The sequence below is a fragment of the Oleiagrimonas sp. MCCC 1A03011 genome (assembly GCF_003267965.1).
GTDB classification, from domain to species: Bacteria; Pseudomonadota; Gammaproteobacteria; order Xanthomonadales; family Rhodanobacteraceae; genus Oleiagrimonas; species Oleiagrimonas citrea.
Map to the genome: position 1 here is coordinate 56,216 of NZ_MSPY01000007.1, position 55,455 is coordinate 111,670.

The following is a 55,455-nucleotide window of genomic DNA, read 5'->3' on the forward strand; positions in this document are numbered from 1 at the left end:
TCGTCGGCGTGCGCACGCTGCGGTGATGGCGCTTGACGAAAACCGTTCCGTCGGCTGTTGGCACCAATGCCGCGGCCGACAGCGGGCGCGGGCTGCGCCAGGTCGCATCGCCTACGCCTTCGAATCCATAGGCCGACAGGACGCGGACGATCTCGTCGTGCGTCAGTGCGGGCCAGTCGGGCGCGACATCGTCGTTGGCCAGGCCATGGACTAGGTGGCTCATGGAATCGGAGGCGTTCAGTGCGAGCGATGATTATCCCGGATACATCGTCCGCCGGGGAGGGCGCGCTGCTCATCCGTCATGAGGGGTTCAGGGGCGGCGTGGAGGTTTCGCCCTCGCGAATCGGCAGCTTGCTGGTTGGCGAGGGCATTTTTCGGTTTGGCGTGAACTCGGCCATGGTGTTCAATGTCGGGCCTTCTTGAGATGGATGGACCATGGGCGCGTTGCTTCTCTTGTTTGCATGTCTGCTGCTCGGCGTGGCGATCGCGCGCTGGGCGCATCCGCCCGAGGGCATGGCGCGCGCGCTGAACTGGTGGGTGTTGTACGTGGCGTTGCCGGCGATCGTCCTGGAGTTGATTCCGAAACTGCATTTCCAGGCCGCGCTGTGGTTTCCGATCGCGGCTTCCTGGCTGGTGTTCTTCGGCGCCTGGGCGCTGTTCGAAGGCATCGGCCGCTGGCGCGGCTGGTCGCGTGCGCGCATCGGCACGCTGGTGCTGGTCTGCGGGCTGGGCAACACCAGCTTCATGGGCTATCCGCTGGTGCATGCGCTGCACGGCGAGGAAGGGCTGAAGCTGGCGGTCGTCGCCGATCAGTTGGGCACGTTTCCCTTGTTGGCCTCGGCGGCCATCGTGGTGGCTTCGCTCTATGCGGGCCGCAAGCCCAGAGCGCACCACGTGCTGCGCAAGATCTTCACCTTTCCCGCGTTTCTGGCCCTGTTGGCGGGCATGGTCGTGGGGCAGCTGGGCGGCTGGCCGTCGGTCGTCGATGAAATGCTATCGCCCATCGGCGCGACGCTGACGCCGTTGGCGCTGTTCGCCGTCGGCATGCAGTTTCATCTGGGCGGTGTGCGCGGTCAGGCGGGCGTGATGGCAGGAGGGCTGGGCTGGAAGCTGCTGGCGGGGCCGTTGCTCTGCCTGGCGCTGGGGCTGGCCACCGGTCTGCATGGTCTGGTGTTGACCGTGGGTGTGCTGGAGGCGGCGATGGCGCCGATGATTTCGGCGGCGATCCTGGTCAGCGAGTACGAACTGGACACCGATCTGGCCAACAGCATTCTGGGACTCGGCATTGTGTTGTCGCTGTTGACCGTGCCCCTCGGAGACTGGTTGCTGACAGGCTGAGTCAGTCGTCGCGCTGCCGATCCCGGATCGCTTCGAAATGTGCCTTGGCCTGTTGCAGGCCGCACGCGTACTTCTTGCGGATCGCTTTGATCGCTTCGATAGTCTTGCCCTCGCGCACCAGCTGCTCGATGTCCATGTCGGTCATCGGCGATGTCGGTGGCGAGAGCGTCCTGTCGTTGTGGCTGCGCAGCCATTTCAGTATGGCACCGGCCAGCGGCAGGGCCACGATCAGCCATTTGAGATCGAAACCGAGGTCCATCGTCGCCTCCTGGTATCCGAGTCGCGATCCAGCATAATCGAGACATGACCGAAGCGAACAGTGAATCGGTGCGTGCGGACCAGTGGTTGTGGGCGGCGCGCTTCTTCAAGACCCGACGTCTGAGCCGGGAGGCCATTGATGGCGGCAAGATCGAGCACAATGGCGGGCCGTGCAAGCCCTCGCGCTCGATCAAGGTCGGCGACCGCCTGCGTGTGACGCGCGGAGAGGAGCGGTTCGATGTCGAGGTGCTGGGACTCTCGGCCGTCCGAGGGCCGGCGCGGGTGGCGCAGACGCTGTACCGCGAAACTGAGGAGAGCCGCGAGGCGCGCGAAGAACAGCGGGAATTGCGTCGTTTCTCGCGCCCGGTTGCACCACAGGGGAAGCCCGACAAGCAGGCCCGGCGGCAATTGCGCCGCATCAAGGAACAGGGCTGACGGCCTCGTTCGCATGTCCGATTGCGCCTTGTTGCACAGGCACGCACACTGAACCTAGGAATCCGGATGGGAGGCAGGAACATGACAGCGATGAATATGTTCCGACGCCTGTTGGGTGGCCAAGCCGAGCGCCGTCAGGAATCACGGGTGCAGGCCGAGGCAGGCGCGTGCGTGATGGTGGTCGATGACTCTTCGACCATTCGCGCGGTACTGGCCAAGTTGCTTATCCAGGACGGCTATGCCGTGCTGCCGGTTGAGAGTGGCGAGCAGGCGCTGGAACTGGCGCGCAGCGAGCGTCCGGCGCTGATCTTCCTCGACATCGTGCTGCCGGGCATGAATGGTTTCATGGTGCTGCGCACGCTGCGCCATGACGAACGCACCCGCGACATTCCCATCGTCATGATCAGCGGCAATGCGCAGGCCACCGAGCAGTTCTATGTGCAGCGCTTCGGCGCCGACGATTTCATGAAGAAGCCATTCGGTCGTGCCGAGGTGTTCGATCGCATTCGTCGACTGGTCGAATCCGGGCGCATGGTCGCGCGGCAGGAAAGCGTCAGCGCGGCGGCCGTATCGAGCATGTCGGAAGAGGAGATGGCCGCCATCCCCGATGTGGCGATGCCCGATCCGGAAGATGTAGGTGGCGTGGATGGCGGGATGCGCGACGAAGCGCCGCGCGTCTGAACGGGTGTTCGGGTGTGATGCAGGCGTGCGGCGTACTTCGGCTTTAGTCCGTTATACTGGGCGTTTCCGGCACGCAAGTCCGTCCCCATGTTCGAATCGCTTAGTCAACGCCTTTCTTCCACCGTCCAGCGCTTGCGCGGACGCGGTCGCCTGACCGAGGAAAATATCCAGGAGAGCCTGCGCGAGGTGCGCATCGCGTTGCTGGAGGCCGATGTGGCCCTGCCGGTGGTGCAGGCCCTGGTCGACCGCGTGAAAATGCGCGCCGTTGGCCAGGAAGTCCTCAAAAGCCTGACTCCAGGCCAGGCCTTGGTGAAGGTGGTCAGCGACGAACTGACCGCGCTGATGGGGCAGAACAACGAGGCGCTGGACCTGGCTGCGCAGCCGCCGGCCGTCGTATTGATGGCGGGTCTGCAGGGCGCGGGCAAGACCACCACGGTGGCCAAGCTGGCGCGCCTGCTGAGCGAGCGTCAGAAGAAGAAAGTCATGGTGGTCAGCTGCGACGTCTATCGTCCGGCTGCCATCGAGCAGCTGAAGACGCTGGCCGGTCAGGTCGGCGTGAGCTTCTTCCCGTCCGAGGCGGGGCAGAATCCGGTCGATATCGCCAACGACGCCGTGGCAGCCGCCAGGCGCGAGTTGGCCGACGTGCTGATCGTCGATACCGCCGGCCGTCTGCACGTCGACGAGAAGATGATGGAGGAGATCCAGCGCCTGCATGCCGCGCTGGATCCGGTCGAGACCCTGTTCACGGTCGACGCCATGACCGGTCAGGACGCGGCCAACACCGCCAAGGCCTTCGCCGACGCGCTGCCGCTGACCGGCGTGGTGCTGACCAAGACCGACGGCGATGCCCGCGGCGGTGCGGCGCTGTCGGTGCGCTACATCACCGGCAAGCCGATCAAATTCCTCGGCGCCGGCGAGAAGACCGATGCGCTGGAGCCCTTCCATCCGGATCGTGTGGCGCAGCGTATTCTCGGCATGGGCGACGTGCTCAGTCTGGTCGAGGAAGTCGAGCGCAAGGTCGACCACGAGAAAGCACAGAAGCTCGCCAAGAAGGTCATCAAGGGCAAGCGCTTCGATCTGGTCGACATGCGCGATCAGCTCGAGCAGATGATGAACATGGGTGGCCTGGCCGGGCTCATGGACAAGATGCCGGGCATGGGTCAGCTTCCCGAGGCGGTGAAGCAGAAGGCCAACGACGGCGAGATCAAGCGCATGATCGCGATCATCAACTCGATGACGCAGAAGGAACGCCGTCATCCGGACCTGCTCAAGGGTTCACGCAAGGCGCGTGTGGCGCGTGGTTCCGGTACGCAGCCGGCCGACGTCAATCGCCTGTTGAAGCAGTACATGCAGATGTCGAAGATGATGTCCAAGTTCGGCAAGGGCAAAGGCAAGGGCCTGATGCGCCAGATGCGCGGCGCCATGAAGGGTATGGGCGGGGGCGGCGGCATGCCACCCATGCGCTGAGGCGTACAAGAAAAGAGCGGAATGGGCGGGGGCCGGGCCGGGCGAGACATCCGGCTTACGCCTTTCACCTTTTCTGCATGTGTCTTTTCTTGCCCCTAAGGTCTTTCTTTTTCGAGTTTTTCCGCTAAAATGTCGCGTTTACTACGCACCGTCGCGTGCGGCTGCCGGGTGTCCGGCAACTTCGGAGTTGAAATCAATGGTTAAGATTCGTCTTGCGCGCGGCGGCGCCAAGGGCCGTCCGTTCTATCACATCGTCGTGACCGATCAGCGCAACAAGCGTGACGGCCGCAACATTGAGCGTCTGGGCTACTACAATCCGGTGGCTTCCGGCGCCGACAAGCGTCTGGAGCTGGACGTGGACAAGGTCAACACCTGGGTGTCCAAGGGCGCGCAGATGTCGGACAAGGTTCGCGCTCTGCTGAAGGAAGCCGGTAAGCAGCAGGCTGCTGCCTGAGCATGACCGGTGCCGGTCGACGCGTCCCTGTGGGGCGCATCGTCGGGCTGTCGGGCGTACGCGGCGCGGTCAAGCTGGAATCCTGGACCGATCCGCGCACGCGCATCTTCGATTACCAGCCCTGGCTGCTTGTGAAAGCGCCGGGTGAGGAAACGGAGGTGGAAGGCGTCACGGGGCGCGAGCAGGGCAAGGGCATTGTCGCCGTCTTGCCTGGCGTCGAAGGCCGTGAGCAGGCCGCCGAATGGATCGGCAGCGACATCCTCGTTCCACGCGAGGCGCTGCCGGAACCGGAAGACGGCACGTATTACTGGTGCGACCTGGAGGGGCTCGAGGTCGTGACCGTGCAAGGCGTCCCACTGGGGCGTGTGCAGCATCTTTTCGCGACCGGCGCCAATGATGTCATGGTGGTGCGCGGTGGTGGCAAGGAACATCTGGTTCCGTTCGTGCAGGAAACCTACGTGGTTTCCGTCGATCTCGAAGCCAAGCGCATCGAAGTCGACTGGGACCCTGATTTCTGACGAGTGGAATGGAACGGCGCGGCGCATGCGTCGCGGCAGACGGTAGAAGGCGGCACGTGGCTGCCGGGACGGTGGGACGACATGCGGATCGACGTCATCACACTGTTTCCCGATTTCGTCCGACAGTGCAGCGAAGTCGGCGTGGTCGGGCGGGCGCAGCAACGGGGCTTGCTTCAGGTGGAAACCTGGAATCCACGCGATTTCGCCACCGACAACTACCGTACCGTGGACGGACGTACCTTCGGTGGCGGTCCGGGCATGGTGATGATGATCGAACCGTTGCGCGCGCTGTTCGGCGCGTTGCGGAAAGCGTCGGATGAACCGGCGCATGTGGTCTACCTCAGCCCGCAGGGAGCGCGGCTGACGCAGGACAGGGTGCGCAAGCTGGCTGCCAGGCCGCGCGTGGCACTGCTCTGCGGGCGCTACGAGGGCGTGGACGAACGCCTGCTGGCGCACGAGGTAGACGAGGAAATTTCCGTCGGCGACTACGTGTTGTCCGGCGGCGAGCTGGCCGCGGCGGTGGTGATTGATGCCGTGGGTCGGTTGCAGGACGGCGCATTGAACGATGCGCAGTCGGCGCAGCAGGACTCGTTCTCGGACGGCCTGCTGGACTGCCCCCATTACACGCGTCCGGAGACGGACGCGCTGGGGTCGGTGCCGCCGGTGCTGCTGGGCGGGGATCACGCGGCCATTCGCCGCTGGCGCCGCAAGCAGTCACTGGGTCGGACCTGGCTGCGTCGGCCCGACCTGCTGGCGCAGTGCGTGCTGGATGAGGAATCCCGCGCATTGCTGGACGAATTCCGTCGCGAGTATTTCGCGACACAACAACTTGAGGCCGGGACCGGGCCCCAGGACTGAAAACATCGGTGGTATGCCATGAACAAGATCATTGAACAGTTCGAATCCGAGCAGATGACCCGCAAGCTGCCGGACTTCGGCCCCGGCGACACCGTCGTGGTCAACGTGAAGGTGAAGGAAGGCAACCGCGAGCGCGTGCAGGCGTTCGAGGGCGTCGTCATCGCCAAGCGCAACCGCGGCCTGCATTCGGCCTTCACTGTGCGCAAGATGTCGCACGGCACCGGCGTCGAGCGCGTGTTCCAGTCGCACAGCGCGCAGATCGACTCCGTGCAGGTCAAGCGCAAGGGCAAGGTGCGCGGCGCCAAGCTGTACCACCTGCGTGGTCTGGAAGGTAAGGCCGCACGCATCAAGGAAGACATTGCTGCCGCCCAGGCTGCCAAGGCTGCGGCCAAGGCCGAAGCCGCCGCAAACGCTGCCGCTTCCGAGTAAGTTCGCCAGCCGGCGATGCAAACGAAAAGCCGCGCAGTAGAGCTGCGCGGCTTTTTTTGCGTGCCTGTCGTCCGTGACTTTCCGAGGCGCGCTTCGGTTTGGTCCGCCTCCTGCGGAACGTGATTTCTGCGATCAGGTCGAAGTGGGTTTCTTGCCAGCGTTTTTGTCGTCGCCGAGAGCGAACTTGATCGGGATCTTGACCCACGCCGTGACAGGGTTGCCCTGGGCGTCGCGCGCGGGTTTCACCGTCCACGACGACACGGCTTGGACGGCGGCATCGACTAGGGCAGGCGCGACCTTGCCCGGTTCGGGTTTGGCGCTGAGAATGCGACCGTCTGTGCCAACCTTGGCCAGCACGATGACGGTGCCTTCCTGACGGTTCTTCTTCGCCGACTCCGGATAGACCGGTGCCGGCGGCATGTGGCCCTTGGCGAATACGACCGGCGCGGTGGCGGGTTTGCTCTCGTGGCTGGAGGCCTGCATGGCGTGCGCGGCGAATGCGCTGCCAGCGATCAGCAGGGTCAGCGCGACGAGGCCGCTGCGGGTGCGTGTAGCGTGATGGGCGCGGGTGTGGATCATGCGTAGTCTCTCCTTCAGGTGCGGCTCGTCGAGCCAGGTGGCCAGAGCCGGAATGGCCGGCCGTTCGATGCCACGCAGCAATGCGTGGGCGTAGTCGCGGCGATCACCTGGACGTGCGCGCAGCACGCAGGCGTCACATGCCAGTTCCTGATCCATGCGGAAGCGGTTGCGGGCGAATCCGATGAATGGATGGAACCAGAGCAGGGCGCACAGCGTCTCGGCGAGCAGGTTCCACCAGGCGTCGCCGCGACGCAGATGGGTCTGTTCGTGCAGCAGGATCAGGCGCTGCTGACGACGCCCGAAGCGCGAGGCGAAATCGGCGGGCAGCAACACGCGACTCGGCCAGCCCGCGATCACGGCGGGTCCCAGTGGATGCGTGCGGACCCTTGTTGCGGGGAAGGTTGGCAGCACCCGTTGCAGTTGCTGCCGCAGGGCGTCAGGCAGCGGGCTCATGTCCCGACGCACGCGCACGAATTGCCACAGCAGTCGAAGCATCCGGGCGACGGCAACGATCGCCCAGACCATCATCAGCATGCTTGCCACGTGCAGGTTCGAGCCACCGGTCGCCTGATGGACGCCCGTGGCATGCAGTGTCGGTAACGTCACACTCCAGTGCGGCGTCCAGGAAGCCGTCGGCAGGCACGGAGCGAGCGCGGTCGCCAGCGGAAGCAGCCAGGCTCCGTACGCGCTGCGGGCACCAAAGTGTCTTCGCAGCGTGCCGCGTAGGGCGAGAGTCAGCGCCATTCCGCCGGTGAAGCCCAGCAGCATCGGTATCGCCAGCGTGCTCATGCGTCCCCCTCCTCGCGATCGATGTCGTCGAGAAGCCTGCGTAGCGCGGCGATGTCGTCCTCGCTGAGTGCCTCGTGTTCACGGAAATGCGCCAGCATCGGCGCGACGCGGCCGCCGAACAGCCGGTCGATCAGGCTGCGGCTCTCCTGGCTGACATACTCTTCGCGACGCACTGCGGGCTTGTAGAGGTAGCGCCGGCCGTCGCGTTCGTGCGTCAACGCACCTTTGCGCAGCAGGCGGTTGAGCAGGGTGCGGATGGTCTTGTCGTGCCAGTCGGTATGGTCGGCCAGCGCGGCCACGACGTCGTCCGCACTGAGCGGCGACCGCGACCACAGCACATCCATGACGCGGCTTTCGGCTTCGCTGATGGCAATCTTCGGCATGGGTATTACACACGTAATCAAGTTGATTTCAGATTACGCGTGTAATTCTCGATGTCAAGCGTAAAGATCAGTCGGCGGCAAGCCGTGTCTCGGGTGGACACGTGAAAACCCGGTCATATCGCACGCGGCGTATCTCCGCCGACATGCGTGGAGCGACTTCAGGCCATGTCGTAGGCGATGATCTTTTCCGGCTCTTGCAGGAAGTTGCCTTGCACGAAATCCACGCCACAGGCGAACAGCAGCGGTGTGCTGGCGGCGTCCTCGACCCATTCGGCCACGGTCAGCTTGCCGGCTTTCTGCGCCTTGATGCAGATTTCGGCGATCTTGTCGCGGTTCTCTGGATTCTGCGTCAGCTTGCTCATGAAGCTGCGATCGATCTTCAGATAGTCCGCGTCGACGTGCTGCAGAACCTGGAAGGAATTGAGGCCCGAGCCGAATTGCTCCATGGCGAACTGGGCACCCGTTTCCTTCAGCGCGTTGACGAAATCCTGCGCCGGTTTCAGCGTGGTCAGCACTTTGCTCTCGGGCATCTCGATCACCAGTGAGCCGGGACGGATGTTTGCGTCGGCGATACGCTTGGACAGCCAGGGCATCAGGGATGGGTCCTGCAGCGACTGCGGCGAGAGCTTGACGAAGTAGGTTGCGATCCGCTTCTCGCGGGCGCACTCCACCAGCATGTCGATCACCTGGCCCAGCACCCAGCGGTCGATTTTCGGCATCAGCCCTGCATGCTCGGCGACCGGCAGGAAGTAGCGCGGCAGGACCTCTCCATTGGGGCCGTTCATGCGCAGCAGGATCTCCGAGAACTCGCCCTCTGCGTCCTGCAGACTGATGATCTGCTGCTGGTAGAGAATGAAGCCGTCGGTCTCGAGCGCTTCCCGCACCAACTCCAGCCAATGCTGTTCGCGGGCGGCTTCTTCTTTTTCGCTGGCGGCGGGGTCGTGAATCTCGCTACGGTGCCCACCCTGGGTTTGCGCGCTGTGCAGCGCGTTGCTGGCCTGCTCCAGCAGTTCGCGTGTGTTGGCGTTCTTTTCACCGAGAAGGGCGCCGCCGACGCTCAGGTTCAGTGTGATGGAGTTCTGCCCCGCCTCGATGATGCCGTCGTCGCCCACGGAGAGCAGCGCGTCGACCAGAGCCTGCACGTCGCTGTCGCTGTGCTCGCGGAGAAGAATGCCAAGGGTGTGGTCGCCGAGGCGTCCGGCGATCTGGTTGTCGGCAAGGCGCTTCTCGATGCGCTCGGCGAGGCCGGCGATCAGCGCGTCGGTATTGGCCAGTCCGATGCCTTCGACGATCGATTTCCAGTTGTCCGGCTCGATCAGCAGCAGCGCCTGATTTCCCGTGCCCTTGGCGGCGTCGCCCACGGCGTCCTCGATCATTTCCAGCATGCGCGAGCGGTTGTACATACCGGTGACACTGTCGCGCTGCAACTGCTCGATCAACTCCGGGCTGACCGCCTTGCGGCGGAAGATGATCTGCAGGCACGGCTCGCCTTCGAAGGTGGCCTGGGCGAACTCGGCCGAGGCGTCGAAGGTTTCACCCTTGCCGTTGACAGCCTTCAGTTCCACGCGCTTGGGTGGCTTCTCTCCGCGTGAGAGGCGCTTCAGCAGAGCCTTGAAGTCGTCGGCGTTCTCGCTGGCGACCATGTCCAGCAGCGTCAGCCCCTCGACTTCGTCGAAGCTGTCATAGCCGAACAGTTCCAGGTAGGCGCGGTTGGCGCGCACATGCATGCCTTCGTGCACATAGGCGATGGCGTCACGGGAGGAGTCGAGCAGCGCGTCGCAACGGCGTTCGGATTCGCGCAGCGAGGCTTCCAGCTGACGCACTGATCGGCGTGTGCTCAGCGCTGCGAACTCACGCTGGATGACCATCAGCGTCTGCTCGGGTTCCGAACGCAGCGCCACGCTGCGGACCTTGGCAGCGAACAGGGACGAAACGACGTCGTTGTCGATCTCGTCGACGATGCCGGTCAGCGCGAAATCCTTGCCCGTTGCTTCCAGGTGGCGCGCGATTTCGGCGATATCCAGATCGCGAACCCCGGGGTTGACCAGCACCAGGTCCGGCACGAGTTCCTGCAGGGCGTGTTCCAGCTCGGCCTCGTTGGTGGCCCGCGAGGGTCGCACGGCAATGCCGTGATTGCGGAGGAGGCTGATGGTGTGCTCGGCGTTCTCGACCGAATCTTCGATGAACAGGATGCGGATGACGTTGTTCTGCTTCATGCCGGGGGGAGGTGGTCCGTGAGGGCGGCTGCATGCCGCAGTGCATCATGATGCGGTTGTACTCCATTCGTACAACCATTGCCAGCGAGGTTCCACGCTATCAGACATCCATTCGTGGCGCTGCGAACCGTGGAAGAGAACGGAGTCATGGACGCTCGACCGGGCGCTTGGCCGGGTCGCCCGCGACTTCGCGTACCAGGCGAGGCAGCAGGAACCCGGGCAGGCGGTCACGCATGTGGGCGAGAAGCTCCAGGGCGCGCGCATCGTCGATCTCGAAATGCGCGGCTCCCTGGACGCGATCGAGCTGATGCAGGTAGTAGGGCAAAACGCCGCACTCGAACAGCCGCGAGGACAGGTCGCATAGGGTATCGCCGTCGTCGTTGACGCCGCGCAGCAGCACGGACTGGTTGAGCAGGGTCACGCCGGCGGCGCGCAGGCGTGTGCAGGCGGCGGCGACGGTCTCGTCCAGTTCGCGGGCGTGATTGGCGTGAAGCACCACTACTTTCTGCAGGGCGAGACTGCCCAGCCACGCGATCAGCGTGTCGTCGATGCGTTCGGGTAGCACGACCGGCAATCGCGTGTGCAGCCGTAGGCGGCGCACGTGGGGAAGCGTGTCCAGTTGCGTGGTCAGCTCGGTGAGTTTGGCTGTGGACAGCGCGAGTGGGTCGCCGCCGGACAGGATCAGCTCCTCCACGTCCTGGTGCGTTCGAAGATAGTTCAGCGCCTCGCGCCAGCCCGCGGCGGCGGCGATTTCCTCGCCGTACGGGAAGTGGCGGCGGAAGCAGTAGCGGCAGTTGACGGCGCATGCGCCGCTGGCGATGAGCAGGGCGCGACCGCGATACTTGTGCAGTACGCCATGTGCGGAACGGGCATCCATGTCGCCAACGGCGTCGGCGGCGTAGCCCGGCGTCTCGTCGCATTCGGCCAGTTGCGGCAGCACCTGAAGCAGCAGCGGGTCGCGCGGATCGCCATGACGCATGCGGGCGATGAAACTGCGCGGTACGCGCACGGCGAATCCGGCGTCGGCATCGGGCAGCGATTCGGTCAGGGCGTCCAGGCCCAGCAGGTTCAGCAGTTCGCGGGCGTCGGTCACCGATTCGCGCCAGTGGTGGCGCCAGTCCTTGGACGGCGATTGCTGCGCGGACAGGGGGCTTGCGGTTATCATGGGCAGTCTTGGGGGCGGCGTATGACGCGTCGCTCGAAAGGTATTCATTGTAGCCGCGACGCGCGGCTTTTTCGTATCGGAGCAACCGCATGGCCACCTATGGTCTGAACGACGTCAAGAACGGGCTGAAGATTCTGGTCGACGGCGACCCCTACACCATCGTCGAGGCCGACTTCATCAAGCCCGGCAAGGGGCAGGCCTTCACCCGCATCAAGATCCGCAACCTCAAGAACGGCCGCGTGATCGAGAAGACCCTGAAGGCCAACGAGACGGTCGAGGGCGCGGACGTGATCGATACCGACATGCAGTTCCTGTATTCGGACGGCGAGTTCTGGCACTTCATGGAGCCGAACACGTTCGAGCAGCATCAGGCCGACAAGACCGCCATGAGCGAGACTGCGCAGTGGCTGAAGGGCGAAGAGGATTGCGTGGTGACACTGTGGAACGGCACGCCGCTGTCGGTGACGCCGCCGAACTTCGTCGAGCTGAAGATCACCGAGACCGATCCCGGCGTGCGCGGCGACACCTCTGGCGGCGGCGGCAAGCCGGCCACGCTAGAGACCGGCGCCGTGGTCCGCGTGCCGCTGTTCGTCAACCAGGATGAGATCATCAAGGTCGATACCCGCAGCGGTGAGTATGTCAGCCGCGTGAAGTGACGTATCCGCGCCGCGGTTTCGGCCTGCGGCGCGATCATGCCTGCCCGGCGCGGAGCCGGGATGTTCCCGCGCAGCATGCGGTCCGGTCGCGATCGGCATGCTGCGCGACAAGTCGATCCGGCCCTGCCGGCGACGCACCGATCCGGTGGCTTCGGCAGGGCAGTTCCCATCGCATGCCCTTGCCGAGGTGCCCGTGAACGAAACCGCAGCCCAACCTATCGACCTGCTGATCGAAGCCCGCTGGGTCGTGCCGGTGGAGCCGCACGGCGTGGTGCTCGAGAACCATGCCGTGGCGGTGCAGGGCGATGCCATCGTCGGTCTGCTGCCCACTGAGGAGGCCCGTGCGGCCTACGTGCCGAAGCAGACCGTGACGCTGCCGGCGCACGCCCTGATTCCCGGCCTGGTCAACGCGCACACGCACAACCCGATGACGCTGCTGCGCGGCCTGGCCGACGACCTGCCGCTGATGACCTGGCTGGAGGAACACATCTGGCCGGTCGAGGGCAAGGTGATGGGGCCGGAATTCATCCGCGACGGCGTCGAGCTGGCCATTGCCGAGATGCTGCGCGGCGGCACCACCTGCGCCAACGAGAACTATTTCTTCCCGGACACCATCGCCGCGACTTACAAGCATCACGGCTTCCGCGCCGTGGTCGGTCTGCCGGTGATCGAGTTTCCCAGTCCGTGGGCCAAGACGCGCGACGAGTATTTCGAGCGGGCACTGGCCGTGCACGATGAACTGCGTGGCAGCGAACTGCTGACCACCGCCTTCGTGCCGCATGCTCCGTATACCGTCTCGGACGACAGCTTCGAGCGCATCCGCGTGCTCGCCGACCAGCTCGACATCCCGGTGCATCTGCATCTGCACGAGACGCAGAAGGAAGTCGACGACGCCAAGCGCGAGAGCGGTCTGCGACCGTTCCAGCGTCTGCAGAAGCTGGGGCTGGTCAACGACCGGCTGATCGCCGTGCACATGACGGCCGTGACGGACGCCGAGATCGCCGCCTGTGCAGAAGCGAACGTGTCCGTGGTGCACTGCCCGGAGTCGAACCTGAAGCTGGCGTCCGGCTTCTGTCCGGCGGAAAAATTCCGGCAGGCCGGCGTGAATCTCGCCATCGGCACCGACGGTTGCGCGTCCAACAACGATCTGGACATGTTCGGCGAGATGCGTACCGCGGCGCAGTTGGCCAAGGCCGTGGCCCAGAAGGCGGATGCCTTCGATGCCACCTTCGCATTGCGTGCGGCGACGCTCAACGGCGCCAAGGCGATGGGGCTGGGCGAATGCATCGGTTCCATCGAGGTCGGCAAGCAGGCCGATCTGGCGGCGGTGCGCCTGGATGCGCTGGAATCGCAGCCGCTCTACGACATCGCTTCGCAGCTGGTCTACGCCACCGGCCGCCATCAGGTCAGCGACGTCTGGATTGCCGGTCAGCGCAGGCTTGCCGACCGCGAGCCTGTCGGCATGGACATCCCCGATCTGCTTGGGCGCGTGCGTGCCTGGCGTGAGCGCATCGCGGCCATCTGAGCCCTTGCGGGCATATAGACTCCGCACTTTCTGTCCCCGAACGCCATGAATCGCTACCTCGTTCTGACGCTCCGCAACCCGCAGTTCGATCCCGACATGATCGATCCGCACTATGCCTTTCTCGATCGTCTGCGCGAGCAGGGGCGCCTGGAGCTGGCCGGTCCGTTCGGCGATGGGATGGGCGGTGCCTATCTGCTGCACGCCGGGGATATCGACGAAGCGACGGCCATGGCACATGAGGATCCCCTGCATCGTTCCGGATCCTCGACAGTGACCGTGCGCGAATGGGCGGCGAAGTAAGATTCGTCGTCATGCACCTTACGGAGAGATCACGATGACGACCGGCAATGTCAGCGCCGAGGAAATTGCCCGCTTCGACAAGCTGGCTTCGCGATGGTGGGATCCCGATGGCGAGTCGCGCCCGCTGCACGACCTGAATCCGGTGCGCACGGCCTTCGTTGCCGATCGCGTCCGGCTGGCGGGTGCGCGCGTGGCCGATGTCGGCTGCGGTGGCGGTCTGCTCAGCGAATCGCTGGCGGCGGCCGGTGCCGATGTGGTCGGCATCGATATGGGAGAGGCCGTGATCGACATTGCCCGGCTGCACCTGCACGAGTCGGAACTGAAGGTCGACTATCGCGTGCAGTCATCGGCCGAGTTGGCAGCGGCGGAGCCGGAAAGCTTCGATGCTGTCTGCTGCATGGAATTGATCGAGCACGTGCCCGATCCGCATGCATTGATCGCCGATCTCGCGGCGATGCTGAAACCGGGCGGACGACTGTTCCTGTCCACGCTCAACCGCACGCCGGCGGCGTTCGGCGCGGCCATTCTGGGTGCCGAATACGTACTGCGCATGCTGCCGCGCGGCACACACCACTATGCGAAGTTCCTGCGGCCCTCGGAGTTGGCGCGGAGTCTGCGCGACCAGGGACTCGAACTCGACGAGGTGCAAGGTTTGAAGTACAACCCCATGAATCGAAAGGCTTCATTTTCCTCATCCACGGCCGTGAACTACATTCTCGCGGCGCACAAACCGGCATGAAGACGCTGCCTGAATCCCTGTCCGGCGTGCTGTTCGATCTGGACGGCACCGTGCTCGACAGCGCCCCGGACCTCTTTGCCGCCCTGTGTGAGCTGTGCGCGGAGAAGTCTTTCCCGCTGCCCGACTACGCGCCGGTGCGCCAGGTCGTTTCGCGTGGCGGTCGAGCCATTCTGAAGGCCGGCATTCAAGAGCTGGATGAAGATCAGGTCGAGGCCTTGCTGCCGCGTTTCCTGGCCTGCTACGCCGAGCGGATGGGGACCGATTCGCCGCCGTTTCCGGGCGTATCCGCGTTGCTTGAGGCGCTGGAGGCGGACGAGGTCCCGTGGGGCATCGTCACCAACAAGGCCGGATTCCTGACGGACCCGCTGCTCGAACGCGTGGGTCTGGCGTCTCGCGCCGCCGCCGTGGTCTGCGGCGACACGCTGCCTGTTCGCAAGCCCGATCCCGCTCCCGTGCTGTTGGCGTGCGAGCAGGCGGGCATGGAGCCGTCGCGCGCGGTGTTCGTGGGCGACGATGAACGCGACGTGCAGGCCGGCCGCGCAGCGGGTCTGTTCACCGTTGCGGTGGCCTGGGGCTATCTCGACGGCGGCGACCCGCATGCCTGGGGCGCGGATGCCGTGGTCGAGGATGCGGCGGCGCTGCAGGCGCTGCTGCGGTTGAAGGTATCCGCGTGAGCGACGACGCCCTGCACAGCTATCTGCAGAAGTGGCTGCAGGCACAGCCCGCGCAGCGCTTGGCGTTGCCGTTCGTCGACGAGAGCGGTCAGGCCGGGCATCTGGCGCTGGCGGCTCTGGAGCAGGAATGGGTCGACGCCGCCTACGGCATCCGTGAGTCGCATGTCGCCCAGGTGAAATTGAATTGGTGGGCGGAGGAGCTCTCCGGCGCCGCGGCCAGCGGCGGACGTCATCCGCTGACGCAGGTCCTGTTCGCCGCCCCCGAGATTGCCCGGATCGAGCCGTCGGACTGGCTGGCGCCGATCCAGGCTGCGATGGCACAGCAGGATCTGCCCACGCCCGCCGATTTCGCGGAGCAGCGCACGCGTGCACAGGCTTTTCACGGTGCGTGGGCGAATCTGGAGACACGCTGGTGGTTCGGCGTCGAAGCGGAGGCCTCGCGTGCCGGGATCGCGGCGACGGCCGATCATCTCCTGCATGCGCTGGTCTGGCTTGACACGCAGGTCGATCACGACCGGTTGGCGCTACCCATGGCACGTCTGGCGCGGCACGGACTGGACCGGTCCGCGCTTGCGTCCGACAGTGCCGAACGCCGCGCCGCGCTGCGCGACCAGCTCGACGACATTGCCGCACTGCTGCGCGATGCGCAGGCGCATGCGGGGCCGCTGAGTCTGTTCCGCGGGCTGCAAATGCGCGAGAATGCACGACTTATCCGACGCGCTCGCCGCGCGGCCGACCCGCTGGCACGTCTGCGCGAGGCGCGGGCGAAACCGGCACCGGGCAGCGTGTTCCGCGCCTGGTCCGCCGCGCGCGCATGGCGGCGACAGGCCCGCATCTGAACGCAGCGTTCGCCGGGCGCGCGCATTGCACCGGCGAAATCCGGCCCCATATCGCGTAAGGTTCTGCGGGACGGACTTTTTTTCCGAACCGTGCCAGGCTCCTCCGAGGACACACGACACATGGCCACCGACGACAACACCGCACGCGCATTGCCCGACGACGCGCACCAGGCGCAGGCCCAGGTGGCCGGCACGCTGGACTGGGTCGGCATGGATGGCATCCAGGCGCCGTTGATGATCGCCGATGCGGACGGGCAGACCCAGCGCGTGGCCGCGCGCATCGATGCGCATGTGAATCTGCATCGCCCCGAGGCGCGCGGCATCCACATGTCGCGCCTGTATCTGCTGGTGGAGCAGGCCCTGACCGCGGAGCCGCTGGCACCGTGCATGCTGCGCAAGCTACTGAACGGTTTCCTGGAGACGCACGCCGATCTTTCCGATCGCGCACGTCTGCGCATCCGCTTCGAGCATCTGCTGCGCCGTTCCGCCTTGAAGAGCGAGCACAGTGGCTGGCGCAGCTATCCGGTCACCGTCACCGCGACCATGTGCGACGGCGAGATCGATGTGGAGCTGGCGGTCGATGTCGTCTACTCCTCGACCTGTCCGGCCTCGGCGTCGCTGTCGCGACAGCTCATCCAGCAGCAGTTCGCGAAGGATTTCGCCGACGGCGAAGCGCTGGATCGCGCGGTGATCATGGACTGGCTGGGCAGCGCCCAGGGCATGGTCGCCACGCCGCATGCGCAGCGCAGCACCGCGACACTGCGGCTGCGCATGGCCCCGGCGTTCGGTTTCGCGCTGGAGTCGATCATCGATCGCGTCGAGGACGCTCTGGGCACGCCGGTGCAGACGGCCGTCAAGCGCGAGGACGAACAGGCTTTCGCTCTGGCCAACGGACAGAATCTGATGTTCTGCGAGGACGCCGCACGCCGCATCCAGGCGGCCTTGAATGCCGACGAGCGTATCGCCGACTTCGCCGTGCGCGTGGCGCACCATGAGAGCCTGCATCCGCACGACGCCGTGGCCCATGCCAGCAAGGGCGTGCGCGAGGGCTATCGCGCGGACGCGTTCGACGACTGACGACGGCAACCGGGCGCGGCGTTTGCAGCGGCGTTACAATAGGGGTTTCATCGACCCTATCGGAGCCTGCATGGCCGCTCGCCTCAATCCGCTCGATCTCTACGATGTCCGTTCGCTGCTCTCCGACGAAGAGCGCATGGTGCAGGACAGCGTCGCCCGCTTCACCGATGAGAAAGTGCTTCCGATCATCGGCGATTGCTTCGACCAGGGGCGTTTCCCGACCGAGCTGATCCCCGAGATTGCCGGACTCGGTCTGCTCGGCGCGACCATCCCCGAGGAATACGGCGGCGCCGGCATGAATGGCGTCTGCTACGGCCTGATCTGCCAGGAGCTGGAGCGCGGCGATTCCGGCCTGCGCAGCTTCGCCTCGGTGCAGAGCTCGCTGTGCATGTATCCGATCTTCGCCTACGGCAGCGAAGAGCAGAAGCAGCGCTACCTGCCGAAGATGGCGGCGGGCGAGATCATCGGCTGCTTCGGCCTGACCGAGCCGCACGGCGGTTCCGATCCGGCCAACATGAAGACGGTCGCGAAAAAGGACGGCGACGACTGGGTGCTCAACGGCGCCAAGATGTGGATCACCAACGGCAACCTCGCGCACATCGCCATCGTCTGGGCGCAGACCGACGACGGCATCCGCGGCTTCATCGTGCCCACCGACACCAAGGGCTTCACCGCCCAGGAAGTGCACAAGAAGATGAGCCTGCGCGCCTCGGTCACTTCGGCGCTGTTCCTCGACGACGTGCGCCTGCCGGCCGACGCGATCCTGCCCAATGTGAAGGGTCTGAAGGGCCCGCTCGGCTGCCTGACGCAGGCGCGCTACGGCATTACCTGGGGGCCGATCGGCGCAGCGCAGGCGTGCCTGAAGGAAGCCCTGGACTACACCGGCGAACGCATGCTGTTCGGCCGCTCGCTGAATTCGAACCAGGCCATCCAGCTGAAGCTGGCCGACATGGCCCGACGCATCACTGCCGCGCAGTTGATTTCGTTGCAGTTGGGCCGACTCAAGGACGCCGGCGCGATGGCGCCCACGCAGGTCTCGCTGGCGAAGTGGAACAACGTGCGCATGGCCATCGACATCGCGCGGGAATGCCGCGACGTGCTTGGCGGCGCCGGCATCACCACCGAGCACGCGGCCATCCGCCATGCGCTGAATCTGGAATCGGTCATCACTTATGAAGGCACTGAAACCGTTCATCAGCTCGTGGTCGGTCGCGAACTGACCGGCATCAACGCGTTCTGAGATTCCCATGGACAAGCCGCGCATCGAGACCGAGCGCCTGATCCTGCGTCCGCCGCTGCGGGAGGATTTCGACGCCTATGCCGCCAACATGGCCGATGAAGAAGCCTCGCATTTCATCGGTGGGCTGCAGAGCCGGCCGGAGGCGTGGCGCGGCTTCCTGCAGGTGGCCGGTGCCTGGGAGATCCAGGGCTTCGCCATGTTCTCGGTGATCGAAAAAGCCAGCGGCCGCTGGGTCGGCCGGCTCGGTCCGTGGTTTCCGGAAGGCTGGCCCGGGCCGGAGGTCGGTTGGGGCATTGTGCGCGACGCCTGGGGCAAGGGCTATGCGACCGAAGGCGCGGTGGCGACCATGGACTACGCCTTCGATGTGCTGGGCTGGGAACGTGTGATCCATTCCATCGCGCCGGACAATACTGCTTCGCAGGCCGTCGCGCGAAAGTTGGGTTCGCGTTGTCTCGGCCCTGGCGTCCTGCCGGAACCCTACGCCGACAAACCCATCGAACTGTGGGGGCAGTCGCGCGAGGATTGGCGAGCGAGGCGAAAACAGAAACCATGAAGGTGTTCGCGTCGCGGATCGAGACCGATCGCCCGGCTTCGCGCCCGCCGCGAGCCGGCGATTTAGATGCACGGCGGCGTCACGTGGAGGAGGTGGCATGACCGCACCTCGCATGCGCGAGCCGGACGCTTGGCGGTTTTCCTGCGATGGACATGTCCCCAACCATCCGCAGTTTCCCGTGCTGCACTACCCGGGCGTCCTGCCGGAGGGCCCGGACCGCGCGGCGAGGTTCGAGGCGCTGTTCGCCACCCATCATTGGCCCCCGGCCTGGCGCGCCGGCATCTATCCCTGGCATCACTACCACGCGACGGCGCACGAGGCGTCCGGTATAGCCAGCGGTCGGGCGCGCCTGCGCCTGGGCGGCGCTGAGGGACGGGATGTCGAGGTCGTCGCCGGAGACGTGCTGGTGCTGCCAGCGGGTACCGCGCATTGCGGACTGGAGGCCAGCGACGATTTCGTCGCGGTCGGCGCCTATCCGCAGGATGCCGACGTGGATATGCATCGCGCGTCCGAGACGCTGCCGGCGTCCATCTTCACCCTGATTCACAACGTGCCGCATCCGGACGCCGATCCGGTCTCGGGTCGTGAAGGCCCTCTGATGCGCTTGTGGCCGCGGACCTAGCGGTCGCGGCCGAGTTTCTCTTTTCCACGCATTGCACTGGATCACGCATGACCGTCAGCCAACGCCCCATTCCCGCTCGCCACAAGGGCTTCAACCGCGCAGAGATCGTCGACCAGAATTTCACCGAGTTCGTGCAGCACTGGCAGGGTGAGGTGAACGCGCCGCCGGCCGACGAGGCGCCGGTGCTTCCGGGTAGCGAGTTAAGCGCGCGGGGGTTCCGCGAGTTGTTCGAGTCGCAGCTGGTCAGCCGTCATCTCGACCTGATGGCGCGCGTGCTGCGGGTCAAGAACAAGGTGTTCTACACCATCGGTTCCTCGGGGCACGAGGGCAATGCGATGGTGGCGCGGCTGACGCGCCACACCGATCCGGCGTTCCTGCATTACCGCTCCGGTGCGTTCATGGCCGAGCGTTCGCGCAAGCTGCCGGGCATCGACCCGGTGCGCGATTCCGCGTTGTCGTTCGCCGCCAGCAAAGAGGATCCGGCTTCGGGCGGTCGCCACAAGGTGTGGGGCAGCAAGCCGCTCTGGGTGCTACCGCAGACTTCGACGATCGCTTCGCATCTGCCCAAGGCCTTCGGTACGGCCATGGCCATCGACCAGGCCGTGCGTCTGGGCCACGCGCTGCCGATTCCGGATGATTCGATCACGATCTGCTCGTTCGGCGACGCCTCGTCCAACCACGCCACCGCACAGACAGCCTTCAACGCTGCGGCCTGGGCGGCCTACCAGAAGCTGCCGGGGCCGGTGCTGTTCGTGTGCGAGGACAACGGCATCGGTATCTCGGTGAAGACACCGGGTGGCTGGATCGCCAGCAATTTCCAGCGCCGTTCCAATCTGGACTATTTCTACGCCGACGGTCTGGATCTGGCGCACGGCTACGCCGGTGTCGCACGCGCCGTCGAGCATTGCCGGCGCACGCGTCGTCCGACCTTCCTGCATCTCAACACCACGCGCGTGATGGGCCACGCCGGCACCGATTTCGAGATCGAGTGGCGCTCGATCGAGGAACTGGTGGCGCTGGAGGCCAGCGACCCGTTGCTGCGTTCGGCCGCCATCGCGCTGGAGTCGGGGCTGTACACCCGCGAGGACGTGCTCGATCTCTACGAGCGCACGCGTGCGCGCTGCTTCGAGGCGGCCGAGCAGGCCGATACCCTGCCCAAGCTGGAGACGCTGGACGAGGTGATGCGTCCGCTCGCGCCGTACACGCCGGATGCGGTTCGCGCCGAGGCCGAGCGCACCGATTTCGAGGCGCGTCGTGTCGAAGTGCACGGCGGCCAGGGCAAGCTGCCGGAGAACCTGCCGCCGCGACATCTGGCGATCCAGATCAACCAGGTGCTGCACGAGTTGATGGCGAAGTACGACCAGGCGCTGCTGTTCGGCGAGGACGTCGCGCAGAAGGGCGGCGTCTACACGGTCACCAAGGGGCTGCGCAAGGCGTTCCGCGGTGCGCGCGTGTTCAACACGCTGCTGGACGAAACCACGATTCTCGGTCTGGCCCAGGGCTATGCCAACCTCGGCTTCCTGCCGATTCCGGAGATCCAGTATCTGGCCTACCTGCACAACGCTATCGACCAGATCCGCGGTGAGGCGTCCAGCCTGCAGTTCTTCTCCAACGATCAGTTCCGCAATCCCATGCTCATGCGCGTGGCCAGCCTGGGCTATCAGAAGGGGTTCGGCGGCCACTTCCACAATGACAACTCGATCACCGCGCTGCGCGACATCCCCGGACTCGTGGTCGGATGCCCCTCGCGCGGCGACGATGCCGTGACCATGCTGCGCACGCTGATGGCGCTGGCCAAGGTGGATGGCCGCGTGTGTGCCTTCCTGGAACCGATTGCCCTGTACATGACCAAGGATCTCCATGAGGCCGGCGACGGCGCGTGGCAGTTCGACTACCCCGCGCCGGGCGAGGCGATGACGCTGGGCGACGGACGCGTCTACGAGGACGATGCGGAGGATCTGGTCATTTTCACCTACGGCAACGGTGTGCCGATGGCGCTGCGCGCAGCGCGGACCATCGAGCAGGCGCAGGGCTGGAAGACGCGGGTGGTCGACCTGCGCTGGCTGGTGCCGCTCAACGAGGCCTTCATTGCGGAGCAGGCGAAACGGGCGCAGCGCATCATCGTGCTTGACGAGGGGCGTCGTTCCGGCAGTGTGGGCGAGGGCATCGTCACGGCCATCGTCGAGGCCGGTTTCGGCGCGACGCCGTTGCGCCGAGTGACCGGCGCGGACACCTTCACGCCGCTGGCTGGCGCGGCTTTCTGCGTGCTGCCGGCGGAGAAGGACGTGGTGGCGGCCGCGGCGGAACTGGCCTGAGACAGTGTCGATGGACGCCGATTACGAAAAAGCCGGCGCGAGGCCGGCTTTTTCGTGCATGAGGGCAGGAATCACTTGCCCTTGTTGATCACGGTCGGTGCCAGGCGCTGCTTCTGCGGCACGACGATCACGCGTGGTGCGTAGGGGTAGTAGTAGGGGCTCCAGTATCCGCTGCCCCAGAACGGCGACGGTCCCCAGAACGGGTCGTACCACGGGTCGCGGTAGACAGTCGTGTAGCGCGGCCGCTTCGGCCACAGGTAGACCGTGTTCGCCTCCAGGCGCGGATAGGGGTAGTCGTACTTGCCGACCTTCTCCGAGACGATGCCATGCAGGGTGCCGGTGAAGGTGACTTCCCGCCCGCGGACGAAGATTTCCGGGTCGTAGAAGCCGCTGTGACAGGCCACGAAACGGCCTTCGCCCGAAACGTTCACGCGTGGGCGAGCGCTGGCGTCGAGCGGGTGGGCGAGGACGTAGAAGCAGGTATGGCCGGCCTCGGGTTCGGTGCGAATGATCTGGCCGCCCCAGCGCACTTGAGCGGTGTTGCTGGCGCCACTTCGAGCCGCTTGCGGCGTCACCTGCGCGTAGGTGCCTTCGAGGGGCTTGGGGATGGTGGCGCAAGCGCCAAGCGTCAGAGCACCTGCGGCGACAAGGGCGAGTTTCCAGCTGGACATGAGTGTCTCCATGCGGGGCGAGTGGGGGCGAACGCGTGGGGCGGTTCGTCGTTCATTGGACCGCTGGGCGCGGCGTAAATTCCCGCACGCGTCGGGTGAACGCGCGCACGGCGCTAGTTTCCGCTTCCGTCTGCGCATATCGCAAGTCCAGATAGCTCTGAAGCAGCGTTTCCAATCGGTCGCGTTCATGCGGAAGCTCCCGTGCGGCGCGGGTCAAGTAGTCGCGCGGTCCCTCGGCGAGACCGCGCTGGATACCCCGTCGCGCCAGTCGTCGCTGCAGCAAGTGCATCGCGCGGTCCAGCGGATCCTGGCGACGTTTTCGCCACAGCGCGAGTCCCAGGCCGGCCGTCAGCAACACGCTGACGCTGATGGCCAGGGCCACGCCCAACGTGCGACTGTCGGCCTCCTGTACGCCGAACGGTTTCAGCAGCCCGCGCTGACGCAGGTCGTCGAATCCGGTAACGGCCTGGTTCCACCATCGGTTGACAATGTCCCAGCGGTTGCGGATGTTTTGCAGCCAGGACGCCTGGTACCACTCACGCGAAGCGCCCGCGGCGGCGGCCGATCCGAGATCGACCCGCTCCGGCCGCACGGCGGCGGTGGGATCGACGCGGACCCAGCCGCGGTTGGGCATCCATACTTCGCTCCAGGCATGAGCATCGGACTGACGCACGAGCAGGTAGTCGCCCATGGGGTTCCAGTAGCCGCCCTGATAACCGGTCACCACGCGAGCGGGAATGCCCGCAGCGCGCATGAGGAAGGTGAATGCCGAGGCGTAGTGCTCGCAGAAGCCCTGGCGCGTCGAGAAAAGGAAGTCGTCGACCGTATCCCGTCCCAGCGGCGGTGGCGTCAGGGTGTAGCGGAAGCCGCCGTCGTGGAAGAGCTTCAGTGCGGCATTGACGATGGCTTGTGGCTGATCGCCGTATTCGCGACGCCATGTTTCAGCCAGTGCGCGCGCACGCGGATCGAAGCCTTGCGGCAGCAGCAGGGCACGATGGCGATCGTTGGCGCTCAGTTGTGGCGCCAGCACGTGCACCGTGCTTGAGCGCATTTGGTAGTGGTACAGCGAGCGGATGCGGCTCGCGTGCAGCAGCGTGCGCGCTTGTGTGAAGTGCGCATCCCGTGGCGGATCGATCGGCGTGTCCAAGGCGAACAGCCAGTGCTGTTGCGTCGGTTGCAATGCAATCTGGTAGCGATAGACGCCGCCGAGCACGCGCATGGGTTCGGCTTGCGGGCGCAAGGCTTCGGGGGTATGCGGCGAGGCGTCATGCGCGGCGCTCCAGCGCCGGCCATCGAAGCGCCACAGAACCGGGCCGCGGAAATAGCGTTGCGCCGGCGGCGGAGGCGGGCCGTCGAAACTGACCCGGAAGGCAGGGCTGTCGTCGATCAACAACTGCGTGAAGTCGCCCGGCGCCATGCTGCCGGACACGCCGGTCCGCGCCGGTCCGCTGGACGGCGCGCCCCAGAGCGGCGAGCTCAGGCGCGGAATGAACAGGAAGCCGGCCAGTGCCAGCGGCAAGGCCAGCGTAGCCATGCGCAGCACGCCTCCCAGCTGCATGCGCCAGCGCAATGAAGCGTGGCCGGGCTCCAGTGCGCTCAATGTGGCCAGCGCCGGAATCAGGCCGAGCGCGACGAACAGCGTCGGCAGCAGGGTCTGGCTGAACAGCAGGGCGCTCATCAGTCCGAAACAGGCGAAGGCGACGCCGACGCGCGCGTCGCGCGTGCGCTCGGTTTCCAGCAGTTTGAGCACCAGCATGCCGGCGATGAGTGCGCTGCCGGGCTCCTGACCAAAAAGACTGCCGTACTGGGCGATCACGCCGGCCGGCAGCGCCAGCGTCAATGGCAGGCGTATGAGCCAGGAGACGCGCCCACCGCGAAAGCGCCGCTGCATCCAGCGTCCCGCCAGCAACACGCTAAGTCCCGCGCTCCACCACACCGGCAGGTGCGGCGCATGGACGGCGACAACCGCGGCCATGGTCAGGCACAGCAGGTCGAAAGCGCGCCGATCCAGCATGTGGTCGTCGGTTGCGCGATGTGAACCGAGGGTGCGTGCGAAAAGCTTCATGGCAGCAAGGCCAGTGCCGACATGCAGCGATGATAGTGTTCGCTGCCGCTGCCCGGTCCCAGCTTGGTGTCGGGCAGGCGCAGCGTCCAGCGCTCGCCGTGTGCATGCGCTTCGATCACCCAGCGCGTCAGTCGCGCGATGCGCTGTTCGTAGCTCAGACCGCGTATCCGCTGCCAATCCAGCATGCGCGCGTCGCGCGCATCCGGGCGATCGAGTTCACGCACCAGCAGATCGTGGTGACGTGCCGAGAGCTTCCAGGCAATGTGCTTGATCGGGTCGCCGGCGCGATAGTCGCGCAGGCCCGCCAGTTCATCGCCGTCGCGCGGTGAGCGGCGCGAGGTGTGTTCGTCGATGCCTTCGGCAGGCGGCCCATCCGTTTCCGGAGCAGGGTAGACCAGAAGCGCGATATCCGGATGCAGCCAGCTCCACGCGCGGAACAATCCGAAGGGCCAGGTAGTCGACGCGCGGATGCGCGGCAGTTTCATCCAGCCGCGTGACCGGGTCGGCAGCGACAGCGTCACCGATTCGTCGGCGCGCGCGAAACTGGCGTGCACGTGACCGCCAAAACCATCCAGTTGCAATGCCGTGCGCGGTCGACCGCCAGCGTCCAGCCGGACCTGCACGGAAAGGTTCTCGCCGGCGCGGACCGGTTCGGCGCGAATGGCGCAGACACGCAGGCCATCGAGGTCCCGGAACGCGGTCAGCATGCTGTTTACGGCGATGCCGCCCAGCAGGCAGGTCAGCAGCAGTGCCGAGTTGTTGGCATAGTTGAGCGCGCCCACCAGCATCACCAGCAGCACCGTGGCGAAACCGACGCCGAAGCCGGTCGGGAGAATGTAGATGCGGCGTCGACCGAGTTCGATCGGCAGCGTTTCCGGGCGCTTCATCCTCGTCAGCGCCGGCAGACGACGCTCGATGCGCTGGCGCAGACGCGCGAACCGGACGGCAGCTTGTTCGCTTCCGTCCGTGTCCACCGGACTCATTCCACTGCCACCGTGTCCAGCAAGGCGCGCGCCAGCGCTTCGCGGCTCGCGCCCTTGCCCGGGATCAGGCGATGCGCGGCCACCGGCACGAACAGCGCCTGCAGGTCCTCGGGGATCACGTAACCGCGGCCTTCCATCAGGGCCCAGGCGCGCGCGCCGGCGAGCAGGGCCAGTCCGGCGCGTGGGGACAGGCCGACGCGGATGTCGTCGTGCTGGCGGCTGGCGGCGAGTAGGCGCTGCAGGTAGTCGAGCAGGGCCGGGCTGGCGGTGATGGCATGCGCGCGTTGCCGCAATTCGATGATGCCGGCGGCGTCCAGGCGTGGCTGCAGGCGTGCCAGCACGTCGCGGCGATCCTCGCCGGCGAGCAGGTCGCGCTCGGCGCGCGCATCGGGATAATCCAGGCTCAGCCGCAGCATGAAACGATCCAGCTGCGAGTCGGGTAGCGGAAAGGTGCCGGCCAGGTCCAACGGGTTCTGCGTCGCCACCACGTAGAACGGCTGCTTCAGCGTGTGCGTGCGCCCATCGATGGTGACCTGGCCTTCGGCCATCGCTTCGAGCAGGGCGCTCTGCGTTTTCGGCGTGGCGCGATTGATCTCGTCGGCCAGCAGTAGTTGGGTGAAGATCGGGCCGGGATGGAATCGGAACGCATCCGTCTCGCGTTCGTAGACGCTGACGCCGATAATGTCCGACGGAAGCAGGTCGCTGGTGAACTGGATGCGTTGGAAGGCAAGATCGAATGTGGCCGCGACGGCGTGCGCAAGCGTGGTCTTGCCCACGCCGGGGATGTCCTCGATCAGCAGGTGGCCACCGGCGAGGATGGCCGCGACCGCCATGCGCACCTGTTGCGGCTTGCCGAGCAGGACACCGTTGATCTGGTCGAGCGCATGCTGCAGCGATGCAGGAAGGTGGGCGTGGTTCTGGGGTGCGGTGGCATCCATCAACAGGTTCCTGGGGACGACTCGGGATTCGGAAGGAGCATCACTTGCGCGATGAGACCAGTGTAGCGAGCGCCGACACGCGCTGGCGAGCCGCGTTCCTGATCGCCTTCACGCTTCTGCAAACGTTGAAGCTGGGTGTTGCCGCGCGCCTGGCGCCGTTCGTCGACGAGGCGTTCTACTGGCAGGAAAGCCGGCATCTGGCCTGGGGCTACAGCGATTTGCCGCCGCTTACCGCGTGGCTGATCCGCGCCGGCGAAACCGTGGCCGGGCACGGCCTGCTCGGCATGCGCTGGCCGTTCCTGCTGCTGGGGGCATCGCTGCCGTGGCTGGTCGTGGCCTTTGCGCGGCGTCACTTCGGCGTGCGTGTGGGCTGGCAGGCGGGCCTGTGGTGTCTGGCTCTGCCGTTGGCCGGTTCGATGGGCATTCTGGCGTTGCCCGATGTGCCGTTGACCGCGGCGATCATGCTGGCCGTGCTGGCCCTGTCCTCGGCGTTGTCGACGGATCGCTGGCGTGACTGGTTGCTGCTTGGCGTCGCGCTGGCGCTGGCCTGGATGACGCATTATCGGGCGGCCATGGTCATGCTGGCCGGGCTGATCCTCCTGCTGGTCACGCCGCGCGGTCGTGCGCAGTGGCGGCGCCCCGGGTTGTGGCTGGCGCTCGGCGTGGCCGCGCTCGGCCTGCTTCCGTTGATCGTGTCCAATCTGCATCAACGGGGTGCGGGACTGGAGTTCCAGCTGGTGCAGCGAAACCCTTGGCGGTTTCATGCCGATGCGCTGGTACAGCCGCTGGAGCAGGCGCTGGTTTGCACACCACTACTGTATCTCCTGCTGTTGTGGGTTGCGTGGAAAAGCGTGCAGCGCATGCGTGATGGCCAGGCTGGCTGGGATGTGATCGCCGTCACCGCCGGTACCTTCCTCGGCGCGTATTTCCTGTTCGGCTTGTTTGCCGACGACACGCATTTTCGCGTGCACTGGCCGTTGCCGGGTTATCTACCGCTGCTGGCTGTACTGCCGGTGTTGCTGACCGGAGTCCGAGGCTGGCGACGCGTATACGTGCATGTTGCGGCCGGGCTGGCCGTGCTCGGCCAGGTCGCTTTGTTGATGTGGTTGACGCTGGCCAGTGTTCCGGGCGGCGTGGCGTGGCTGCACGGTGTGAAGGCCTTCCCGGAAAACTTCGTCGGCTGGGATCGGAGTTCGGTCGTCGTGGAGCGTCTGCTTGCCGCCGCGCCGCGCGGCACGGTGCTGGTTGCCGATAACTTCAAGCTGGCCGCCGAGATCGATTTCCAGCTGGACGGCACGCGTCCCGTCTACGTGCTGGACAGCCCGCTCAACGTGAAGCACGGGCGCAGTCCGCAATTGCGCATTTGGCATCGTGATGGTCAGTCCTTGCGGAACCGGCTCGCGGGTTTGCCGATGCTGCTGGCGGTGGAGGAGAGCGCGTTGCCCGAACGCGAGCAGCCACATGTACTGGGCCGGATGTGTCGCCGTATCCGGGATCCGAGGCTGCTGGATGCGTTGCAGATGGACCATGGACGCAAGCGCTTCGCGTTCTACGCGGGCACGGTTCCCGCGCAGCTCGGGCCGATTCGCCCGCGCGACGATTGCGTGATCTGGCGACACGCCTACCGAACGCGCGAAGCCGCGCGTTGACGATTCAGGGCAAGGTCACGCCACAATCGCGCAGGGTGCGGGCCAGCGCGATGAGCGGCAGGCCGATCAAGGCTGTCGGGTCATGTGTTTCGACGCGCTCGAACAGGCTGATGCCGAGTCCCTCGCACTTGAAGCTGCCCGCGCAATCCAGGGGGCGCTCGCGTTCGACGTAGCGAGCGATGGTCGCGGCGTCCAGGGGGCGGAACTGGACGACGGTTCGATCGAGAAAACTGTGCTCCCGGCGATTTCCGTCCCGCGGCGCGATCACGCAGACAGCTGTGTGGAAGTGCACACAGCGACCGCTGCTGGCGGCCAGCTGTGCGTGAGCCGTGGCGTTATCGCCGGGTTTGTCGAGCACCACGCCATTCAGTTCGGCAACCTGATCGGAACCGATGACCAGGGCGTCGGCCATGTCCGGTCGGTCGGCGACGGCGCGCGCCTTGTCTGCGGCCAGGCGAACGGCGCGGTCGGCGGGGGACTCGCCAGTTCGTGCGATTTCGTCGATGCCGGGTGCGATGCAGGTGAAATCGTCCAGCAGCCGACGCAACAGATCGGCGCGGTAGCGCGAGGTGGAGGCCAGTACGATGCGTGGTGGGTTCATTGCAGCTTGTCGCGTTCGATGCGGTCGCGGACCGCCTGGTCCAGGTCCCGCTGGGCGCGGCCCAGGGCGGCCAGTTGCGGTTCCATCTGCCGTCGGGCCTGTTTCAGCGCATCGACGGCCTCGTCCAGTTGCTTCTGGGTCGCGGTTTCGGCGTGGTCGCGAATCCACAGGCGATGCTGCAGCAAGGAGCGAAGCCCCGAATCCACGGCCTGCCGCGCCTCGTTCTCGTTGGCGCTGGGGGTGGTCGGCGACAGCGACATCACGGCATGCGCCTGATTCAGCCGCTGCCGGCATTCCTTGAGATCGCTTTCCAGCCGGTCGGCGTTGTCCAGCAGGGCTTCCAGGGTTCGCGTGCGACGGCGCTCGCGCAGGATTTGCCGGCCGGTGTAAGCCAGTCCGATAAGGATGATCAGCAGCAGAAGGACGCTGAGAGACAGCGCGGTCGGATTCAAGTGCATTCCCCCGGTCGTGCGATCTTCAGTGTGGTGCACCGCGGCAAGGCCTGCAAGCTTGTCGCTGTCGGCTTTACAGGGTTTGACTGGTGCGCTCTCTGGACCTAGAATTGCGCGGATATGTCCGTGTCTCTGCCAGCATTCGTCGACGCGTGGCGCATGGTCGAGGAACGTCGCATCTTCGAGGGTGCGCTCCCGATCGCCGGTTTCAAGCGCCTGCGAAGCCTGTTGGCTGACGAGGCGGGCGAAGCGCGTTACAAGCTCGAATTCGTGCGCAACGAGTTGGGCGCGGCTTCCTTGCTGGTCGAGGTGTCGGCGTCGCTGACATTGATCTGCCAGCGCACGCTGGAGCCGTTCGTGCTTCCGGCCGAGGTCAAGTCGCGGCTGGGGCTGATCGCCCACGAACGCGAAGAGGCGGCGCTGGCGCCCGAGTACGAACCGTTGCTGGTGGACGCGGATGGCCGCATCGATCCGGCGGCGGTGATCGAAGACGAACTGGTGTTGGCGGTGCCCCTGGTGCCGGTGTCACCGACAAGCGAATGGCCCGAGGAGGGCCGCGGCGCCGGCCCGATGGTCGAGTCGGACGCCGAAAGCAGAGAAAACCCGTTCGCGGTCTTGCGCGAACTGAAGAAACACTGATTTTTCCGGAGAAGCACCATGGCAGTTCAGAAGAGCCGCAGAACCCCTTCCACCCGCGGCATGCGCCGTGCGCACGACGCGCTGAAGCCCGTGCAGCTGTCCACCGACCCGACCAGCGGCGAGGTGCATCGTCGTCACCACGTGACCAAGGATGGCTACTACCGCGGTCGCAAGGTCATCGACCGTGCCGACCAGATCGTCGACGAAGAGTAAGCTTCGTTCGGGATCGGCAAGTTTGTGCAGGGCGGCGCGGCAACGCGCCGCTTTGCGTTTGGCGTCAGGTCCGCATCGGCCGCAATTGCGTTAGAGTGCAGGGTCTGAATCCGGGGCGGATGTCCGCTCCACCGCTGGCATGGGGGATAGAACCCTGAAGTACGCACGCATCATCGCAACCGGCAGCGCGCTCCCCGAGCGCACCGTGACCAACGCCGATCTCGAAAAGCTGGTCGAGACCAGCGACGAATGGATCCGCACCCGCACCGGCATCCGTGAGCGCCGTGTCGCCAACGCCGAGGAAACCACCGGCGAACTTGGCTACCGCGCCGCGCTGCAGGCGCTCGAACGCGCTGGCGTAAAGGCCTCCGAGCTCGACTTGATCGTGGTCGGCACGACCACGCCCGACATCATCTTCCCGTCCACCGCCTGTCTGATCCAGCATCGCCTGGGCGCGAATGGTTGTGCGGCGTTCGACGTCAATGCGGCCTGTTCGGGTTTCGTCTATGCCTTGGGCGTGGCCGACAAGTTCATCCGCAGCGGTCAGTCGAAGAAGGTGCTGGTGATCGGCGCCGAGACGCTGACGCGCATGGTCGACTGGAACGAGCGTGAAACCTGCGTGCTGTTCGGCGATGGCGCTGGTGCGGTGGTGCTGGAAGCCTCGGACGAGCCGGGCATCCTGGCCACCTGCATGCACGCCGACGGCGGCTACAAGGAACTGTTGTACAACCCGGTCGGCGTTTCCGCCGGCTTCAAGGACGAGCCCAATCATGGCGTGCGCATCCGCATGAGCGGGCGCGAAGTGTTCAAGGTCGCGGTGAAGACCCTGGACTCGCTGGTCGGCGAGACGCTCGGCGCAGTCGGCATGGACGAGTCGGAAATCGACTGGCTGATTCCGCACCAGGCCAACCTGCGCATCATCGAGGCCACCGCCAAGCGTCTGAAGATGTCGATGGATCGCGTCATCGTGACGGTCGACAAGCACGCCAACACCTCGTCCGGTTCGGTGCCGCTGGCGCTGGACGCCGCCGTGAGCTCGGGCAAGGTCCAGCGAGGCCAGAACCTGTTGCTGGAAGCCTTCGGCGGCGGGTTCACGTGGGCTTCGGCGCTGGTGCGTTACTGAGTGCCAGCATCGCTGGGTCTGAATCCGCAACGGCCGCCACAGGGCGGCCGTTGTCGTTTACGGGCGGCTCGAAGTGTGACGCGCGATCGATTCAAACGCTCGACTGCTGAACCGCGCGGCCAATGCTGGCATCCTTTACGGTTTGTCATTCCAGGAACGCAGAATTCACCATGACCGCGACTTCAGCATCTCTCGCATTCGTGTTTCCCGGCCAGGGTTCGCAGTCTGTCGGCATGCTCGCCGAGCTGGCAGCCGCGCATCCGGAGGTTCAGGCAACGTTCGCCGAAGCATCCGAAGGCGCCGGCGCTGATCTATGGGCGCTGTCGCAGCAGGGGCCGGAAGATGCGCTCAACCGCACCGAGAACACCCAGCCGGCGCTTCTTGCTGCGGGTGTTGCGGTATGGCGCGTGTGGATCAAGCTGGGCGGCGTGCAGCCGGCGCAGCTGGCCGGGCACAGCTTGGGCGAGTACACGGCGCTGGTCTGTGCTGGCGCGTTGTCGCTGCATGACGGCGCGGCACTGGTGGCCGAACGCGGTCGCCTGATGCAGAGTGCGGTACCGGTCGGCGTGGGCGGCATGGCCGCCGTGCTGGGTGGCGACGATGCTCGCATCGCCGAGATTTGCGCAGAGGTCGCGGGTGATCAGGTGGTTGCGCCGGCCAACTTCAATTCGCCGGGCCAGGTTGTCATTGCCGGACACGCCGAAGCCGTCGATCGAGCACTGGCGAAGCTGACCGAAGAAGGCGTGAAGAAGACCGTGAAGCTGGCCATGTCGGTGCCCTCGCACTGCGCGTTGATGAGCGAGGCGGCTGAACAGCTGGCCGAGCGCATGGCCGGCATGCACTGGAGCGCGCCGACGCTGCCCGTGGTGCAGAACGCCGACGCGAAGGTTCATGCCGATCTGGATGCGATTCGCGACGCGCTGCGCCGTCAGCTGTTCATGCCGGTGCGCTGGACCGAATGCGTGCAAGCGCTGGCCGCTGCCGGCGCGACCGCGCTGGGCGAATGCGGGCCGGGCAAGGTTTTGACCGCCCTGACGCGACGCATCGACCGAGGCCTCGATGCGCGCGCGCTGGGCATGCCGGACACCATCGAAGCGGCGAGCGAAGCCTGGGCTTGAGCGCCCTCTGACTCCCACACATCATCATCGAGTACAAAGGACTTCCACCATGAGCAAGCCCCTCGAAGGCGAAATCGCCCTGGTCACTGGCGCCACGCGCGGGATCGGCGCGGCCATTGCCGATACCCTGGCCGCGCAGGGCGCGACGGTGGTCGGCACGGCCACCAGCGAGAACGGCGCGTCGACCATTGATGCGCGCCTGAAGCCCCACGGCGGCGCGGGTCGCGTCCTCAACGTCACCGACGCAGCCGGCGTGGACGCGCTGATCGGCGAGATCGCCAAGGAATTCGGCCCGGTGTCGATTCTGGTCAACAACGCCGGCATCACCCGCGACCAGCTGCTGATGCGCATGAAGGACGAGGAATGGGACGACATTCTCGCCACCAACCTGACCTCGGTCTTCCGCACGTCCAAGGCCGTCATGCGCGGCATGATGAAGGCGCGCAAGGGCCGCATCATCAACATCGGTTCGGTGGTCGGAACCACTGGCAATCCGGGGCAGACCAACTACGCGGCGGCCAAGGCCGGCATCATCGCATTCTCCAAGTCGCTGGCGCGTGAGGTCGGTTCGCGCGGCATTACCGTCAACGTGGTGGCGCCGGGCTTCATCGACACCGACATGACGCGGGCACTGGACGAGACGCAGCGATCCACGCTGGAGACGCAGATCGCGCTGGGCCGTCTGGGGGCGCCCGAAGACATTGCCAACGCGGTGGCTTTCCTGGCCTCGCCGTCGGCGTCCTACGTGACCGGCGAGACGCTGCACGTCAACGGTGGCATGTACATGCCCTGAGGCTGTTCTGCCGTATGCGTGCATGAAAAAGGCCGCGGAAATCCGCGGCCTTTTTCGTTTCCGTCTCCCCCGATTTCAGCGGCGGGGGTCGGAATCGAAGGCATGTGGTCCATCCGCAGGCGGTTCGCTTTCCTTCTTCGGGTCGAGCTTGTCGCCCAGCAAGCGGCGGATGGCGACATAGAATACCGGGATCAGCAGCAGACCGAAGAACGTGGCGAAGAGCATGCCGCCGATCACACCCGTGCCGATGGCATGGCGCGCGTTGGCGCCGGCGCCGGTGGACAGGGCCAGCGGCAGCACGCCGAGGATGAAGGCCAGTGAGGTCATCAGGATCGGCCGCAGTCGCAGGCGCGCGGCTTCGACCACGCCTTCGCGCAGCGACTTGCCGGCCTGCTGCTGCTCGACCGCGAATTCGACGATCAGGATCGCGTTCTTCGCCGCCAGACCGATGATGGTGATCAGGCCGATCTTGAAGTACACGTCGTTGGGCAGGCCTCGCGCAAGCGCCGCGACGACCGCGCCAAGCACGCCCAGCGGCACCACCAGCAGCACGGAAACCGGAATCGACCAGCTCTCGTACAGCGCGGCCAGGGCCAGGAAAACCACGATGATCGACAGACCGAACAACAGCGGTGCCTGATTGCCCGAGACGATCTCCTGGTAGGACTGACCGGACCAGTCGATGCCGAAGCCCGGCGGCAGATCGTTGTCGACGATCTTCTGCATCGCCGTCATGGCCTGGCCCGAGCTGTAGCCCGGCGCGGCATTGCCGACGATCTCGACGGCGGAGTAGCCGTTGTAGCGACTGCGCGCGGGCGGTCCGGTGAACCACTTCGCGCTGACCACGCCGGACAGCGGAATCATGCCGTCACCGCCGCTCGTGCCACTGGCTTTCGAACTGGGCGTGTAGAAGTGCGACAGCGCGTTCTCGTTCATGCGGTAGGGCGCATCGGCCTGCATGATGACGCGTTTGACGCGGCCCTCGTAGAAGAAGTCATTGACGTACACCGGTGCCAGCATCAGCTGGATGGCGTTGTACACGTCGCTGACCGACAGTCCCATCGACTGCGCCTTGGTGCGATCCACGTTGAGTTGCACCTGCGGCGAATCGGGCAGGGAATTGGGACGAACATTGCTCAGCATCGGGTTCTGTGCGGCCTTGCCCAGCAGCACATTACGCGCACGCGTCAGTGCGGCATAGCCTTGGCCGGAGCGATCCTGCAGATACAGGTCGAAACCGCCGGTTTGGCCCAGACCCTGCACAGTGGGCACGTTGACGACAAAGACGTTGGCGTCGTGGATGTTCATCGCCATCGCGACGTTCGTGCGCTGGATGAACTGCTCGGCCGTCACATCGCGCTTGGACCAGTCCTTGAGTTTCATGAACACCATGCCGGCGTTCTCGCCTGCGCCCATGAAGCTGAAGCCGGAGATCTGGAAGATGCCTTCCACGGCCGGGTCCTTCTGCAGGACCTTGCGCATCTGCGTCATGACCTTGTTGGTACGTTGCAGGGTCGCACCCGGCGGCAACTGCACGATGGCCATGGCATAGCCCTGATCTTCCTGCGGCAGGAAGCTGCCGGGCAGGCGCGTGAACAGGAAGCCGCACAGGATCGTGATGAGCACGAACACCACCATCCAGCGCGGTGCATGGCCGATGGCCTTGCCGACATGATGGGTGTAGACATTCGTGGTGCGCTCGAAGAAGGTGTTGAACTTGCGGAACAGGAAGTTCTTCGGCTTGTGGTGTTCGGGCTTGAGCATCGACGCGCACAGCGCCGGCGTGAACGACAATGCCAGGAACGCCGAGAAACCCATCGACAGCGCGATGGTCAGCGCGAATTGCCGATAGATGGCGCCGACGCTGCCGCTCTGCAGTGCGCTGGGGATGAACACGGCCGCCAGCACCACCGAGATCGCCACCACCGCGCCGGTGATCTGGATCATCGCCTTTCGGGTGGCCTCCTTGGGCGGCAGATTCTCCTCGGTCATGATGCGTTCGACGTTCTCGATCACCACGATCGCGTCGTCGACCACGATGCCGATGGCCAGCACCATGCCGAACAGAGTCAGCTGGTTGATGGTGAAGCCGAGGATCAGCATGCCCAGGAAGGTGCCCAGCAACGCAACCGGAATCACCAGGGTCGGGATCAGCGTGGCCCGGAAGTTCTGCAGGAACAGCAGCATCACCAGGAACACCAGCACAATGGCCTCGATCAGGGTGTTCACGACCTCATCGATGGAGATCTTCACGAAGCTGGTGGAATCGTAGGGCACGAACCAGTCGACATTCTGCGGGAAGCTGGCCTGCAGTTCGGTCATCTTGCTGCGCACTTCCTGCGCCACGGTCAGGGCGTTGGCGCCGGGCAGCAGCTGAATGGCGAAGGCGCCGGTGGCCTTGCCGTTGTAGACGCTGTCGAAGCCATAGCTCTCGGGGCCGAACTGAATGCGCGCGACGTCCTTCAGCCGCACTGTGGTGCCGTCGTTGTTGGCGCGAAGTACGATGTTGCGGAACTGGTTGGGTGAGGTGAACCGGCTCTCCGCGGATACGGTAGCGGTATAGCCCTGGCCGGGTTCAGCGGGCGAGGAGCCGATCGAGCCTGCGGCAAACTGCACGTTCTGCGCGCGCACCGCATCCAGCACCTCGGTTGCCGACAGGCCATAGCCGTGCAGCTTGTCCGGATTCAGCCAGATGCGCATGGCGTACTGGGAACCGAACTGGCGCGTGCTGCCCACGCCGGGCAGGCGCGAGATCGGGTCGAGCACACGCGAGGCAATGACGTCATTGAGCGCGTTGCGGTCGAGTTTGTTGTCGTTCGAACGCAGCGCCACGACCATCAGGAAGCCGCTGTTGGCCTTGGCCACCACCACACCCTGCTGCACCACTTCGGAAGGCAGACGCGGCGTGGCCAGCGAGACCTTGTTCTGCACCTGCACCTGGGCGATGTCCGGATCGGTGCCGTCGGCGAAGGTCAGGTTGATATTGATGCGGCCGGTGGAGCTGGACGAGGAGCTGAAGTACAGCAGGTTGTCGATGCCGGTCAGCTGTTGCTCGATGACCTGGGTGACGCTCTTCTCGACCGTCTCGGCGCTGGCGCCCGGATAGCTGGCGCTGATCGTCACCTGCGGCGGGGCGATGTTCGGGTAGGACTCCACGCCGAGATTGGCGATGGAGATGACGCCGCCGATCGAGATCAGGATCGCAACCACCCATGCGAAGATCGGTCGCTCGATGAAAAATTTCGGCATGACGGATCCTCAGTGCTTGCCTGCGGCCGCGGCGGGCTTGCCGGTCGAGGCCGGTGCGGACGGCTTGGCGATGCGCGCCGGTTGTCCCGGTTGTGCGCGGGCAAGGCCGGAGACGATCAGGCGCTCGCCCTTGTCCAGTCCCGTGGTCACGATCCAGTTGTTCTGATAGGTACCGGCTGTCTGCACACGGCGCAGCTGGATCTTGTCGTCCTTGCCCAGCACCAGCACGTACGGCCCCGTGGTGTCGCGCTGCAGAGCCGACTCCGGCACCAGGTAGACGTGCTTGAGCGTGCCGAACGTGACCTTCAGGCGCGTGTACATGCCAGGGAGCAGGGATTTGTCCGGGTTCGGGATCACGCCGCGCAGATCGACAGCGCCGGTATCGGGATCGACGGTGGTGCCGGAGAAGTCCAGCGTGCCGGGCTGCCCGTAGGTGCTGCCGTCGGGCAGTGTCAGCCGCAGCTTGGCCTGGTTGGCGCCGAGCAGCGTGGCGCTGCCCCGTGCCTGAGCCTGGCGCAGACGATCCAGATCGTCCACGCTCATGGTGAAGTTCACGTACAGCGGGTCGATCTGATCGACCGTCGTCAGCAGCGTGGCGCTGCTCTGGCCGACCAGTGCGCCTTCAGTGACCTGCTGCTTGCCGGCACGGCCGTCGATGGGAGAACGCACTGTGGCGTAGCCGAGATTGATCTTCGCGCTCTCGACATTGGCGCGTGCCTGTTTCACTGCGGCCGCCGCGGTTCGCTCGGCGGCTTCGGCGTTGTCGAGGTCGGATTGCGAGACGAAACCCTTGGGGGCCAGGTCGCGCGCGCGCTTCGCTGCGATGCGCTTGTTGGTGTAGTCGGCCTGCGCCGAGGCGAGGGCGGCGCGAGCCGAATCCAGCGTGGCCTGCAGCGGCGCGGGGTCGATCTGGAACAGGATCTGCCCCTTCCGGACGGTGGTGCCCTCGTCGTATTCGCGCTTCAGCAGGACGCCGCTTACACGTGCGCGGACATCTGCGCTGCGATAGGCGGACAGGCGTCCAACCAAGTCGCGCACCAGCGGCACGGCCTGCGGCGCCATGACCTCGACGCCGACCTGTGCCGGCGGCCTCTGCGAGGAAGACGGGTTCTTGCCGCCGCAGGCCGAGAGCATGGCGGCGGCGAGCAGCGGGACGAAAACGGTAAGGACGCGCGGGCACGTGATGTTCATCGGAAATCCTTGAGACCGAGGCACGCAATGGTTGGAGACAGGAACCGAATCGGGACCCCATTCCACCGTGCTGGGTCGAGCACGAACGCCCGTCTCGGAACTGGTCCGTTGCTGGCAAGCAGGCAGACGACGACGCAGGGTGTGCTGGTGCGTACGGGGCAGGGTCACGCTCGGGTGTACTGGGCAGTCTAAGAATGCGCCGAACAGGCGTCAATCCGTGTCTTTTGGCATAGGTCCGGGGTCCGGCACGGTGGCGATTTCGATGCGATTGCGCCCCGCGCGCTTGGCTTGATAGAGCGCCTGGTCCGCGGCATGCAGCAGGGCTTCCGGTTCTCCACCGGTCGGCGGTTGCATGGCCAGGCCGATGGAAACGGTGAGATTGCCCAGCAATTTGCCCTGATGCTTCACTTTCATGGCGGCGACGGCCAGGCGGATCTCCTCGGCGCGCTTCAGTGCGCTTTCGCGGTCGGTTTCCGGCAGAATCAGCACGAATTCCTCGCCGCCGTAACGGCAGGCGATGTCCTCGGCGCGGATAGCGTCGCGCAGCAACGCCGAGAACTGCAGCAGCAACTCATCCCCGGCATCGTGGCCGTGAGTGTCGTTGAAGCGCTTGAAATGGTCCATGTCCAGCATCATCAGCGCCAGGCTGCGCTCGTGTCGACGGCTGCGCAGCAACTCGCGGCTGAGCGAGACTTCCAGGTAGCGGCGGTTGAACAGGCCGGTGAGCGGGTCGCGAATTGACTGGATGCGTAATGTTTCCTGCAGTTTCAGGTTGCCCAGCATGAGGCCGAGCTGCTCGCCCAGCGTGACGGCCAGGTCGTACTCCTCCGGGCGCATGCTGCCGAGGCGCTGGATGTGCAGCACGCCCAGCGTTTCGCCCTGGGCGAGCAGAGGTATGCACAGCCAGGTCGCATCGGTGTGGTTGGTCTGCCCGGTTTCCAGGTGCGCGCATCGGGCTTTCACGCGTGCATCGGGCGCCGGGTGCGGCTGACCGCGGCGCAAGGCCAGGCAGTCGTCCGGTGCGAACACGGTTTCGCTGTCCAGCCACAATACGCCCCATTCGGCCGCTTTTTCGGCGAGATTGCGCGAGGCGTTGATCAGCACCACCATGCCGACTGTGTCCGGAAGCATGTCTTCCAGACTGGGCGGAAGAATGCGCAGGGCCTCGTCGATGCTGCGGCAGCTCTGTAGCGACTCGTTCAGCATGTGCAGGCGCTGCATGCGGTCGGCCATGCCGCGCGACTCTTCCAGTGATTGGGCCAGTTGCGTGTAGGCGATCGCCAGTTCATCGTTTGCGTGCAGACGGATGCGCTGCTCGCGGATGACCAGGATCACGGCGCTGATAACCAGGAACAGTCCGAACAGCAGGCAGGCCAGGGTGAACCAGGTCGCCAGCATGGCGGACTGATTGCGGCGCGCTTCGCGTTCGCGTAGCAATTGCTGCTCGACGGCATGCATGACCCGGGTCTGCGAGGCGATGGGCCGCTCGACCTGTTCCGAGATCTGGTCATGCAGCAATTGCAGTGCACCGTCGCGGTCTCCGCGGTGTACCTGCGTCAGCATGTTCCGCATGCGCTTCACACGGGATTGCAGCGTATCGCGCAGTTCTTTGGCGCGAGCCTGCTGCGGCGGGTTGTCTGCCGTCATGCGGACCAGTCCGGCACTCAGCTTGTCGATGCGCGGCAATTGGGCGAAAAAGACGTCGAGCTGGCCGGCGTCGTTGGTCAGCAGATAGCCACGCAGGGCGGATTCGGCGCTGCGCAGTGCAAGGCTGGTCTTCAGCAGTTGTTGTTCGACCAGGTAGGAGTGCCGCGTCCAGCCGTTGTATTCGCGATAGCTGTGGGCATTGATGGCGACCGTGGCGGCGAGGCCGAGCACCAGGGCGATCGCGGCGCTGGCGATGATCATCAGGCGCCTGCGGAACCTGCGCGAGCGGCGGTGGGCGATGAGTCGTGAAGGCAATGCTGGATCAGCCGGGGGCTGCGGAGCTATCCTTGCCATCTCGATCCGCCTCCCGAGCGTTCTGTGAGGGCTGGCGGGACCATCATGCACAGCCTGGGTAAGCGATACGGATCATGCCCCGAAGCCAGCGTTTCACGCAGCCGTCGGAAGCGTCGATGTCCCCATCGCAGCCTCCCATCGCGGACCTTCGAGTCGGCGTTGCACGTTTCGATGGTCATGCACTCCCACGTTCCGAATCGTTCGCGCGTCTCCCGTGCGCTGGATCGTGTTGCTCCTTTCCGGTCCAAATCACTCACTAGCTTCGTAAAGCAGAATTGACCATGAATCAAGCCAAGCACATGGAAGCGGATCGCTTCCTCGGTCAAGTTCGTGAACACGTCGAGCGCCTGTCCGCCCAGTCGAAAGAAGTCGATCTGGCGCAGTTGCAGGTGCTGAGCGACGGGTTCTTCTCACGGATGGCGCAGATCGATCGCGATCAGCATGCGCCGGAGGAATGGGCCGCGCTGCTGCTCGAACTGCACGGGTTCATGGCGACTCGTCCGTTCCACGGGCGTGCACATATGCGCATTTTCAACCCGATACGCGAGCAGGCCGGTTGGGGCGGGCTTCGCACCACCGTGCAGGTGGTCACCGACGACATGCCATTCCTGGTCGACACGCTGACCATGGCCGTGGCCCGCGCCGAGCTCGACGTGCACATGGTCGCGCACCCGGTCTTCGCGGTGCTGCGCGAGACGGACGGCACATTGCAGGAGCTGAGTCAGGAAGGCATCGACCAGCCGCACGAGTCCATCATGCACCTGGAGATCGATCGGCTGGCCGACGACGACGCCTGCGAGCGCCTGCGCGACGAACTGGAAGCCTCGCTGTCGGATGTGCGCCTGGCGGTCGAGGACTGGCAGCGCATGCGCGGCATGATGCTCGACATCTCCGAAGATCTGCCGCGCCGCGAACTGCCGCTGGACGAGGCGGCGGTGTCCGAAGCGCAGTCCTTCCTGCGGTGGGCCGCCGACGACAACTTCACCTTCCTCGGCTACCGCGAGTACGAGGTCGCCGATGTCGATGGCGACGAGGTGCTGCGCACCGTCAAGGATTCGGGGCAGGGCATCCTGCGCGACGACAGCCGCGCCACCGCGCCGCGTTCGCTGAAGACGCTGGCGGCATCGCGCCTGCCGCAGTCCGGCGCCATGGACGCGATCATCCTGACCAAGACCAACGCCCGTTCGCGCGTGCACCGTCCCGGTTACATGGATTACATCGGCGTGCTCAAGTTCGACGCCGAGGGCCGTCCGGTCGCCGAGCAGCGATTCCTGGGCCTGTTCACTTCGACGGCCTACACCAAGCGTCCGCAGGACATGCCGCTGGTGCGCCTGAAGTACGAATCGGTGATGCGCCGTTCCGGCCTGCGTCGCAATGCGTATTCCGGCAAGGCGTTGCGCCATATCCTGGAGACGCTGCCGCGCGACGAGCTGCTGCAGGGCTCGCCCGAGGAACTGTTCGACATGGCCATGGGGGTGCTCGAGCTCAAGGAGCGCGCCCGTCCGCGTCTGTTCGTGCGTCGCGATCAGTACGGACGCTTCTTCTCCTGTCTGGCGTTCATTCCTCGTCAGCGCTTCAATACCACCGTCCGTCATCGTCTGGAGCGCATGCTGTGCGACGCGCTGCACGGGGATTCGCTCGATTCCAGCGTGCTGATGGGCGAGTCCGCACTGGCGCGCCTGCACGTGGTGGTGCGTCCGATGCCGGGCGACACGCCCGCCGTCGACACCGATGCGCTCGAGGAGGAGCTGGTCGGCATCGTGCGCAACTGGCAGGACGATCTTCGTGACAGCCTGGTGCACGAGTTGGGCGAAATCGAAGGTCTCGGGCTGGCCAATCGCTACGGCGCCGCGCTTCCGGCCGGCTACATCGAGGAAGTTTCCGCCGATGTCGCCGCCGCCGACGTGCAGGCGCTGGCGCAGCTCGATGACGATCAGGCCGTGCGCATGTCGTTCTACCGGCCGCAGCAGCAGCCGGATCAGCTGCGCTTCAAGGTCTACCGCCGCGGCGTGGACATCCCGCTGTCGGACATGTTGCCGCAGCTGGAGAACCTGGGTCTGCGCGTGCTGACCGAGCACGTCTACGACATGCAGGTGGACGATGCGCGGCTGTTCATCCAGGATTTCGAGGTGCGTCCCGACGGCGATCTGCTGTTCCCGGTCGATCAGGTCGGTGGCCACTTCGAGGGCGCCTTCGAGAACGTCTGGCGCGGCAACGCGGAGAGCGACGGCTTCAACCGCCTGGTGCTGGGCGCGCTGCTGCACTGGCGCCAGGTCGCCATGCTGCGCGGCTACTGCAAGTACCTGCAGCAGGTCGGCATCGCCTTCTCGCAGAGCTACATGGAAGAGACGCTGAACCGCTATCCCGGCATCGCCAATCTGCTGGTGGAGCTGTTCAATGCCAAGTTCGATCCGCGCCGCGAGCAGCGTGACGAGGACACCCTGGCGGCGCACGAAAAGCAGCTCCGCGGCGAGATGGACGTGTTGGTGCCGCAGTCGCTATCGGTCGATCGCGCCGGCTTCATCAACCGCGTGGTCGGTGCGCTGCGGCAGGATCGCGCCACACAGATCGACATCTACTGGCAGGCCATCAAGGTGCTGCTGGACGGCGTCGCGAGCCTCGATGACGAGCGCATCATCAAGAGCTACATGGACGTCATCCGCGCGACCCTGCGCACCAGCTACTTCCAGCGTCCGGACGGCGCCGCGCGGCACTACATCAGCTTCAAGTTCGATTCCTCGCTGGTGCCCGATGCGCCCAAGCCGGTGCCGTACCGCGAGATCTTCGTCTACGGGCCGCGCGTGGAAGGCATCCATCTGCGCTTCGGCGCGGTCGCGCGCGGCGGCCTGCGCTGGTCGGATCGCCGCGAGGACTTCCGCACCGAGGTGCTGGGTCTGGTCAAGGCGCAGATGGTCAAGAACACCGTCATCGTGCCGGTCGGCTCCAAGGGTGGCTTCTTCGTCAAGCAGCCGCCGGAGAGCGGCGAGCGCGAGGACATCCAGGCCGAAGGCGTGGCGTGCTACCGCATGTTCATCGAGGGCCTGCTCGACATCACCGACAACCTGATGGACGGCAAGGTCGTGCCGCCGCAGGACGTGGTGCGTCACGACGACGACGATCCGTACCTCGTCGTCGCCGCCGACAAGGGCACGGCAACGTTCTCCGACATTGCCAACGGCATCGCCATCGATCACGGCTACTGGCTGGGCGATGCGTTCGCCTCCGGCGGTTCCAACGGCTACGACCACAAGGGCATGGGCATCACCGCCAAGGGCGCCTGGGAGTCGGTCAAGCGCCACTTCCGCGCACTCGGTCGCGATAGCCAGGGCGAGGACTTCACCTGTGTCGGCGTCGGCGACATGTCCGGTGACGTGTTCGGCAACGGCATGCTGCTGTCGCGCCATATCCGCCTGCTGGCCGCGTTCGACCATCGCCATATCTTCCTCGATCCGAATCCGGACGCGGCGACCTCGTACGCCGAGCGTGAGCGCATGTTCGCGCTGCCGCGTTCGAGCTGGGAGGACTACGACAAGAGCCTGATCTCCGAGGGGGGCGGCGTCTGGCCGCGTTCGGCGAAGTCGATTCCGGTGTCCGAACCGGTGCGCAAGGTGCTGGGTCTGCGCAATGACGTCGAACAGCTTTCGCCCAACGAGCTGATGAACGCGATTCTCAAGGCGCCGGCCGACCTGCTGTGGAACGGTGGCATCGGCACCTACGTCAAGGCGTCCAGCGAGACGCACGCCGACGCCGGCGACCGCGCCAACAACGCACTGCGCATCGACGGCAACGAGCTGCGCTGCAAGGTGGTGGGCGAGGGCGGCAATCTGGGCCTGACCCAGAAGGGTCGCATCGAGGCCGCGCTGAACGGCGTGCTGCTGAACACCGACTTCATCGACAACTCGGCCGGCGTGGACACGTCCGACCATGAGGTCAACATCAAGATCCTGCTGGGCGATGCCGTGCATCGCGGCGAGCTGGACACGGACGGCCGCAACGAGCAGCTGGCGGCGATGACCGACGAGGTCGAGCGCCTGGTGCTGTGGGACAACTACCGCCAGAACTATGCCATCACCATGATGGAGCACATGGCGGCCAAGCGCATCGGCTCGATGGCGCACTTCATCCGCACGCTGGAAGCGGAAGGCCTGCTCGACCGCCAGGTCGAGTCGCTGCCCAGCGATGCCGAACTGACCGAGCGCAAGACCCGTGGCCTGGGCCTGACCCGGCCGGAGCTGTCAGTGTTGCTGTCCTACGACAAGCTCAAGCTGTTCCAGCAGTTGCTGGATTCGGACGTGCCCGAGGATCCGTATCTGTCGCGCGAGCTGGAGCGCTACTTCCCCGAGCCGCTGCGCGAACCGTATGCCGAGCACATGCAGCGCCATCGCCTGAAACGCGAGATCATCGCCACGGCGGTGACCAACTCGACCATCAACCGCATGGGCGCGACCTTCATGATGCGCATGGCCGAGGACACCGGCCAGGGTCCGGCGGCGATCGCCAAGGCCTTCACCGCCGCGCGCGAGATTCTCGACGCTCGTGGGTTGTGGGCCGATATCGAGGTGATGGATGGCAAGGTTGCCGAGGACACCCAGATCGACGCCAAGCTGCACATCTGGGGTCTGCTGCGCCACCTGACCCGCTGGCTGCTGACGCGTCCGGGCGGCACGCTGGATATTGCCGCCAACGTCGAGCGCTACCAGCCGGGCATGAACGCATTGCGTGAGGCCCTGCCGAAGGCATTGACGCCGACGGGTTGCTCCGACTTCGAAGCGGGCAAGGAGAAGTGGGAAGGTCTGGGCATGCCGGCCGATCTGGCGCTGCGTCTGGCGCGCATTCCGCTGCTGCGCTCGGGGCTGGACATGATCGAGGTGTCGATGCAGAGCGGCAAGCCGGTCGAACAGGTCGCCAGTGTGTTCTTCGGTCTGGCCGGTGCACTGGATCTGGACTGGCTGCGCGGGCAGGTCGAGGCGCTTCCGGTGGAAAGCAGCTGGCATGCGCAGGCGCGCGGTTCGTTGCTCGAGGAGTTGAGTCATCAGCATCGCGCACTTTCCGCCCAGGTGCTCGGCTACGCGGGTGACCGCTACGGGCAGGAGGCGGTCTCGGTATGGCTGGATCGCGACGATCCGACGCTCAAGCACACTCGCGCCATGCTGGCCGACATTCTGACCCAGAACGCCGATTACCCGATCGCTTCGGTCGCGGTGCGTCGCCTGGCGCAACTGGCGCAGATGCAGCTCGACTGAGTAAGCTCGGGCAGGTTGCCGCCGACCGGACCGTTGCCGATGCAGATTGCGATCGTAGCCAGCCAGGCGCCGCCCGCCCGCGAGGCGGCCGAGCGCCTGCAAGCCCAGTACGGTTCCGTGCCGCCGCAGGAGGCCGATGTCATCGTCGCCCTGGGCGGCGACGGGTTCATGCTGCGCACGCTGCATCGGCATCTGGATCTGGGCAAGCCGTTCTATGGCATGAAGCTGGGACGCGTCGGCTTTCTGATGAACCAGTACCGCGACAACGATCTGGAAGCCCGTCTCGCGCGCGCGCACCCAGCGGTGTTGTATCCGCTGGAGATGCGTGCGACCACTGCCGACGGCGATGAGTGCGTCGAACTGGCCTTCAACGAAGTCTCGCTGCTGCGGCAGAGCAACCAGGCCGCGCACTTGCGTATCACGCTCAATGGCGACGAGAAGCTGGACGAGCTGGTTTGTGACGGCATTCTGGTGTCCACGCCGGCCGGCTCCACCGCCTACAACCTTTCCGCTCACGGTCCGATTCTCCCGCTCGATGCCAACGTGCTGGCGATGACGCCGATCAGTCCGTTCCGCCCGCGGCGCTGGCGCGGCGCGATTCTTCCGCACGCTACCCGTGTCGGACTGCGCACGCTCGACCCGGACAAGCGGCCGGTCAGCGCCACGGCCGATTACCACGAGGTACGCAACGTGCTCAACGTGGAGGTGCGGCAGTCCGGCCAGCATGCGGTGCGTCTGCTGTTCGATCCCGAGCACAACCTTGAGCAGCGCATCCTGGACGAGCAGTTTCTGCTCTGACCCTCGCGGTCATCGGGGCGTCGCACTACACTTTGCATGAAGCAGGTTTGCGGGTGCCGTCACGCCGTCTTCCCGAGCGGATGGTTTTGCAGCCGTGTTCGACGCGATGCGATCACACGCACGATGCATGAAATGCCCGACCGCCGTGATGCTCGACTTCCCCATCCATGCCTGACGCAGGACGCACCTTGAGCCAGCTACCCAACGCCCATTCCGCGACCTCGGCCCGAGACGACCGCCTGATGGTGGCGATCTCCTCGCGCGCGCTGTTCGACATGGGTGACAGTCACGAACTGTTCGAGCGCGAAGGGCTGGATGCCTACCGCGCCTATCAGATCGAGCACGAGAACGACATTCTCGCGCCCGGCGTGGCCTTTCCCCTGGTGCAGAAGCTGCTGGGCCTCAATCGCCTCAGTGGCGACAAGCCTCCGGTGGAAGTGATTCTTCTGTCACGCAATTCCGGCGACACCGGGTTGCGCATCTTCAATTCGATCCAGCATCACGGCCTCAGCATTGCGCGCGCGGCGTTCACCAGTGGCGCGCCGACTTCGGACTACATCCATCCCTTCGGCGCGGACCTGTTCCTGTCCGCCAACGCCGAAGACGTGGCGCGGGCGCTGCGTGCGGGTGTCGCGGCGGCGACCATCCTGCCGTCGATCGCGCCGCCGCGGGTCAGCGAGCAGCTGCGCATCGCCTTCGACGGCGATGCGGTGATCTTCGGTGACGAAGGCGAACGGGTGTCGCGGGAAGAGGGGCTGGAGGCGTTCCATCGCAGCGAGACCGAGCGCGCCGAAGAGCCGCTTTCGGTCGGCCCGTTCCGCGGTTTCCTGGCCGCGCTGCACCGCTTGCAGGCCGCTTTCCCCGCCGAGGATTCGCCGATCCGTACGGCGCTGGTCACGGCGCGCTCGGCACCTGCGCACAAGCGCGTGATCCTGACGCTGCGCCGGTGGGGGGTGCGCATCGACGAAGCGCTGTTCCTCGGCGGACGCGACAAGGGACCGTTCCTGGATGCCTTCGGAGCCGACATTTTCTTCGACGATTCGCCCGTCAATGTCGAGTCCACGCGCCGCCATGTTGCCACGGGCCATGTCCCGCATGGCGTGTCGAATGCCGACGAAGATGTCGACTAAAGCTGTTTTATTTCAGTTATTTACTTGATTTTTTCGATAGCGATTCAAGATCCGCTTGCCGGGTGCTCGCGTGCCACCGTGCGTGGGTCCATGCGCACGCCGAACCAGTTCATGCCCCAGTGCACATGCGGTCCGGTGGCGCGTCCGGTCATGCCGGACAGGCCGACGACCTGTCCCTGACGGACGTGCTGGCCCGGTTTCACTTTCAGCTTTTCCATGTGCAGCATCACCGAGCTGATGCCGAAGCCGTGATCGATGATGACGGTGTTGCCGCTGAGGTAGAGCCGCTTTGCCAGCGTGACCACACCCGCTGCGGGTGCTTTTACCGGCGTGCCGCGCGGCACGGCGATATCCACGCCCGAGTGCGGCGCGCGTGGCTTGCCGTTGTAGATGCGCTGGCTGCCGAACCGGCCGCTGATGCGGCCGTGCACGGGCCAGATGAAACCGTGCTCGAAATCCTCGCGCGCGTCATTGCGCGTGCGGGCTTCCGCCACCAGCTTGCGTTCGCGCGCGATGCGCTCGGCGATGGCAGGGGGCGGTGACACGGTCTTCGGCGGAACACCGTTGACGCGTTCGGTCGGCCATGTCCGTTCGCGTACGGCAATGTGCCGGGTCTGCGGCGGCTGGCCGGGGCACCGCGTGTCGACCGTGAGCGGTCCCGTCGTGTCGCGGCCGACGCCGAAGGCAAAACGCCCATCCTTGCCGATGCGGAGCTCTTGCCCTGCATACGAGACGTGGCAGGAGGGCAGGACATGACCGATGACGAGTCCGCCCTGCGGCACCTCGCGAGGCAGGCGGATGTTCGCCGCATGCGCGCGTCCCGGGCCGGCGATGACGATGAGCGCGAGCAGCGACAGGCTGGTGAGAAGACGTGTATGCCGCTCATTCATGCGGTATGTCCTTTTCCGGAGCGCGGCAACGCGCTAGGGTGAAGGTTTGCGGGACCGGATCCATGCCGCCGCTGCACAACGGCTGACAGCGCAGGATGCGCCAGAGAGCGAGTATGCTTCCGCGCAGGGGGCCGAATCGCGCGACGGCAATGCGGGCATAGTCGGAGCATGTGGGATGGAATCGGCAACGCTGCCCGAGCAAGGGGCTGATGAGCCGCTTGTAGAGGGCGAGAAGAAAAAGGATGATGCGGGTCAAGATCGGTTTCCGGGGGGCATCCGACAGTTGTCCGGAGATCAACCGAAGGGCAGTTGCTGGTGTCGGAGAACTAGGCTATAACACCGGGCCGCCGACCTACAATGGTGAGGGAGCATGGCGAAATCAACGCGTAGTGCCTCCAGCAAGGCACGCAAGACCAAGTCCGCGACCCGCGATGGGGACGCGAAAACTCGCAAGCGCACGATAGCGGCCAGCACCGCCAAGGCCGCCAAGAGCGGAAAGTCGACCGCGAAGAAGACCGCGGCGAAGAAGGTCGTCAAGAAGGCGGCTGCGAAGAAGTCCGCGACGAAGAAGGCTGCAACGGCCAAGAAGAGCACGGCCAGAAAGCCTGCGGCGAAGAAGTCCGCCGTGAAAAAGACGGCCGCCGGGAAGGCTGCAGCCGGCAAGAAGACGGCGGCGGCGAAAAAGGTCACGAAGAAGAGCGCGGCCAAGAAGACGGCCGTGAAAAAGGGCGCGGTGAAGAAGAGCGCCAAGAAGGCAGTCAAGAAGACCGCCGTCAAGAAGGCCGCGAGCAAGAGTTCCACACGCAAGACGGCGACCGGAAAATCGGCCGCCGGCAAGAAGACGGCGGTGAAGAAGGCCGCCAGCAAGACATCCACCCCACGCAAGGCGGCTTCGAAGAAGTCCGCTTCCACCAAGTCCCCGTCCCCGCGCCGCAGCGCCGCGACGGCGAAATCGGCCGGCAAGGCCGCATCGCCGTCGAAGGTCTCGAGCAAGGGCAAGGGCAAGCAGAGTCTGAAAGAACGTCCACGAATGGCTATTGTCGCACCGAACAACGAACCCAGTGTCACCAAGGAAGACGGCCGCTATGCGCTGCCTTCCACCGTCGTCATCGATCTGCCGAAGGGCTACAAGCCCAAGTCGAGCGACAACGAGGAGTACATGAATCCCCGGCAACTCGCGTATTTCCGCGACAAGCTGCGGACCTGGCGCGATCAACTGGTCGAGGAATCGCGCCAGACCATCGACAACCTGCGTGGCGAAGTGCGTGACGTGGGCGACGAGGCCGAGCGCGCCACGCGCGAGACCGAGAATTCGCTCGAACTGCGCACGCGTGATCGCTACCGCAAGCTGATCTCCAAGATCGAGAAGGCCCTGCGCCGCATCGAGGAAGGCCGTTACGGCTTCTGCGAGGAGACCGACGAGGAGATCGGCGTCGAGCGTCTGGAAGCGCGTCCCATCGCGACGCTGTCGCTGGACGCACAGGAACGTCGCGAGCATCTGCAGAAACAGATGGGCGATTGATCGCGACATTGCGCTTCCTGCATGACGAAAGCCCCGCTTCGCGCGGGGCTTTTCGTTTTCTGTTTATTTGAGCGAACGCGGCGAGCGTTCGACGCGCGGAAGCGTCAGGCCACGTCGGCCAGTGCTTCGGCCGCGTAGCCCTTCAGGGTCTTCAGCATCGCGACCAGTCCGTTCGAGCGGGTGGGCGACAGATGCTTGGCCAGGCCGATGGCCTCGATGTAGCTCGGTTCAGTATCGAGAATCTCCTGCGCACTGCGGCCCGAGTAGACGCGCAGCACCAGGGCAATCAGGCCGGAGACGATGGCCGAGTCGCTGATCGCGCGGAAACGCATGCATGCGGCGTCCCCTTCGGGCACCAGCCAGACCTGCGATTGGCAGCCGTGCACGCGGAACTCCTCGCGCTTGAGCGATTCGGGGAATTCCGGCAGCTTGCGGCCGAGATCGATCAGGTACTGGTAGCGCTCGCTCCAGTCGCTGAAGAAGGCGAACTCGTCGGCGATGTCCTGTTGCGCTTCTGCGGCGCTGAGTGCGGTGTCGTTCATAGGGCCATTATCGCGCAGACGCGCCGCGGGCGAAAACGCGCAAGCTCAGCGCGCCATGCTCCAGCGCGTGCCGTCGGCGCCGTCCTCGATGCTCACGCCCATGGCGGCGAGCTGGTCGCGGATGGCGTCCGCGCGCGCCCAATCCTTGCCGGCACGTGCTTCGTTGCGCGCGGCGATCAGCGCTTCGACCTGTTCGGCGTCGACGGTGTCCGCGCCCTGACGGAACCATTCCTCGGCGGGTTGCAGCAGCAGGCCCAGCGCCGCGCCGGCACCGAGCAGGGCGGACTTGGCGGCCTTGCGCGCCTCATCGCCCTCGGCCTTGCGCGCGCGGTCGGCCAGCGCCGACAGTTCGGCCAGCGCGATCGGCGTGTTCAGGTCGTCGCACAGGGCCTGCTCGATGGCTTCGGGGATCGGCTGCACGACCTCGTCGGTCTGCACGTCGGCGAGGTCGCGCAGCACGCCGTACCAGCCGTCGAGCGTGCGCACGGACTGTTCCAGCGCCTCGTCGGTCCAATCCAGCGGCTGGCGGTAGTGCCCCTTCAGCAGCAGCAGGCGCAGTGCTTCGGGCGGGTGCTGGTCGAGCAGGGTGTGCAATTCCAGCACGTTGCCGAGCGACTTGGACATTTTGCGGCCGCCGAAGGTCAGCATGCCGTTGTGCAGCCACCAGCGCGCGAATACTGCGCCACCGTGCGCGCAAGTGCTCTGCGCGATCTCGTTCTCATGGTGCGGGAAGGTCAGGTCCACGCCGCCGGCGTGGATGTCGATGGTCTCGCCCAGGTGCGCCGCGCTCATCGCCGAGCACTCGATGTGCCAGCCGGGGCGGCCGCGTCCCCAAGGGCTGTCCCAGCCGGGCAGGTCGTCGCTGGAGGGCTTCCACAGCACGAAATCGGCCGGATTGCGCTTGTACGGCGCCACTTCCACGCGTGCACCGGCGATCATCTCCTCGGTGGAGCGTCCCGACAGCGCGCCGTACTCGGCGTAGGACGACACGTCGAACAGCACGTGCCCCTCTGCCGCGTAGGCGTGGCCGTCGGCGATCAGGCGCTCGATCATGGCGATGATCTGCGGCATGTGCGCGGTCGCGTGCGGCTCGATGTCCGGCGCGGTCACGCCCAGGCGCGCCATGTCCTCGCGGTAGGCGGCGGCGTAGCGGTCGGTGATCTCGGCGATGGGCACGCCGGCGTTGCGGGCGGCGGCGTTGATCTTGTCGTCGACGTCGGTGATGTTGCGGGCGAACACCACCTTCGGGTAGTGCCGGCGCAGCAGGCGCACCAGCACATCGAACACTACGGGACCGCGCGCGTTGCCGATGTGCACGTAGTTGTAGACGGTCGGTCCGCACAGATACATCGTCACCTGGTCCGGATGCAGGGGCTGGAAGGGCTCGACGCGCCGGGTCAGGGTGTTGTGCAGGCGGATGGGCATGGCAGCGGTGGTCCGTCACGGAAAAAACGTTCCGACCATCTTAGCAATTCGTCCCTGCGCAGGGCACATGCGCAGAGGTTCTAAGCGTTCATTCAGGCGGGATTTGGTGCAATGCGACCAAACGACAAGCACGACGGGAGAAACCGTCGCGGCAGTCCGAGGTCCTCCATGAAAAAGCTTTTTGTTCTTCTGCTGATCGCCATGCTCTCCAGCGCCGCCGCGTTCGCCCAGAATGCGCCGCCTCCCCCGCCTGGGCAGGGCAACGGCAATACTCATTACGGTTGGGCCGATGTACTGCGCGTCGATCCGATCTACCGCACCGTCCAGGTGAACCAGCCGCAGCAGCAGTGCTACAACCAGCCAGTCGTGCGCGAGGAGCGTCACAGCAGCGCGGCCGGAGCCCTGCTGGGCGCCGTGGTCGGTGGTGTGCTGGGCAACACCGTGGGCAAGGGTGACGGACGCAAGGCCGCGACCGTGGCCGGCGCCGTCGCTGGCGGCGCCATCGGCAATCGCGTCGGCGGTGGCGGTACACGTACCTACGAAGGCACCGAGACCCGATGCCAGAACATCAACTCGGTCAGCGAGGAGCGTCACGTGGTCGGCTACAACGTCGAGTATCGCTATCGCGGCGACGTCTACGTGTCGCGCCTGGACTACGATCCGGGCGACCGTCTGCGCATCCGTATCAGCGTGTCGCCGGTCGACTGATCCGGCTCACGCACGTAACAACGTTTTCCGCGGCGCGTGTTTCCTCCGGGAAGCGCGCGCCGTTTCGCATCTGCGGTTTCTGCGCCGACGAGGCATCTTGCGCGATGTGGGCCGATCGTGTACTTCTATGCGTTCGATTTCCCGAGAACTGTACGTGAAGCCTTCCTTCGTTCCCGCTCCCGTGATCCTGACCAGCGCCCGCATGGCCGCCGGCATGACCTCGCGTGCGCGCCGACCGGAAGGTTTCTTCCCGGCCGGGTAGGCTGTCGCGTGCTGTTCGACGATCACGACGAAAACCCGGCCCCGCGCCGGGTTTTCCTGTTTCCGGCCCACGAAAATTCCCCGCAGACGGATATCCCATGAGCCTTCGCCACTTTCTCAACACCCAGGACTGGTCCCGCGACGACCTCGACGCGCTGCTGACGCAGGCCGCCGCGTTCAAGCGTTCGCCGCAGGGTCGCGCGCTCGAGGGGCGTTCCATCGCGCTGCTGTTCTTCAATCCGTCGATGCGCACCCGCACCAGTTTCGAGCTGGGCGCGTACCAGTTGAGCGGCAAGGCCATCGTGCTGTCGCCGGGGAAGGACGCGTGGCCGATCGAGTTCGAGGTCGGCTCGGTGATGGACGGCGAGGCCGAGGAACACATTGCCGAGGTGGCGCGCGTGCTCAGCCGCTATGTCGACATGATCGGCGTGCGCGCTTTCCCGAAGTTCCAGGACTGGCAGGTCGACCGACAGGACCGCGTGCTGAAGTCTTTCGCGAAGTACGCCACGGTGCCGGTGATCAACATGGAAACGATCACCCACCCGTGCCAGGAGATGGCGCACATCATGGCGCTGCAGGAACACTTCGGCACCGCCGATCTGCGCGGCAAGAAGTACGTGCTGACCTGGACCTACCATCCGAAGCCGCTGAACACCGCCGTTGCCAATTCGGCGCTGACCATCGCCACGCGCTTCGGCATGGACGTGACACTACTCTGTCCGACTCCCGAATACGCGCTCGACGAGCGCTACATGGACATCGGCGCGAAGAACTCAGCCGAGGCAGGCGGCAGCTTCCGCATGAGCCACGACATCGAGGATGCCTACAACGGCGCGCATGTCGTCTACGCCAAGAGCTGGGGTGCGATTCCGTATTTCGGTCGCTGGGAGGCCGAGAAGCCGATCCGTGACGCGCACAAGCACTTCATCGTTGACGAGGCGAAGATGGCCATGACCGACGGCGCGGTATTCAGCCATTGCCTGCCGCTGCGTCGCAACGTGAAGGCCACAGACGCAGTGATGGACTCGCCCGCATGCATCGCTATCGACGAGGCCGAGAACCGCTTGCACGTGCAGAAGGCGATCATGGCCAAGCTGGTCAGTCAGGACTGAGGGCGGCGCATGTATCAACCGAAACATTTCAAGGAACTGCGCGCCGAGGCACTGGCCGACGTGATGCTGGGCTACCCGTTCGCAACCGTAGTGCACAGTGACGCCAATGGTCCGCAGGCCAATCCCGTACCGCTGCTGCCGGGCGCCAACGGCCGCCTGCGCGGGCACGTCGCGCGCGGCAATCCGCTGGCGAAGGCCGACGGTGAGCGGGTGCTGGTGATTTTTCACGGGCCGGATGCCTATGTCAGTCCCGGCTGGTACCCGAGCAAGGACGAAGACGAAGGCCGCGTGGTGCCAACCTGGAACTACGCCACCGTGCAGGTCCATGGCCGTCTGCGCGTCACGCACGACAGCGGCTGGCTGATGCGCCTGCTGACCGATCTGACCGATCGTCACGAGCTGGGCATGGATACGCCATGGAGCGTGGACGATGCGCCGGCCGACTACGTCAAGACCCAGCTCAAGGGCATCGCCGGGCTCGATATCGAAGTCGAGCGTGTCGAAGGCAAGTTCAAGCTCAGCCAGAACCACCCCGTGCGCAACCGTGTCGGTGTCATTCAGGGGCTGCGAAAGCGTGCGGGCGAGCGCGATGAGGCTCTGGCTACCCTGATGCTGCGCTATGGCAAGGAGACGTCCGAATGAGCGACCTGCACACGCATCGCTACGCCGTCGAACTGGCCTGGACCGGCAATCGTGGCGAAGGCACGCGCGATTACCGCGCCTATGGACGCGACCATGTGCTGCGCATCGACGGCAAGCCGGAGCTGGCCGCATCGGCGGATCGGACTTTTCGCGGCGACCGCTCGCGGCACAACCCGGAGGACCTGCTGGTGGCGGCGCTGTCCAGCTGCCACATGCTGTCCTATCTGCACATGGCCGCCACGGCCGGTGTCGTGGTCGTCGCCTACGCCGATCGCGCCGAGGGCGTGATGCGCACCGAAGGCAACGGCGGCCGCTTCGTCGAAGTGGTGCTGCATCCGCAGGTGACCATCGCCGCCGGCAGCGACGCCGAACGTGCCCAGGCGCTGCATGAAGACGCGCACCACGCCTGCTTCATCGCCAATTCCGTCAACTTCCCCGTGCGCTGCGAACCGCGCATCGACGCCGCTTCCTCTTGAACCGTCCCCAGGAATTTCCCTCATGAGCCAAGACATCGTCCTCGCTTTTTCCGGCGGCCTCGATACCAGCTTCTGCGTGCCGTATCTGCAGGAGCGCGGTTACGCCGTGCATACCGTGTTCGCCGATACCGGCGGCGTCGACGCCGAGGAGCGCGCCTTCATCGAACAGCGCGCCGCGGAACTCGGCGTCGCCAGTCACGTCACCGTCGACGGCGGTCCGGCGATCTGGGACGGCTTCGTCAAGCCGTTCGTGTGGGCCGGCGAGGGCTATCAGGGCCAGTATCCGCTGCTGGTCTCCGACCGCTATCTGATCGTCGAAGCGGCGCTCAAGCGCGCGGCCGAACTGGGCACGAAGGCCATCGCCCACGGCTGCACCGGCATGGGCAACGACCAGGTGCGCTTCGATCTGACCGTGAAGGCGCTGGGCGATTTCGACATCGTCGCGCCGATCCGCGAAATCCAGAAAGAGCACACCCAGACCCGCGCCTACGAACAGGCCTACCTGGAAGAGCGCGGCTTCGGCGTGCGCGCCAAGCAGCAGCGCTACACCATCAACGAGAACCTGCTCGGCGTGACCCTGTCCGGCGGCAAGATCGATGCCTGGCAGGCGCCGGGCGAGGGCGCCCGCGGCTGGTGCAAGCCGCGCGCCGAATGGCCGTCCGAGGCGCTGGAAGTGAAGCTGACTTTCCGCCACGGCGAAGCGGTGGCGGTCGATGGCGAGTCGCTTCCCGGGCATCAGATCCTGGCGCGGCTGAATCAGCAGTTCGCCGCCTACGGCGTGGGTCGCGGCCTGTACACCGGCGATACCACCATCGGTCTGAAGGGCCGCATCGTGTACGAGGCACCGGGTCTGATCGCGCTGCTGGCCGCGCATCGCGCGCTGGAGGAAGCAGTGCTGTCGAAGGCGCAG

Annotated in this window: 54 protein-coding genes (2 of these 54 only partly in view); 34 read left to right on the top strand and 20 right to left on the bottom strand. The window is 65.6% G+C overall.

Annotated features, from left to right (window positions below; genetic code table 11):
* A protein-coding gene (locus BTJ49_RS13075; RefSeq protein ID WP_113065864.1) for a phosphotransferase crosses the window boundary here: on the bottom strand, window positions 1-223 show its beginning. 893 nt of this gene lie to the left of the window's left edge; only the first 223 of its 1,116 coding nucleotides appear in the window; its start codon is at window positions 221-223; its stop codon lies beyond the left edge, outside the window.
* A 212-nt stretch (window positions 224-435) separates the two neighbouring features.
* Here BTJ49_RS13075 and BTJ49_RS13080 point away from each other — a divergent pair, with 212 nt between their 5' ends.
* On the top strand, window positions 436-1,338 hold the full coding sequence (locus BTJ49_RS13080; RefSeq protein ID WP_206098420.1) for an AEC family transporter: 903 nt from the start codon (window positions 436-438) through the stop codon (window positions 1,336-1,338).
* A gap of 1 nt (window position 1,339) precedes the next feature.
* Here the strand turns inward: BTJ49_RS13080 and BTJ49_RS13085 are convergent, their stop codons facing one another.
* Window positions 1,340-1,597: a hypothetical protein gene (locus BTJ49_RS13085; protein WP_113065865.1), complete on the bottom strand. Its 258-nt coding sequence runs from the start codon at window positions 1,595-1,597 to the stop codon at window positions 1,340-1,342.
* Window positions 1,598-1,641: 44 nt separating this feature from the next.
* Here BTJ49_RS13085 and BTJ49_RS13090 point away from each other — a divergent pair, with 44 nt between their 5' ends.
* The 7 genes from BTJ49_RS13090 to rplS all read left to right on the top strand — a co-directional run bounded on the left by BTJ49_RS13090 (window position 1,642) and on the right by rplS (window position 6,438).
* Window positions 1,642-2,031: an RNA-binding S4 domain-containing protein gene (locus BTJ49_RS13090; RefSeq protein ID WP_113065866.1), complete on the top strand. Its 390-nt coding sequence runs from the start codon at window positions 1,642-1,644 to the stop codon at window positions 2,029-2,031.
* A gap of 90 nt (window positions 2,032-2,121) precedes the next feature.
* Window positions 2,122-2,712, top strand: a complete 591-nt coding sequence (locus BTJ49_RS13095) for a response regulator (protein WP_240151523.1) — start codon at window positions 2,122-2,124, stop codon at window positions 2,710-2,712.
* Window positions 2,713-2,799: 87 nt separating this feature from the next.
* Window positions 2,800-4,179 carry a signal recognition particle protein gene (gene ffh, locus BTJ49_RS13100; RefSeq protein ID WP_113065868.1) on the top strand — a complete coding sequence of 460 codons (1,380 nt, stop codon included), beginning with the start codon at window positions 2,800-2,802 and terminating at the stop codon, window positions 4,177-4,179.
* A gap of 196 nt (window positions 4,180-4,375) precedes the next feature.
* The gene (gene rpsP / locus BTJ49_RS13105; RefSeq protein WP_113065869.1) at window positions 4,376-4,633 is read left to right on the top strand and encodes a 30S ribosomal protein S16; all 258 of its coding nucleotides are present in this window, start codon (window positions 4,376-4,378) and stop codon (window positions 4,631-4,633) included.
* Window positions 4,634-4,635: 2 nt separating this feature from the next.
* A complete protein-coding gene (gene rimM, locus BTJ49_RS13110; RefSeq protein WP_113065870.1) occupies window positions 4,636-5,151 on the top strand; it encodes a ribosome maturation factor RimM in 516 nt (171 codons plus the stop codon).
* Between the two features lie 81 nt (window positions 5,152-5,232).
* A complete protein-coding gene (gene trmD, locus BTJ49_RS13115) occupies window positions 5,233-6,009 on the top strand; it encodes a tRNA (guanosine(37)-N1)-methyltransferase TrmD (RefSeq protein WP_113065966.1) in 777 nt (258 codons plus the stop codon).
* Between the two features lie 18 nt (window positions 6,010-6,027).
* A complete protein-coding gene (gene rplS, locus BTJ49_RS13120; protein WP_113065871.1) occupies window positions 6,028-6,438 on the top strand; it encodes a 50S ribosomal protein L19 in 411 nt (136 codons plus the stop codon).
* Window positions 6,439-6,570: 132 nt separating this feature from the next.
* Here the strand turns inward: rplS and BTJ49_RS13125 are convergent, their stop codons facing one another.
* From BTJ49_RS13125 to epmB, 4 genes are all read right to left on the bottom strand, one after another.
* Complete coding sequence (locus tag BTJ49_RS13125) at window positions 6,571-7,806, bottom strand: TonB family protein (protein ID WP_113065872.1); 1,236 nt, start codon at window positions 7,804-7,806, stop codon at window positions 6,571-6,573.
* Window positions 7,803-8,180, bottom strand: coding sequence for a BlaI/MecI/CopY family transcriptional regulator (locus tag BTJ49_RS13130; protein WP_113065967.1), 378 nt, complete (start codon window positions 8,178-8,180; stop codon window positions 7,803-7,805). The genes BTJ49_RS13125 and BTJ49_RS13130 overlap by 4 nt, the downstream gene beginning before the upstream one ends.
* A 167-nt stretch (window positions 8,181-8,347) precedes the next feature.
* A complete protein-coding gene (locus tag BTJ49_RS13135) occupies window positions 8,348-10,405 on the bottom strand; it encodes an EAL domain-containing protein (protein WP_113065873.1) in 2,058 nt (685 codons plus the stop codon).
* Window positions 10,406-10,550: 145 nt separating this feature from the next.
* Window positions 10,551-11,570 (bottom strand): EF-P beta-lysylation protein EpmB, encoded by a 1,020-nt coding sequence (gene epmB / locus BTJ49_RS13140; RefSeq protein ID WP_113065874.1) that lies wholly within the window; start codon window positions 11,568-11,570, stop codon window positions 10,551-10,553.
* A gap of 89 nt (window positions 11,571-11,659) precedes the next feature.
* Here epmB and efp point away from each other — a divergent pair, with 89 nt between their 5' ends.
* The 11 genes from efp (at window position 11,660) to BTJ49_RS13195 (ending at window position 22,110) form a co-directional block, all read left to right on the top strand.
* A complete protein-coding gene (gene efp, locus BTJ49_RS13145) occupies window positions 11,660-12,226 on the top strand; it encodes an elongation factor P (protein WP_113065875.1) in 567 nt (188 codons plus the stop codon).
* 193 nt (window positions 12,227-12,419) lie between these two features.
* A complete protein-coding gene (locus BTJ49_RS13150) occupies window positions 12,420-13,751 on the top strand; it encodes a TRZ/ATZ family hydrolase (protein WP_113065968.1) in 1,332 nt (443 codons plus the stop codon).
* A 45-nt stretch (window positions 13,752-13,796) separates the two neighbouring features.
* Window positions 13,797-14,051, top strand: a complete 255-nt coding sequence (locus BTJ49_RS13155; protein WP_113065876.1) for a YciI family protein — start codon at window positions 13,797-13,799, stop codon at window positions 14,049-14,051.
* 34 nt (window positions 14,052-14,085) lie between these two features.
* Complete coding sequence (ubiG, locus tag BTJ49_RS13160; protein WP_113065877.1) at window positions 14,086-14,790, top strand: bifunctional 2-polyprenyl-6-hydroxyphenol methylase/3-demethylubiquinol 3-O-methyltransferase UbiG; 705 nt, start codon at window positions 14,086-14,088, stop codon at window positions 14,788-14,790.
* The gene (gene gph, locus BTJ49_RS13165; protein WP_113065878.1) at window positions 14,787-15,464 is read left to right on the top strand and encodes a phosphoglycolate phosphatase; all 678 of its coding nucleotides are present in this window, start codon (window positions 14,787-14,789) and stop codon (window positions 15,462-15,464) included. Before ubiG ends, gph begins: the two co-directional genes overlap by 4 nt.
* Window positions 15,461-16,303, top strand: a complete 843-nt coding sequence (locus BTJ49_RS13170) for a squalene/phytoene synthase family protein (protein WP_113065879.1) — start codon at window positions 15,461-15,463, stop codon at window positions 16,301-16,303. Before gph ends, BTJ49_RS13170 begins: the two co-directional genes overlap by 4 nt.
* Before the next feature lie 120 nt (window positions 16,304-16,423).
* On the top strand, window positions 16,424-17,380 hold the full coding sequence (gene folE2 / locus BTJ49_RS13175; RefSeq protein ID WP_113065880.1) for a GTP cyclohydrolase FolE2: 957 nt from the start codon (window positions 16,424-16,426) through the stop codon (window positions 17,378-17,380).
* A 70-nt stretch (window positions 17,381-17,450) separates the two neighbouring features.
* A complete protein-coding gene (locus BTJ49_RS13180) occupies window positions 17,451-18,620 on the top strand; it encodes an acyl-CoA dehydrogenase family protein (RefSeq protein WP_113065881.1) in 1,170 nt (389 codons plus the stop codon).
* 7 nt (window positions 18,621-18,627) lie between these two features.
* A complete protein-coding gene (locus BTJ49_RS13185) occupies window positions 18,628-19,173 on the top strand; it encodes a GNAT family N-acetyltransferase (RefSeq protein ID WP_206098421.1) in 546 nt (181 codons plus the stop codon).
* Between the two features lie 97 nt (window positions 19,174-19,270).
* Window positions 19,271-19,795, top strand: a complete 525-nt coding sequence (locus BTJ49_RS13190) for a cupin (protein WP_240601834.1) — start codon at window positions 19,271-19,273, stop codon at window positions 19,793-19,795.
* 47 nt (window positions 19,796-19,842) lie between these two features.
* Entirely contained in the window at window positions 19,843-22,110 is a 2,268-nt protein-coding gene (locus tag BTJ49_RS13195) for a thiamine pyrophosphate-dependent enzyme (RefSeq protein WP_113065883.1), read from the top strand.
* Between the two features lie 71 nt (window positions 22,111-22,181).
* Here BTJ49_RS13195 and BTJ49_RS13200 read toward each other — a convergent pair whose 3' ends face one another.
* The 4 genes from BTJ49_RS13200 to BTJ49_RS13215 are packed head-to-tail and all read right to left on the bottom strand — an operon-like array spanning window position 22,182 to window position 26,767.
* Complete coding sequence (locus BTJ49_RS13200; protein ID WP_113065970.1) at window positions 22,182-22,781, bottom strand: Slp family lipoprotein; 600 nt, start codon at window positions 22,779-22,781, stop codon at window positions 22,182-22,184.
* A 52-nt stretch (window positions 22,782-22,833) separates the two neighbouring features.
* On the bottom strand, window positions 22,834-24,846 hold the full coding sequence (locus BTJ49_RS13205) for a DUF3488 and transglutaminase-like domain-containing protein (protein ID WP_206098422.1): 2,013 nt from the start codon (window positions 24,844-24,846) through the stop codon (window positions 22,834-22,836).
* On the bottom strand, window positions 24,843-25,829 hold the full coding sequence (locus tag BTJ49_RS13210; protein ID WP_113065884.1) for a DUF58 domain-containing protein: 987 nt from the start codon (window positions 25,827-25,829) through the stop codon (window positions 24,843-24,845). Before BTJ49_RS13210 ends, BTJ49_RS13205 begins: the two co-directional genes overlap by 4 nt.
* Window positions 25,826-26,767 (bottom strand): MoxR family ATPase, encoded by a 942-nt coding sequence (locus BTJ49_RS13215; protein WP_113065885.1) that lies wholly within the window; start codon window positions 26,765-26,767, stop codon window positions 25,826-25,828. The genes BTJ49_RS13210 and BTJ49_RS13215 overlap by 4 nt, the downstream gene beginning before the upstream one ends.
* Window positions 26,768-26,811: 44 nt before the next feature.
* Here BTJ49_RS13215 and BTJ49_RS13220 point away from each other — a divergent pair, with 44 nt between their 5' ends.
* A complete protein-coding gene (locus tag BTJ49_RS13220) occupies window positions 26,812-28,416 on the top strand; it encodes a glycosyltransferase family 39 protein (protein WP_113065886.1) in 1,605 nt (534 codons plus the stop codon).
* 4 nt (window positions 28,417-28,420) lie between these two features.
* On the opposite strand, the gene BTJ49_RS13225 is transcribed toward BTJ49_RS13220, so the two are convergent.
* Window positions 28,421-29,017 (bottom strand): Maf family protein, encoded by a 597-nt coding sequence (locus BTJ49_RS13225; RefSeq protein WP_113065887.1) that lies wholly within the window; start codon window positions 29,015-29,017, stop codon window positions 28,421-28,423.
* On the bottom strand, window positions 29,014-29,469 hold the full coding sequence (locus BTJ49_RS13230) for a hypothetical protein (RefSeq protein WP_113065972.1): 456 nt from the start codon (window positions 29,467-29,469) through the stop codon (window positions 29,014-29,016). Before BTJ49_RS13230 ends, BTJ49_RS13225 begins: the two co-directional genes overlap by 4 nt.
* 120 nt (window positions 29,470-29,589) lie before the next feature.
* Between BTJ49_RS13230 and BTJ49_RS13235 the strand changes: the two genes are divergently transcribed.
* The 5 genes from BTJ49_RS13235 to fabG all read left to right on the top strand — a co-directional run bounded on the left by BTJ49_RS13235 (window position 29,590) and on the right by fabG (window position 33,355).
* Window positions 29,590-30,108: a YceD family protein gene (locus tag BTJ49_RS13235; protein ID WP_113065888.1), complete on the top strand. Its 519-nt coding sequence runs from the start codon at window positions 29,590-29,592 to the stop codon at window positions 30,106-30,108.
* Between the two features lie 18 nt (window positions 30,109-30,126).
* The gene (gene rpmF / locus BTJ49_RS13240) at window positions 30,127-30,321 is read left to right on the top strand and encodes a 50S ribosomal protein L32 (RefSeq protein ID WP_113065889.1); all 195 of its coding nucleotides are present in this window, start codon (window positions 30,127-30,129) and stop codon (window positions 30,319-30,321) included.
* Window positions 30,322-30,460: 139 nt separating this feature from the next.
* Complete coding sequence (locus BTJ49_RS13245; protein WP_113065890.1) at window positions 30,461-31,444, top strand: beta-ketoacyl-ACP synthase III; 984 nt, start codon at window positions 30,461-30,463, stop codon at window positions 31,442-31,444.
* Between the two features lie 170 nt (window positions 31,445-31,614).
* Window positions 31,615-32,562 (top strand): ACP S-malonyltransferase, encoded by a 948-nt coding sequence (gene fabD / locus BTJ49_RS13250; RefSeq protein ID WP_113065891.1) that lies wholly within the window; start codon window positions 31,615-31,617, stop codon window positions 32,560-32,562.
* A 49-nt stretch (window positions 32,563-32,611) separates the two neighbouring features.
* Window positions 32,612-33,355 (top strand): 3-oxoacyl-ACP reductase FabG, encoded by a 744-nt coding sequence (gene fabG, locus BTJ49_RS13255; protein WP_113065892.1) that lies wholly within the window; start codon window positions 32,612-32,614, stop codon window positions 33,353-33,355.
* Between the two features lie 75 nt (window positions 33,356-33,430).
* On the opposite strand, the gene BTJ49_RS13260 is transcribed toward fabG, so the two are convergent.
* The 3 genes from BTJ49_RS13260 to BTJ49_RS13270 all read right to left on the bottom strand — a co-directional run bounded on the left by BTJ49_RS13260 (window position 33,431) and on the right by BTJ49_RS13270 (window position 39,703).
* Window positions 33,431-36,604: an efflux RND transporter permease subunit gene (locus tag BTJ49_RS13260; protein ID WP_113065893.1), complete on the bottom strand. Its 3,174-nt coding sequence runs from the start codon at window positions 36,602-36,604 to the stop codon at window positions 33,431-33,433.
* Between the two features lie 9 nt (window positions 36,605-36,613).
* Complete coding sequence (locus tag BTJ49_RS13265; protein ID WP_113065894.1) at window positions 36,614-37,795, bottom strand: efflux RND transporter periplasmic adaptor subunit; 1,182 nt, start codon at window positions 37,793-37,795, stop codon at window positions 36,614-36,616.
* Between the two features lie 210 nt (window positions 37,796-38,005).
* On the bottom strand, window positions 38,006-39,703 hold the full coding sequence (locus BTJ49_RS13270; protein WP_168184747.1) for a GGDEF domain-containing protein: 1,698 nt from the start codon (window positions 39,701-39,703) through the stop codon (window positions 38,006-38,008).
* 509 nt (window positions 39,704-40,212) lie between these two features.
* Between BTJ49_RS13270 and BTJ49_RS13275 the strand changes: the two genes are divergently transcribed.
* From BTJ49_RS13275 to BTJ49_RS13285, 3 genes are all read left to right on the top strand, one after another.
* A complete protein-coding gene (locus BTJ49_RS13275) occupies window positions 40,213-45,039 on the top strand; it encodes an NAD-glutamate dehydrogenase (protein WP_240601839.1) in 4,827 nt (1,608 codons plus the stop codon).
* Between the two features lie 39 nt (window positions 45,040-45,078).
* Window positions 45,079-45,837 (top strand): NAD kinase, encoded by a 759-nt coding sequence (locus tag BTJ49_RS13280; RefSeq protein ID WP_113065896.1) that lies wholly within the window; start codon window positions 45,079-45,081, stop codon window positions 45,835-45,837.
* 188 nt (window positions 45,838-46,025) lie between these two features.
* The gene (locus BTJ49_RS13285) at window positions 46,026-46,967 is read left to right on the top strand and encodes a 5'-nucleotidase (protein WP_113065897.1); all 942 of its coding nucleotides are present in this window, start codon (window positions 46,026-46,028) and stop codon (window positions 46,965-46,967) included.
* A 44-nt stretch (window positions 46,968-47,011) separates the two neighbouring features.
* Here the strand turns inward: BTJ49_RS13285 and BTJ49_RS13290 are convergent, their stop codons facing one another.
* Genes BTJ49_RS13290 through BTJ49_RS15845 form a run of 3 tightly spaced genes read right to left on the bottom strand, consistent with a single transcriptional unit; the run spans window position 47,012 to window position 48,850 of the window.
* A complete protein-coding gene (locus BTJ49_RS13290; protein WP_113065898.1) occupies window positions 47,012-47,857 on the bottom strand; it encodes a M23 family metallopeptidase in 846 nt (281 codons plus the stop codon).
* Window positions 47,850-48,116 carry a membrane protein insertion efficiency factor YidD gene (gene yidD / locus BTJ49_RS13295; RefSeq protein ID WP_240601840.1) on the bottom strand — a complete coding sequence of 89 codons (267 nt, stop codon included), beginning with the start codon at window positions 48,114-48,116 and terminating at the stop codon, window positions 47,850-47,852. The genes BTJ49_RS13290 and yidD overlap by 8 nt, the downstream gene beginning before the upstream one ends.
* Before the next feature lie 35 nt (window positions 48,117-48,151).
* Entirely contained in the window at window positions 48,152-48,850 is a 699-nt protein-coding gene (locus tag BTJ49_RS15845; protein ID WP_206098423.1) for a hypothetical protein, read from the bottom strand.
* A 37-nt stretch (window positions 48,851-48,887) separates the two neighbouring features.
* Between BTJ49_RS15845 and dksA the strand changes: the two genes are divergently transcribed.
* Window positions 48,888-49,379: an RNA polymerase-binding protein DksA gene (gene dksA / locus BTJ49_RS15850; RefSeq protein WP_113065899.1), complete on the top strand. Its 492-nt coding sequence runs from the start codon at window positions 48,888-48,890 to the stop codon at window positions 49,377-49,379.
* A gap of 104 nt (window positions 49,380-49,483) precedes the next feature.
* Here dksA and BTJ49_RS13310 read toward each other — a convergent pair whose 3' ends face one another.
* Entirely contained in the window at window positions 49,484-49,921 is a 438-nt protein-coding gene (locus BTJ49_RS13310) for a SufE family protein (RefSeq protein WP_113065900.1), read from the bottom strand.
* A gap of 45 nt (window positions 49,922-49,966) precedes the next feature.
* Window positions 49,967-51,346 (bottom strand): cysteine--tRNA ligase, encoded by a 1,380-nt coding sequence (gene cysS, locus BTJ49_RS13315; RefSeq protein ID WP_113065901.1) that lies wholly within the window; start codon window positions 51,344-51,346, stop codon window positions 49,967-49,969.
* A 168-nt stretch (window positions 51,347-51,514) separates the two neighbouring features.
* Between cysS and BTJ49_RS13320 the strand changes: the two genes are divergently transcribed.
* From BTJ49_RS13320 to BTJ49_RS13340, 5 genes are all read left to right on the top strand, one after another.
* Complete coding sequence (locus BTJ49_RS13320) at window positions 51,515-52,054, top strand: glycine zipper 2TM domain-containing protein (RefSeq protein ID WP_113065902.1); 540 nt, start codon at window positions 51,515-51,517, stop codon at window positions 52,052-52,054.
* Window positions 52,055-52,413: 359 nt separating this feature from the next.
* Window positions 52,414-53,427: an N-acetylornithine carbamoyltransferase gene (locus BTJ49_RS13325; protein ID WP_113065903.1), complete on the top strand. Its 1,014-nt coding sequence runs from the start codon at window positions 52,414-52,416 to the stop codon at window positions 53,425-53,427.
* 9 nt (window positions 53,428-53,436) lie between these two features.
* Window positions 53,437-54,069 (top strand): FMN-binding negative transcriptional regulator, encoded by a 633-nt coding sequence (locus BTJ49_RS13330; protein ID WP_113065904.1) that lies wholly within the window; start codon window positions 53,437-53,439, stop codon window positions 54,067-54,069.
* Window positions 54,066-54,545 carry an OsmC family protein gene (locus BTJ49_RS13335; protein ID WP_113065905.1) on the top strand — a complete coding sequence of 160 codons (480 nt, stop codon included), beginning with the start codon at window positions 54,066-54,068 and terminating at the stop codon, window positions 54,543-54,545. The genes BTJ49_RS13330 and BTJ49_RS13335 overlap by 4 nt, the downstream gene beginning before the upstream one ends.
* Before the next feature lie 22 nt (window positions 54,546-54,567).
* Window positions 54,568-55,455: the 5' portion of an argininosuccinate synthase gene (locus tag BTJ49_RS13340; protein ID WP_206098424.1), read on the top strand. It continues 315 nt past the right edge of the window; the window shows 888 of its 1,203 coding nt (coding positions 1-888); its start codon is at window positions 54,568-54,570; the stop codon falls past the right edge of the window.

What these genes read in the sequence shown, in the direction of transcription:
- BTJ49_RS13080 (WP_206098420.1), top strand. Translation starts at nt 436, where the DNA reads ATGGGCGCGTTGCTTCTCTTGTTTGCATGTCTGCTGCTCGGCGTGGCG.
- BTJ49_RS13085 (WP_113065865.1), bottom strand. Translation starts at nt 1,597, where the DNA reads ATGGACCTCGGTTTCGATCTCAAATGGCTGATCGTGGCCCTGCCGCTG.
- BTJ49_RS13090 (WP_113065866.1), top strand. Translation starts at nt 1,642, where the DNA reads ATGACCGAAGCGAACAGTGAATCGGTGCGTGCGGACCAGTGGTTGTGG.
- BTJ49_RS13095 (WP_240151523.1), top strand. Translation starts at nt 2,122, where the DNA reads ATGAATATGTTCCGACGCCTGTTGGGTGGCCAAGCCGAGCGCCGTCAG.
- ffh (WP_113065868.1), top strand. Translation starts at nt 2,800, where the DNA reads ATGTTCGAATCGCTTAGTCAACGCCTTTCTTCCACCGTCCAGCGCTTG.
- rpsP (WP_113065869.1), top strand. Translation starts at nt 4,376, where the DNA reads ATGGTTAAGATTCGTCTTGCGCGCGGCGGCGCCAAGGGCCGTCCGTTC.
- rimM (WP_113065870.1), top strand. Translation starts at nt 4,636, where the DNA reads ATGACCGGTGCCGGTCGACGCGTCCCTGTGGGGCGCATCGTCGGGCTG.
- trmD (WP_113065966.1), top strand. Translation starts at nt 5,233, where the DNA reads ATGCGGATCGACGTCATCACACTGTTTCCCGATTTCGTCCGACAGTGC.
- rplS (WP_113065871.1), top strand. Translation starts at nt 6,028, where the DNA reads ATGAACAAGATCATTGAACAGTTCGAATCCGAGCAGATGACCCGCAAG.
- BTJ49_RS13125 (WP_113065872.1), bottom strand. Translation starts at nt 7,806, where the DNA reads ATGAGCACGCTGGCGATACCGATGCTGCTGGGCTTCACCGGCGGAATG.
- BTJ49_RS13135 (WP_113065873.1), bottom strand. Translation starts at nt 10,405, where the DNA reads ATGAAGCAGAACAACGTCATCCGCATCCTGTTCATCGAAGATTCGGTC.
- epmB (WP_113065874.1), bottom strand. Translation starts at nt 11,570, where the DNA reads ATGATAACCGCAAGCCCCCTGTCCGCGCAGCAATCGCCGTCCAAGGAC.
- efp (WP_113065875.1), top strand. Translation starts at nt 11,660, where the DNA reads ATGGCCACCTATGGTCTGAACGACGTCAAGAACGGGCTGAAGATTCTG.
- BTJ49_RS13155 (WP_113065876.1), top strand. Translation starts at nt 13,797, where the DNA reads ATGAATCGCTACCTCGTTCTGACGCTCCGCAACCCGCAGTTCGATCCC.
- ubiG (WP_113065877.1), top strand. Translation starts at nt 14,086, where the DNA reads ATGACGACCGGCAATGTCAGCGCCGAGGAAATTGCCCGCTTCGACAAG.
- gph (WP_113065878.1), top strand. Translation starts at nt 14,787, where the DNA reads ATGAAGACGCTGCCTGAATCCCTGTCCGGCGTGCTGTTCGATCTGGAC.
- folE2 (WP_113065880.1), top strand. Translation starts at nt 16,424, where the DNA reads ATGGCCACCGACGACAACACCGCACGCGCATTGCCCGACGACGCGCAC.
- BTJ49_RS13180 (WP_113065881.1), top strand. Translation starts at nt 17,451, where the DNA reads ATGGCCGCTCGCCTCAATCCGCTCGATCTCTACGATGTCCGTTCGCTG.
- BTJ49_RS13185 (WP_206098421.1), top strand. Translation starts at nt 18,628, where the DNA reads ATGGACAAGCCGCGCATCGAGACCGAGCGCCTGATCCTGCGTCCGCCG.
- BTJ49_RS13190 (WP_240601834.1), top strand. Translation starts at nt 19,271, where the DNA reads ATGACCGCACCTCGCATGCGCGAGCCGGACGCTTGGCGGTTTTCCTGC.
- BTJ49_RS13195 (WP_113065883.1), top strand. Translation starts at nt 19,843, where the DNA reads ATGACCGTCAGCCAACGCCCCATTCCCGCTCGCCACAAGGGCTTCAAC.
- BTJ49_RS13200 (WP_113065970.1), bottom strand. Translation starts at nt 22,781, where the DNA reads ATGTCCAGCTGGAAACTCGCCCTTGTCGCCGCAGGTGCTCTGACGCTT.
- BTJ49_RS13205 (WP_206098422.1), bottom strand. Translation starts at nt 24,846, where the DNA reads ATGAAGCTTTTCGCACGCACCCTCGGTTCACATCGCGCAACCGACGAC.
- BTJ49_RS13210 (WP_113065884.1), bottom strand. Translation starts at nt 25,829, where the DNA reads ATGAGTCCGGTGGACACGGACGGAAGCGAACAAGCTGCCGTCCGGTTC.
- BTJ49_RS13215 (WP_113065885.1), bottom strand. Translation starts at nt 26,767, where the DNA reads ATGGATGCCACCGCACCCCAGAACCACGCCCACCTTCCTGCATCGCTG.
- BTJ49_RS13225 (WP_113065887.1), bottom strand. Translation starts at nt 29,017, where the DNA reads ATGAACCCACCACGCATCGTACTGGCCTCCACCTCGCGCTACCGCGCC.
- BTJ49_RS13235 (WP_113065888.1), top strand. Translation starts at nt 29,590, where the DNA reads ATGTCCGTGTCTCTGCCAGCATTCGTCGACGCGTGGCGCATGGTCGAG.
- rpmF (WP_113065889.1), top strand. Translation starts at nt 30,127, where the DNA reads ATGGCAGTTCAGAAGAGCCGCAGAACCCCTTCCACCCGCGGCATGCGC.
- BTJ49_RS13245 (WP_113065890.1), top strand. Translation starts at nt 30,461, where the DNA reads ATGGGGGATAGAACCCTGAAGTACGCACGCATCATCGCAACCGGCAGC.
- fabD (WP_113065891.1), top strand. Translation starts at nt 31,615, where the DNA reads ATGACCGCGACTTCAGCATCTCTCGCATTCGTGTTTCCCGGCCAGGGT.
- fabG (WP_113065892.1), top strand. Translation starts at nt 32,612, where the DNA reads ATGAGCAAGCCCCTCGAAGGCGAAATCGCCCTGGTCACTGGCGCCACG.
- BTJ49_RS13260 (WP_113065893.1), bottom strand. Translation starts at nt 36,604, where the DNA reads ATGCCGAAATTTTTCATCGAGCGACCGATCTTCGCATGGGTGGTTGCG.
- BTJ49_RS13265 (WP_113065894.1), bottom strand. Translation starts at nt 37,795, where the DNA reads ATGAACATCACGTGCCCGCGCGTCCTTACCGTTTTCGTCCCGCTGCTC.
- BTJ49_RS13270 (WP_168184747.1), bottom strand. Translation starts at nt 39,703, where the DNA reads ATGATCATCGCCAGCGCCGCGATCGCCCTGGTGCTCGGCCTCGCCGCC.
- BTJ49_RS13275 (WP_240601839.1), top strand. Translation starts at nt 40,213, where the DNA reads ATGGCGCAGATCGATCGCGATCAGCATGCGCCGGAGGAATGGGCCGCG.
- BTJ49_RS13280 (WP_113065896.1), top strand. Translation starts at nt 45,079, where the DNA reads ATGCAGATTGCGATCGTAGCCAGCCAGGCGCCGCCCGCCCGCGAGGCG.
- BTJ49_RS13290 (WP_113065898.1), bottom strand. Translation starts at nt 47,857, where the DNA reads ATGAATGAGCGGCATACACGTCTTCTCACCAGCCTGTCGCTGCTCGCG.
- dksA (WP_113065899.1), top strand. Translation starts at nt 48,888, where the DNA reads ATGGCTATTGTCGCACCGAACAACGAACCCAGTGTCACCAAGGAAGAC.
- BTJ49_RS13310 (WP_113065900.1), bottom strand. Translation starts at nt 49,921, where the DNA reads ATGAACGACACCGCACTCAGCGCCGCAGAAGCGCAACAGGACATCGCC.
- cysS (WP_113065901.1), bottom strand. Translation starts at nt 51,346, where the DNA reads ATGCCCATCCGCCTGCACAACACCCTGACCCGGCGCGTCGAGCCCTTC.
- BTJ49_RS13320 (WP_113065902.1), top strand. Translation starts at nt 51,515, where the DNA reads ATGAAAAAGCTTTTTGTTCTTCTGCTGATCGCCATGCTCTCCAGCGCC.
- BTJ49_RS13325 (WP_113065903.1), top strand. Translation starts at nt 52,414, where the DNA reads ATGAGCCTTCGCCACTTTCTCAACACCCAGGACTGGTCCCGCGACGAC.
- BTJ49_RS13330 (WP_113065904.1), top strand. Translation starts at nt 53,437, where the DNA reads ATGTATCAACCGAAACATTTCAAGGAACTGCGCGCCGAGGCACTGGCC.
- BTJ49_RS13335 (WP_113065905.1), top strand. Translation starts at nt 54,066, where the DNA reads ATGAGCGACCTGCACACGCATCGCTACGCCGTCGAACTGGCCTGGACC.